The sequence below is a fragment of the Thalassoroseus sp. genome (assembly GCF_984380535.1).
Genome location: NZ_CFHRBF010000006.1, coordinates 173,015 through 230,685, shown reverse-complemented (window position 1 = coordinate 230,685; position 57,671 = coordinate 173,015). Strand labels below are relative to the sequence as shown.

Genomic DNA, 57,671 nt, shown 5'->3' with positions numbered 1-57,671 from the left:
GTCGATTGAGATGCTTTTGGGCCTCGTCCAGTTTGCCTTGTCGCGCCAGGATCTTTCCGAGCTGGTAATGAACCTTCTCGTCGGACGGGGTCAATTCCAAGATTCGTTGAAGTTGAGTGACAGCATCCGCCAACTCATCATTCGCCGAATGGACACGAGCGACTAACGCGAGTGCTTCGACATTGTCGGACTGGTGCGACAGGACCGTTTTCGCAACCGCCAACGCTTCGTCCCGACGCCCCTCTAATTCGAGCAACTTGGCCCGAACTAAGGGTGCATCCGCCAGCAACTGCGGCGAATCTTTCTGTAGCGAGTCGAATTCTGCACGTGCGTCCGCAGCTTGCCCGAGCACGATGAGCGCTTCGATGTACTGGAGCTGAAAAGGGTCGTCCTCCGGATGACTCATCCGTTGAATGAGTTCGCGTAGCGTCTCCGCGAGTTGATTGAAATCTTGACGATCTTCAAAAACGAAAGCCATCACTCGATAAGGCCCGGGATCCGCCGGAGCCATTTCGATGAGTTCCTGGCAATACGCAAGTACCTCTTCACTGCGGCCAAGTTCGTAGTGAATCATCGTGGCTAAACGGAGAACATCCCCCCGTAACTCCGCATCACTGGGAGCCTTCCGATCAAGAGCCTCTAGAATAACCAAGTCTGCGATTGCCGGTTGTTGTCGGCTCTGAGTGATGAAGGCCGTTGTCAACAAGTCCGAAGTCGGCACCGCCGACAAGTCAAGCTGTTTAACCTGAGACACGAAACCATCGACCGGCCCTTGGACTAGCCGTGCCGCTAGCAAGAGCAGTTCGGCAGCGTCCTTTTGTTGAGTACCGTGTTCTAGGTACTCCCGAAGTTTCGATTCTGCGGCCTTGGCGGCATCGAGTCTCTCGGAAGCATCCGTGTTAGTCTGAAGGCTCGCCAACAACTCTCGGGCCGCATCGAGTTCTGCGGATTGCTCACCCATCGGGCGAAGATACATCCATGCCCCGACGGACACAGACACCAGCACGACAATCCCAATCAAAATGAGTGCCAGCTCACGCAGCGGCTGTCGTTGGGTTTCAATCGACGGATTTGACATGTTGACCGTCACCTTCGGCGAGACGATGTGTCTTCAGCTGTTCCAAGTTTTGAAAGACTTCTGTATGTCCACCCGGCCATGTCACGGTGACATCGGCGGGTTCCGAGTCAACCAGGGGGAACACGATTCTAGGGTCGAAGTAGGAACAATATCCACCGCCGCCTCGTACCCAACGCGCCAGAGTTCGACCGGCAACCGTGACCGACACTTTGGCCCCGACCGCGTTCGGATTCGCTTTCGTGCCATTTAATAACACACTGACCCAGTGCATGGGAGGATGCTGATTTCGCAACATGGCGACCGGATCATTTTGATGCACGACGACGAGATCAAGTCCACCATCGTTATCCAGATCTCCTACAGCTGCACCACGGGCTGAGTGGAGCACACTGAAATAGGGTCCCCCTTCCGATGTCACTTCGACGAATCGTTGACCCTCCTGATTTTCAAATAGCTGCGCCGGTTGAAAGTAAGGGCTGTCGACACGTTCGTAAGCAACATGCCCGTTTGCAACGAAGATATCCTGCCAACCATCGTGATTAAAATCAGCCAAGGCAGTCCCAAATCCAACCCAGCGATTCGATGGTCCCCGATGCCCGGTCGTGTTCGTGACGTTGACAAAACTCACTCCGGAAACTTTTTGAAGTAGGGAATTGTCCTGCTGGGCATAATTCGTATACCAGAGATCGGGTAAGTTGTCTCCGTTGAAGTCGCCGACGTCGACCCCCATCGATCCTTCACGTTCACCACTGTCGGAATAAGCAACACCCGCTAGTTCGCCCATCGAGCGGAATGGAAACTCCGAGCCTCCGAGGTAGAGTTGATTTGCTTCAACATCATTGGCTACGAAGAAGTCGATCCACCCATCGCCATCAAAGTCCGTGCACACAATGCCAAGCCCGCGATTCCGTTCAACAAGCCCGACCTCATTTGTAATATTTTCAAACGTACCGTCACCGCGATTCCGGTAGAAAACGTCTCTGCTGCCGGGAAACAAAGTCGGACCACAAACGTCGCGAAAACCTTGGTCGTTTTGACAAGTGAGGTTTTTGTCGGGTTCCCATTCGGCGTACGTCACAACATAGAGGTCGAGCGCACCATCTCGGTCGACATCGGCAAAAGCACCAGTGACACCCCAGCCGTCGAAATCGAGATTGGCTTGTTTGGTGAAATCCTCGAAGCCTTTTCCGGCATTATTTCGATACAACCGGAGACCTCGATATCCGCAAACCAGCAGATCGTCCCATCCATCGGCATTGATGTCTCCCACCGTGCAGCCATGGGAGAAAAACGCCGCTTCCGTGAGTCCCGTTTCTTCGGTGACGTCCACGAAATTCCAATCGCCATCATTGCGAAACAAGGCGGAACGATGCCCCCGCGGTTGGATCGGGTCGCCTTCGAAGTACCCGCCGCCTGTGATGAAGACGTCGACGTCTCCGTCGCGATCGAAGTCGAACACCGCGACACCGCCACCAACAGACTCTAATAGTTGATAGTGGCCGGATTCGCTTCCGTCACGGTAGGCAAACTCGAAGCCGGCTGGCTGCACAACTTCGAACCAGTCGGCTTCTTTCAGAGGTGCCATTTCCGTGGCTCGGGACTGGTTCATCGGTAGGAGCGCACTGCGAGTTTTGTCCGCACTCGCGGAAGATTCAATCGGCAATCGACCTAAGGAATCGCTCGATGGTTTTGGCTCTTGGGGAGTCTTCTCACTGCAAGAAAGGCAAAGACAAAGAGTGACCAGAAGAGCGGCAAGCTTGGGAAATACGTTGAATCTCACCATTCGTAATTCTGCCAGTTTGCCGCATCTCCTCACTCGTTCGAGGTTCACGGTTTTTCCACCGTGATCTCAAATTCATTCGATGCGGCTTTGACTTCTTTTGTGATATCCGTCGAGACAACTGATGTGTACTTTTCGGCGACGACAAATTCCTCAGTCGCCATCTTACCAGTATTCTCGCTGCCTTCCGAGTGTGCACTGATGTCGGCACCGCCACCTAGATTGCGAAACCAGACCTTGTAAGTTCCGGGAGGTGCACCAGCCTCGTCGTCGCCGAATCCTTGAACATCGAAAGTGCCATCAGAGTTAATCTTGGCCTCAGTTTCATAGGTATCACTGGAGAACACAATGATCCCCTTGGTCAACGGTGTGCCGTCCGAAAACTTGACCGTTCCACTGAGGGAGAAGTTATCTCCACCACCGCACCCAACGAGCAGAAAGCATGCAGACATGGCTAGCGCCGAAGCCACTGAAGTTTTCATTGTCGATCCTGAAAGGTAAGAAGTAAACTTGCAAAACAAAAGAAGGGCCGCCTTCTCGGGCGGCCCCTTCGGCCGAATATAAACTCGGTGTTCTCAGATTATGGCAATTCGAAAGTTGTTCCATCGGAACGATGAGCCAACTGACGACGAATCAACTCTGGTGTGTTGTCGCTGATTCCGCGAACGGAACCATCGCCGAGGAGGAAGTGACACACGCCTGGGTGCCAGCTACCCATTCCGACGGCTCCGCCAGCAGGGTTACCCGAGGTGTCATTCGCACCTTTGCCGAAGCGGTGGCGAAGGTTACGAGCGACGTTGTACTCACGCCAGCTGCCTTCAGAGTAGGACCAGCTACCGTCTTGTTGGGTACCGTTACCACCGCAGCAGTTTCCAAATTCCGCAGCTGCGATGTGCTTTTCGCCAACGATTGCGGTGTTTGTCAGACCGTCTGTGATGTCACGGAAAGCTGCACGAGGCTTCCAGCTACGCCATCGATCGTCTCCACTGAGCGAACAATCATTCTTTGAGAGACGGATTGCACCTTTTTGGTTGCTCACATGGCCATTGTCACAGCTGTTGTAGTGGTTCCACCAACCGTCTTCGTTATTAGTGTCAGTAATCTCACGATACAGGAAGACGACGGCATAGTCGCCCAAAGGACCACGTTGCGTTCCGCCATCTTTGGTCCCGCTGTCACGACGGGATGGGCAGAAATAGTCAGGAATGGCCCCCAATGCACTTCGCTCAGTGCTATTGAGATTATCCCAGTTCGTGTCCATGTGAATGCCGATGTCGGTTTTGTTGGTACCCGCATTGGCACCTCCCACGAATACTTCGTAGGCGTTTTGTTGTTCCAAGTAGGGAAGAATCAGTACCCAGAACGACGCGCGACCCGGACCAATTGCGAGTGGTGGCAAACCATTGTTGACGTCATGGAAGTTGTGAACGGCAAGACCAAGCTGTTTCATGTGGTTCTTGCACTCCGTTCGCCGGGCGGCTTCTCGAGCTTGCTGTACTGCGGGAAGCAGCAGAGCAATCAAGATCGCGATAATAGCGATCACCACGAGGAGCTCGATGAGCGTGAACGCAGCGCGTACAGACTTTCTCGGCACAATGATGTTCCTTAATAAGAGTAGAAATTAGTTTCGAGAAGACGAAGCTTGAAAGGATGGGGGCAAGAAAAGCTCTCCCAATCGAATCGAGTGCCCTTGATCATGTCAGAAATGACCGCAAAGTCAACTCAATTTGTTTAAGGCTCGGGAAAAATCGGTAAAATAATCACCAAAAATCCCTGCGTTCGTGGCATTCTTGCACTTTGAGGGTGGTCATGCAGGGCTTTGGATACCCATTCGATTTCGACGATCCAATCGGTTAGATTCGACTAATCCTTGGATGATTCAACGGAACCGTTAGGTACGGAAGAAGACCTTAAACGGTACACACGTTTCCTTAGTGTGTTAGTATTTTCACTGACTGTAAACACGTTATTCACGGGTAAATTTTCGAACGTCTGAGTGTTACCGGTCGTTGGCCAATAAACTTCCAATTGGTCGACTTTTGCCGCCTGACCGACACCAATGTGCTGCCGGAGGGAGTTCGCACCGAAACTTCCGCCACTGCCAACCCAGGTGTACACAGTCCTCGGTTCCGAGTCGACCGATTCGCGAAACGTCGCTCGAATTTGCACACCGATCCCCGAACGATTCGACTCTTGCCCGATCACTTGGACAGTAATCGAGTGACGATCAAAACCGGGGTTCTCGAACAATACGTTCCGGAACGCGTCAGCGGGGTAGGCCCCGCCCATTTCTAGAAACAGATCTTGGTCGCCGTCTTCGTCAAAGTCCCCGAAAGCGACTCCGTGTCCTTTTTGAAGATGCCCAACACGCGCAGCGGTCGTGACATCAGAAAACCGCGATCCTTGTTCGTTGTGGAAGAGCCGATTCGGCATCAGTCCGCGGAAACCTGGATAGCCGGTCCCGAGATAGAAATCCGGGTAGCCATCGTTATCGACATCGCCAAAATTCGCCCCCATCGGTTGTGTCTCACTCGATAGACCAACTTCTTGAGAGACGTTCGTAAATTGCGTCCCGTCGTTACGGTAGACGGCGTCGGGCTCGGACTCGGTATCCATGCCCATGTAGTCTGCTGCAATATGTTTCACGCCGACAAGATAGCTCGACACAAACAAGTCAAGCCGACCATCTTGGTTGTAGTCCCAAAACCAGACCGGGAAACTGTGAATCGGCCCGGCAACTCCCATTTCAGCCGCAACGTCTTCAAAGGTGCCATCCTGCATGTTTCGGTACAGTCGGTTTTCTTTTCCGAGATTCGAGACATACAAATCCGGGTACCGATCATTGTCGAAGTCCCCCCAAACAACTCCCTTGGCTTTGCGATTGTTTTCGACTCCGGCGGTAGCGGCGATGTCTTGAAACGTGCCATCACCCTGGTTCTCGAACAATTGTGATGCTCCGACTTCGTTTCCGATGTACAAGTCGAGATCGCCATCGTTGTCGAAATCAGCCCAGGCACCGGTTTGAGTCGCATAGTGTTTTTCGCCAAAACCGACGTCAAACGAGACATCGCGAAAATTCCCTTTACCGTCGTTCTGCAATAGCGAATTCGGATAGTTCCCGTTCGATTCTAACCACGCTCCGCGAAGCACTAAAACATCGATATCGCCATCATCGTCGTAGTCAGCTTGGACCAAATTCAGCCCGCCGAACAAACCCGTTAGTCCGGATTCTTCCGTGGTATCTTCGAATCCGCCCTGGCCGTCGTTCCGAAACAGTCGAAGTTGTCCCTCAGGTGCCCAGTCTGACACCATCCAGTCCAAGTCACCGTCGCCGTCGAGATCTTCAACAAGGGAACCGCCGCTACAACTCATCGTATCGACACCGAGTCGCTTGGCACTGTTCGTGAACGCCGGGAAATCGACATCCGAAGCAAACGCCTCCGGGGGAATCAAGAACGCTGGAGGCACGCCGTCGGGATACTCGCCAAGTGTCATCGCTGCTACGTTAAGTAACCACTTCGCGGTGAGACTACTTGGCTGACGTTTGAGAAGTGTGATGAGATACTTCTTGGCTTTCTCGCTGCCGTCTTTTTTCTGGTGGATTCCCGCGTTGCGAATTGGGAAGATACAGCTTTCGCCGGTCTCGCAATGCACACAGTTCTGAGTTTCCCCAAGTCGCAGCCAAGCCACCGCAAGATCGATATAGAACAACTCAATTTGCTCGCGGGACATCTTCTCTTCGATAAAGGGCAACAACTTCAACGCTTCTTCAAGGTACTGGACTGCTTCCTCGGTCTTTCCCAGACGCAATTCGTGTGGTGCCAATAACCACAGTGTTTCGAACCGTGCGAGGTCAGTCCGATTCGTCTGCGGATCAGACAACAACTTTCGTAACTCTTCGACTTGTTGCGTCTGAAAGTATTCGTTCGATTTGCGAGCTTCGAACCGGATTCGCGACAACTCCCAGATCATTCGCTCGTGCGCGTCTTTGGGGCGAAGGTCCTCGGACGACGCATTGGAAGTCACTGGTTCATCGTCCGAACGACATCCGGCGACGAAACAAATGGTCGTCAGAACTAGAGCGACGGGGAGCAATCGGGAATTGTTGAGGGAGTGCGTTTTCATACCCCCATGCTACGACAGCGAGAATAGCGGATAAAGTGATCTGCGAGAAAATTGGTCTCGGGTGAGACGAACGTTTTTCGACGCTTGGCGACTCAGACCCCATCATCGTGTCGGTCCTCGTCAAATATAAAAACCCCGCTAATTGCTAGAACGCAGTTAGCGGGGTTGTATGAGACAATAGCAATTTGGTCCGGCTTACTCTTCCGCACCTTGAGCAGGTAACAGGAATGGATTTTCACCGTCCACGAATTCACTCGACTCGTTCGTGGCTGTTGGTTCGAGATCGGCCATCTCTGCGAATTCCGCTGCGGTCACACCTGTTGCCGCTCGGAAGCCATCGGTGGAAGTTGTTTCCGGAACTTCGACCGCTGGTTGTGCAGCGGGTTGGTCGATGACGTTCGTCTCAGTGGGCAGTGGAGTTTGCGGAGCAATCGGAAGTTCTGCTTCAATGATATCCGCAGGGGATTGATCCCACGAAGTGTCGTAGTTTTCCAACTCCGGCGGGGGCATCACGAGTTGTGGAGCCGCACCGTCACTGACAACCAATCCCGGTTGCAAGAACCAATTGAACCGCCAAGGCTGAGTGCGAAGTTCCCAGCGTTCTTTCGAATCGCGGTACGCTTTCTCTGGCCAAGCCCCTTCTTCAAGATAGATGGCGTTGTAATCAAGCAGTGACCCCTTTTCGAAGTGCACGTTTTTGACAGCCAGAGAGTATTCGACGACAGACTGATAGTAAGACGTCTCCGCTTCGGCCAATCGGCGTTGAGCTTCGAGGAGAACATCCAGCGACGCGGCGTCGGCTTCGTAGGCCGCCTCGACAGCTTCGAGGTGTTGAGTTGCTGCCAACCGACGGTTGTAGTTTGTTTCCACCACAGCGTAAGCCCGAGCGGCATCGGAGATGGCGTTGCTCAAGTCGAGAGCGACGAGTCGTTCCTGTTCCCGCAACACGGCTCGTTCGCGAGACAACCGCAGTTCCGCATTCCGCACCGCCGAGTGAGCCCGTCGGAAGCCGAAGGGAATGTTGAGTTCCAAGCCGTATTGGTATTCTTGGAAATCGCCATTGAAGAGGTTGTCGTACGCGTTATTCAACTCGCGATTGCGGAAGCTGGAATCAAACCGGGCTTGTCCCGCCGATCCCACACTCGATGCCGCATCTTGGTGTTGCTCGAACAAATCGCGTCCGAAGCCACGCCAGCGATACAAACCGACGACATCCAACTGAGGCAACAGGAAGTTGCGTGCGGCTTTCAATTCTAACTCGCGGCTACGAATGACCCAGCGTTGCTGACGAAGTTCCACACGTCGGCCGACCGCTTCGGTCAGAGCCTGATTCCAGTCGAAGGCGACCGGTGCCAAACTGGGTTCGTCCGCGGGACGCAGCAATTCGTTCTCGGTAATCGGCATACCGATCATGTAACGCAACCGACGTTCTGCGACCAACACACCACCATTTGCCCGGAACGTCCCGCCGCTACTGCCGTTGTTGCCCCGGGTGGGTTGCAACAGTCGACCGTTGAGCGAGTTCTGCACTTGCTCTTGGAAACGGAAGTATTGTTCGCGAGCCTGAGCTTCTTTGTCCGCTTCGCCACCTTGACGCCCGGCTTGATACAAAGCATGTACCGCCCGCCAAGTTTCCAATGCGGAATCACGAGCGGCGATTCGGGCATCTAGTTCCCGATAGGCGTAGTAGAGATCGAGGTAGACGTTCTCCACATCGTTCACCAACGCCCGCACGGATTGTTCAAACTCCGCTTGGCTGATGTCGGTATTCACACGGGCGATCAACACACCGTTGTAAACGCCAGGAGTGTCGCTGGGACCAGCGATGCGGTTGAAATCGATGCCAGCTCCCTGCAGCAACGGTTGACGAACTTCCGCCTCGTACTGCACCGTCCAAGCACTTCCGAACTGGTTTCCGGGAGCATTGTTGGCGTCGTAATCGGTAATGTTCCGAAGGGCAAACTCGGTCCCGGTTGCACTGTACTTCGAAATCTCCCCTTGGAAGATACCGACGTCCTGCTTGAGAATTCGGGTACCACCCCCGAAGAACTGGTTGTTGAGTGCTCGGTCGTTCTTCTGAATCGTGGCACTGCCGGTGAACTGGGCGTCGAAGGCACTCAACGCCGCTGGCACACCGAAGCGTGGATCGAGCTCTTGAATTGCCGGATCGAAAACGCTGCGAGTACTATTCGGAGATTGCAAAACCAACCCGCCGAGATCTCGAAGCACTGTCGAGTTCGTCAGTGCCATTTGAATGGCGTCTTGCAGAGTAATTTCGCGGAAATCGGGATCGTCGTCGTCGATCGTTCGCGGTGCGACCGTCGCGAGGACTTCCTCCGGCTCAGCAACGTAGGGATCGGTATAATCGACCCGCGTCGCAGCGTTTTTGTAGTATTGCCAGTCGGCTTCTTGGTGCACGACCGACTCGTTCTTCCAAGGCAGGCCGCATCCGCTCAGCACGGTCAACCCGACGAGAAACGTCGCGACGACAGCCTTGAAACTCAGGACCGATAATAATTGCGAGTTCGTTTCCGCATCCAATACGGAAATCGCAACTGGTGAACCGGAACGGTCTAATTTGCGCTTCATGGTCAAACGATCCTGGTCCGTGGTCCGCTCGATTGCTGTCGTGTTTGTTCGACAGGTCAGCCGCATTGACACATCACGCCATTGACGAGGCAAGGCCCAGACCCGTGAGTACTTCCAGTTGTCCAAAGGGGAGGCCCTCCTGCCACAGTGTTCGCGAGGCGGTCGGTCAATACGGAGCGATCGAATCGCATTCGCAATTCCGCCTGTGTCCTTACAATCGGCATAACCTGAACATTGCAACGCCGGAAGTCGGTGGAAAATTCGAAATTTTCGGATTGACCGACACGGCTTTTCAGATTCCGGCGCACAAACGGCTTGTTTGCTCAAGCCCGCAGATTGCCATGCCGACGCGAATGGAAAAGTGAGAAGTTTAGGCAGTTGGCGGCAAGATTTTATCCGGGAATTCCCCCACGCAATCGAAGCCCGCCGCTTTGCCGAACGGTCCGACCAACGTAAACTGTTGGAATCATGGTGAACGAAACCGCCTCTGAGCAACAATCGCCGGCGCCTGCCATTGAAGACCTGGTCGATGACCTGGCCGACTTGGCTGTCAGCGGAGTCAGTTCGGACAGCTTCTATCCACAATTGCTCAACCAAAGCGTAATCGCGTTGGGTGCTCTTGCGGGTTGTTACTACACGGTTCTACCGCGTCGTCCGCAAGGGTCGCCGGATCGCTGGCAGTTGGCATGCCAATATCGAGTGGGGACACAGCCCGACTTGGCAGACTTCGTGCAACAGCCCGCACATCTCCGATTGCTCGATCTCGCCGACCGAACTGGGGAATCGCTCTCGCTCTCTCCGAACAGTAGCCCCAATAATCTCCCGGCCGGACAAGCCGACAACAAAACCGAAACGTTACTGTTGCTGTGTCCCGTCGTGGTGGAGGAAGAGACGGTTGCGTTGATTGAGGTTTTCCAACGACCGAACACCTCACGGGAAGCCCGCATTGGGTTTCAACGGTTCCTACAAACGGTTTCCGAAATTGCCGGCGACTTCCACCGGAACCTTGAGTTACGCACGCTGCGACGCCAGTTCGCCACATGGCGGCGGTTCGAGGAATTCACCGAAAACGTGCATTCTCGTCTCGATCGTGAGCAAGTCGCCTTCCATGCAGCGAACGAAGGTCGACGTTTGATCGACTGTGATCGCGTGACGGTGGGGCGAATGCAGGGGCGACGATGTCGGATTCTCGCCGTGAGTGGCCAAGCTCATCCGGATAAACGATCGAATGTGTTGCGTCGATTGGCTGCGGTGTGCGAGGCGGTTACCAAGACGCGTCAGCCACTCTGGTGGAGTGACGACACGGACGATGCACCGCCGCAAATCAAAAGCCTTCTGAAATTGTACCTCGACGATGCTCATTCCCGGTGGGTAGGTATCGTGCCTTTGCTCGAACCACAACTCGACGATCCACCGACGAAAACGCGTCCTCATGTTATTGGGGTCATAGTTGCGGAGCGGTTCGATAGCGAACACGATGTCGAATTGACAAAACAACATGCGGAAATCGTCGGACAGCACACCGCAACCGCGTTGCACAACGCAGACACGCACCAAGCAATGCCGTTCTTCACAGTGTTGAAGGCCATCCAGAACACCGCCTGGTATTTCCGACTCCGTCAACTCCCGAAAACCGTATTCGTTCTCGGGCTATTGGCTGCCGCGATCGCAGCGTTGATCTTCGTGCCCGCCGATTTGACAATCAGTGGAGACGGCGAACTTCAACCGCTGGTGCGACGGGATGTCTTTGCCCGAGCGACCGGCGAAGTGGAGACAATCCATGTCGGACACGGCAATAACGTCATCGAAGGTCAGGAACTTGTCCAGTTACGTCGCTCGGAACTCGATCTGCAAATTGCCGAAGTCACAGGAAAAATGCAAACCGATTTGGCACGTTTAGCATCCGTGCGATCGGCGGAATTGCGACGACAGACCGGCCTCACATTGGCCGAAGCTCGCATCCGGAAGGAAGAATTAGCCAGCGAAAAAGCCGAACTGCAAGCATCAATCGATAGCTTGAAAGAACAACTCGTCATTCTCCGCGAGCAAGAAGAACAACTCGTCGTTACCAGCCCCATCGCCGGTCAGGTGTTGACCTGGGACGTCGAAACCCTGCTCGCAGAACGTCCCGTCGAACGGGGCCAAATCCTGATGACGGTCGCGGATGTCGATGGACCGTGGGTCGTCGAAATTCGAGTGCCGGACCACGATATCGGTCACGTCTTGGCCGCTCAAGACACGAGTGATCACGGTTTACCTGTGTCGTTTATCCTCGCGACCGATCCCGCGACGACGTACTCTGGAACGGTGATCAAGACAGCAATGAACACCGAACTCGATGAGGAAAACGCCGCCACTGTGCTCGTGACCGTGGCGATCGATCGCGAACAGATACCGAATCTTCGGCCCGGCGCGACGGTGGTTCCGAAGATCGAATGCGGACGCCGTTCGATCGGCTACGTCTGGTTTCACGACCTCTGGGACGCCATCCGCACTTACGTCATCTTCTAAAAATCTAGAAATGTCTCGCTTTCGAGCCCCCAAGGAGCGAACCGATGAAAACTTCGAACCGACGTCATGCCATGGCTATCCTTGTTGCAGGTGCCGCGTTCGGCGGTCTCGCCTTGCAAATTGGACTATCCGCCGACCCATTCGGAGGATCGAAAAGTGAATCTCGGGCATTGGCGAAGACCGAACCGGCGAAGGAAATCGTCATTCCGGAAGCACAAGTTTCGCTCATTGAACAGGTCGAAGTCCCCGCGCAAGAATCGGGGGTGCTGTCGACGATCGTCGCCCATGAAGGCATGACCGTCAAAGAAGGGCAGGTGATTGGTCAAATCGATGATGCCGAATCGCAACTGCAAAAACGCCGAGCCGAAATCGAAATGGACATTGCCCAACGCGATGCCCGCAACGACGTCCGCGTACGATTGGCGAGCAAAACCGCCGAGGTCCGAAAAGCGGAACTTTTGCGGTCGGAAGAAGCTGCCGACAAGGTTCACAATGTCGTTTCAAAGACCGAACTGGAGAAACTTCGGCTCGAAGTCCAACGCAGTCAACTCGAAATTGAACAAGCCCGGCATGATTTGGATCTCGCCGAATTGAACTTCCAACTCAAGCAAAACGAACACGCCCAAGCTGCTCGGTCCGTGGAACGCCGACGTATCACGGCGCCGCTCGATAGCTTCGTCGTCGAAGTGAATAAACGACGTGGGGAATGGGTCAAGCCCGGTGATATCGTGTGTCGACTGTTGCGTTTTGATCGGCTCCGCGTGAAAGGGATCGTGCGGTTGACCGACGTCTTGAACAATCCAACTGGTCAACCGGTCGTTTTGGAAGTCACGCTCGAATCCGGTGAAGTCCGTCAATATCCTGGCAAAGTCGTTTTCGTTAGCCCGGAAGTCAATGCGGTCAATGGCTCCGAATTGGAGTTGTGGGCGGAAGTGGACAATACTGATCGCAATCTGCGTCCTGGGATGACCGGACGACTCATCATCAACCGCGATATCGCCGGCTACGACGCAGAAACCGCGGCCAAAGAGAAAGAACGCCGATAACATGGCGGTTTGGTCTTCATCGACATCCCGACCGCTCTCGGTGCGACGACGGGCCGATATTACCGCTCAACCGTTGGAGTACGGCGAGCGACGTCTTTGGGGGCTGAAAGACCCTGTTTCGCTGCGTTACTACCAACTTCGGGACGAGGAATACCAAATCTTCCAAATGCTCGACGGCCCCGTGAGCCTGGAAGAAATCCGCGACCGCTTTGAACACGAATTCGCACCGCGTCGTGTGAGTTTACATCAGTTGCAGTCATTTCTCGGGATGCTGCATCGCGAAGGTTTGCTCGTTTCCAATGCGGTCGGGCAGCACCAACCGCTTCTGAAGGAACACCGGAAGCTCAAGCGACGCAACTTCTGGTCGCAGTTCGCAAACCCATTGGCGATCCGATTCCGCGGTTGGGACCCAGATCGATTCCTAAACCGACTTACGCCGAAACTGACATGGCTATTCAGTTGGCCCATTGTCTGTTTGTATGCGCTACTCGTCATTTCCGCGATGATTCTGGTCGCGGTCCAATACCAAACGGTTGTCGCCCGTCTCCCCGATTTTGAAGCATTTTTCGGCTGGCGGAACGTGGCTCTGTTGGCGATTGCGATCGGCTTTACCAAGATAATTCACGAATTCGGTCACGCTGTCAGCTGTAAATACTTTGGCGGGGAATGTCACGAAATGGGCGTGATGCTTCTCGTGTTTTCGCCGTGCATGTACGTCAATGTCTCCGATGCCTGGATGCTGCCAAGCAAATGGGCGCGGGTCGCGATTAGCGCGGCCGGCATTATCGTCGAAGTGGGTATTGCGAGCGTCTGCGTTTTTTTGTGGTGGTTTAGCGAACCCGGCTTACTCAATGCGTTGTGTCTGAACCTCGTGTTCGTGGCTTCGGTCAGCACATTGCTCCTCAACGGCAATCCACTTTTGCGTTACGACGGCTATTACATCTTGGCTGACTTGCTCGAAGTTCCGAATCTTCGCCAACAATCCGAGTCCTTAGTACGACAATGGCTGGGAAAGTTTTTTCTTGGTGTGCAACTCGAAAATGATCGCACGCTCCCCGATCAAAAACGCTTGTTGCTGGCGACGTATTTTGTAGCGTCGTTTGTCTACCGTTTCTTTGTGCTGTTCGTCATTCTGTGGTTTTTGAACCAGGCATTGGAGCCATATCGTCTCGAAGTCTTCGCTCACTTGTTGGCCGTGGTGGTGATTGGAGGCATGATCATCCGCCCCTTGCTTTCCGCGGTTCGGTTTCTTCGCGATCCCAATAGGACTTATGACATGAATGTCGTCCGCCTGCTAAGTCGTGCCGGTTTGGTCGTTGGTTTCGCGGTGGTCATTCTCATGATTCCGTTGCCACACCGAGTTCGCGTCCCGGTCGTGCTACAAGCAGCCGATGCGAAGTCGGTCTATGCGACGGTGGATGGGCAATTGATCAACTTCGTAGAGCCCGGCAGTCAAGTCACCAAGGGTGACGTCATCGGGCAGCTGGAGAATCTCGACCTTCGCCGCAAGCACGCGGAACTCAAGGGACAGGTGCGTCGACAGAAACTCATTCTGAGCAACCTGGAAAGTCGCCAGTTTTCGGACCCGGAATTGAAAGAGCAACTCGAATCCACGCGTACCGCGGTCGCCGACCTGACGGAACAATTACGTCGCCTGGAACTCGATCTAGCACGGCTGACAATCAAGGCGCCGGTGTCGGGAACAATATTGCCGCCAGCGTCGCTGCCGAATCGATCGGCAACCGGCGCATTGTCGACTTGGTCGGGGACACCGCTGGATGAACGCAACCGAGGTTGCACGCTGCGGACGGGAACGCTCATCTGCCAAATCGGCGACCCGAATCAGCTCGAGGCGGTGTTGATCGTTGATCAGACTGACATTGAATTTCTGAAACCCAAGCAACACGTCCGACTGGCGTTGGACGAAACACCAGGGACGATCTGCGAGGGCACGGTGCAAGAAATCGCCGAGATCGACCTAAAAGTCGCACCGCGAGAACTGGTTCGCCATGATGAGCTGCCAACCCGCATGAGCGAAAACGGACAACTCGAACTCGTTAGCACCGCCTACCAAGCCCGCGTGGCCTTGGCCCCCACACACCCGACAATGTTGATTGGAACCTCCGGCAAAGCCAAAGTCGATGCTGATGCATTGTCGCTGGGATCGCGGCTGGCACGTTATCTCAGCCAGACGTTTCGCATCGATTGGTAACGCCAGACACTACTAACGCACTATTCCAAGTCTTCTAATTCCGGCCCACCGTCTCCCAATGGAATCGCTTCCTGAGGTTCCTCGCGAATGGCAAACTCACCGGAATTGTCGAGGTAGATCTTGTCTGCCATGATCTCGGCAACAACGATTTGCATCAGGTTTTTCGTTGGGACATCAACAAGTGGACGAGCACCACGGTTGAGGGCCACCATCCGTTTTTGAATCAGCGAAGACAACTTGAACCGGCCGCCGAGCTTGTTGACAATCTCTTCTTCTTTGAACTCTTCCAACATCGCGTTAGCAATCTCCGTTGAAACCTTCTCGAGGCTTAGTGTATGAGAGCGAACCAACATCATCCGCTCCGCGGTCGCTTGTTGCAACTCATCAGCGGCGGAGTGAAACTATTCACGGTTCACTAATGTAAGATGACTCTAGTATTTTCGATATCTTGCTGACAGCTGTATCAAGATCGTCGTTGACCACGACATGTCGATAATGACCAGCGTACTCGACTTCCTTGAGAGCGGTTTGTAGACGTCGTTGCAGCATTTCTTCAGATTCCGACCGACGCCCTCGCAATCGACGCTCGTACTCGGCTTCCGAAGGCAACGTCAGGAATAGTGTAACCGCATCGGGATAAACTTGCATGGCGGCCAAAGCGCCTTGCACATCAATCTCTAAAAATGCACATGCATTTTGTTCATGTGCTCGCTCGACTTCCGACTTCAATGTGCCGTACCAATAACCGGCACCATGAACTTCGGCAACTTCCAGAAACTCATCGGCTTGGCGTGCCGACTCGAATTGTTCGGGGGTCAGGAAATAATAGGCCTCACCGTCAACTTCACCCGGACGAGCCGGTCGTGTTGTCGCGGAGATGCATTTTCGCAGGGGAACAGGGGATTCCACCAGCAACCGCTCGACAATCGTCGTCTTGCCGCTACCGCTCGGACCAGACAAGATCACGACCCGTGGCGATGCCAACTCTTCCCCCGGTTTGGCCTCCACAATCTCGGCTCCCGCTGATCCCAACCCGATTCGTTACCCGAAGACAACGGGCAAACTACTCCACGTTCTGCAAGATTTCCCGAATCTTCTCAACGGCAGCCTTCATCTCGACTACGCAGTGGGCGATCGAAATATTGTTGGCTTTCGAGCCGATGGTGTTGATCTCTCGGAACATTTCCTGGGTGAGAAAATCCAACTTGCGTCCGTTCGACTCATCGGCGTTGAGATAATTTCGAAACTGTTCGAGGTGCGATCGTAGACGAGTCGTTTCCTCGTTGATGTCGGCCCGCTCGGTATAAATGCTGGTTTCGCGGATGACATCACTGGCGTCGATACTTACGTCGGTGCTTTCCAACAATTCGCGAACTCGCTCTAGCAAGCGATCGCGTAAGCCTGCCACAACTTCCGGTGTGAGTTCGACGACGCGAGCAAGTTGCTCCTCGACCTGCCCGAGGTTGATAACGAGTTCTTCCTGCATCGACCGACCTTCGGTGACCCGAAAATCATGCAAGCGGTTTACGGTTTCCCGCAGAACCGCTTCGATTTCGGGCCAATCATCCTCAGGGTTGCCGGTTTCGGATTCACTCTCTTGGATGACGCCGGGCAAGCCAAGCAACTGACTCATTTCCGTCGGAGCAGCCAGTCGAGTTTCAATCGCAATGGCCTCGAGTTGCTGCGTGTAATCTTCGAGCACCTCGCGGCTGACACGAAATCGCTCCCGCTTTCGAAGTGGGTCGACACGCAACGAGATATTCACCGTGCCCCGCGACACCGTCTCACGGACGAGCTTCTCGATTCGCGACTCCAAAACCGAGTAGCCATCGGAGCAACGCACCATCACCTTGAGATAGCGATTGTTGACCGTCCGCACTTCCGACGAAATGACGATGCGGTCCGTCTCTCGCCTTGCATCACCAAAGCCAGTCATGCTGAGCAGCACTTCGGTCCCTCACTCCAATTAAAACGCTTGTAGATACTGGCCCTAAGTCAATACTGTTCGACAATCCGGCAAACGTGACGACGCCCTGTGGAATTACTCGTCACTAGCTTCGGAATCGTCAGTCTCGCTCGACGCTCCTTCAGCATCAGGCGTTGTTGACTCGCCATCGGAATCGCTGCCCTCGGCGTCACCGTCGCCAACATTGCTAAGGCCAGGCTCTTCTTGTTCGGATTCAAAGTGTGTTGCCGCACCGACATCTTGAGCGGATTCCAACGCGAACCGACTCGCTCCCGCCAGCACCACCCATACGATGGCCATAATTGCGGTGATCTTCGTAAACACGTCGCCAGCGCGGGTTCCGAAAGCGCTACCGCCGCCGGCACCGCCGAAAGCTCCGGCCAAGCCGCCGCCACGACCACGTTGCAACAGAATGATGATCATCAGCAGAATACCGACCACCATCAACAGGATCATCGAAAGATAGGCCAACCACATCGCCAATTGCCTTTTTGTCGAATTTGAATCCGTCCAAACGCTTCCGCTCAGGGCTGAGACTAGGAAAGCCCTTGGGCTGCTTGGATAATCGCCGTAAACTGATCGGCCTTAAGACTTGCACCACCAACTAACGCACCATCAACGTTGTCTTGCCCCATCAACTCGGCCGCATTCTCGGGCTTGACACTACCACCATAGAGAATTCGCGTCGACTCGGCAATCTCGGCTCCGTAACGCTCGTTCAACCAACCGCGAATATGAGCATGAGCAGCCTCGGCTTGTTCCGGCGAGGCTGTCCGACCGGTCCCGATGGCCCAAACCGGTTCGTAAGCGACCGTTAAGTTCGCGAACTGATCGCCATTCACACCAGCAAGTCCGCCGTCCATCTGAGTCGACAACACTTCGTCAGTCCGATTGCCGTCCCGATCTTCGAGCAACTCACCAACACAGAAGACGACATGCAATCCATCTTCCAAACCACGAAGAATTTTCTTGTTGATGACTTCGTCGGTTTCGCCCAACACATGCCGACGTTCACTGTGGCCGAGAATGACGTGCGTGCAGCCAACATCTTTCAGCATCTCGGTGTTGACTTCGCCAGTGAAGGCACCGGATGGTTCATACCAGAGATTCTGAGCACCCAGAGCCACGCCACTTCCAGCAACCGCGTCACGAATGCTTGACAGATATGGGAACGGCGGAGCCACCATGACGTCAACAGCACCACCACTTGGCACAGATGCGGCGACCGCTTTTGCCAAAGACACACCGGACTCTGCCGTTGTGTTCATCTTCCAGTTGCCGGCCACAAACAGACGTCGCATGGACTCATCGCCTTTCAAACCAAAAACCGCTAGAGAGCGAATCGACGGAGAGACTCCCGAACCGCAGCAAATCGAAAGGATATGCTACCTTGAGACGGTTGGGAACCATTACGAGGTCGACAAGCGTGGGAATCTGAAAATTAGTCGCGAGGTTCCGCCTTCGGATAGGAACCGAGAACTTTCATCGTGACGGCAATTTCTTCCAAGGCGGACAGCAAACGCTTGACCTTGGCCTCTTTGATGTTGCCCTCGAAGTCGATGAAGAACAGGTACCCCTCTTCATCACGCAGCGGGAAGGACTCAATCCATGTCAGATTGAGCTTGTTCTTCGCGAAGACCTGCAACGTCTCCGCCAGTGAACCCGGCTTATGGGGGATTTGCAACAACAACGACGTGCGGTCGTCGCCCGTTGCCTCGACGACGTCGTCTCCGATCACCGCGAATCGTGTGACATTCCGCGAACTGTCTTCGATATCTTCGGCGACAATATCCAGCCCGTACTGGACCGCTGCCTGACGACTGGCAATTGCTGCAGCCCCCCGGCCTTGTTTCGCCAACTGCGCCGCCGCCGAAGTGCTTGTCACCTCATGAGTTGCAGCATTTGGCATACTACGAGACAGCCAATCTCGACACTGAGACAGCGCCTGCGGCTTGCTGTAGATGTCCGTGATCTCATGACGTGGACACATCGCCAACAGATTGTGATGAACGCAGATTTGCACTTCACCACAAATCTTCAACGGCAACCGTCGGAACATATCCAGGGTATCGATGATTCGCCCATCGGTACTGTTCTCGATCGGAACCAAACCGTAGTCGGCATGCCCACGATTGACTTCCTCGAAAACCGAAGCAATCGTCGAAACAGGCACCAACTGAGCGGACTCTCCAAACCGTTCGACAGCAGCGAGATAAGTAAAACTGAACTGCGGGCCCAAGTAGGCCACACGCTGCAATTTCACTACTCGGCGAGCCGCACTCAAAACTTGGCGAAACACGCCGCGAACGGCTTCGTCCGGTAGCGGCCCGGAGTTCTTAGACGCCAACCGCTTCCAAAGTGCTTCATCGTCGTGAGGAGCGTAAAACGCTTCCGCACCTTCGCCCTGGAGCAAACTCGTGGTGAGTTCCGCCCGTTCGTTGATCAACTTCAGGATTTCAAGATCCAATTTGTCGAGTTGCGACTTCACCTTGGCAGGTGTCGCAGTTGTCGACCCACGCGACGTCTTCCGACCAGTCGATTTCGAACTCGATTGTCGAGATGTTTTCCGCGATGTAGTGGATGTCGATCCGCGTTTACTCGATGCCGTCTTCTTTGCCATTGGAATCTTTCCAACTGGTCGTCGTTCGTGTCGGAGAGGCGTTGCTTGATCAAATGTGGCAAGATCACGGTCGTTGTACTGAGCCGGCCATTGACTGTCAAGAATCGCATCCTTTTCTGTAGCCAGGACTTCGAAAAACCGATCGGAATTGATTCAAGCAACTGCCAAAATGACACTCCACGACCGAACTGCCATTCGCCACACATGTGCCAATTTGACAGCCAACCCCAAGCCCTTGATGGAGTCAAAAAAACCGAATTATCACAACTCTTTAAACCATAATGCTTTACAAAACACACCAGTTAAAACCAGCGTGATTGGCATACTGCTTGCTAGTTGACTTCGCGGATTTTGTGACAATTGCAGAGCATAACTTCAGCGAATTAACGATATCTCCCGGTGATTTCAGCCCTCAACATGCCGTTGGGACCGCGTAAACAGATCAACCATCGGGGTTAAGGACTGATCACGAAAGGAAAAACAATGGCTGTTCAAAACGAGAAAGTAATTGGAATCGACCTGGGAACGACCAACTCGGTCGTTTCCGTGATGGAAGGTGGCGAGGCGAAAGTGATCGCCAACCAAGAAGGTGCGCGGACAACGCCCAGTGTGGTCGCGTTCACAGACAAAGGTGACACCCTCGTCGGCGAGCCTGCGAAGCGTCAAGCGGTGACGAACCCCCACAACACAATCTACTCCATCAAACGGTTCATGGGACGTCGGCATAACGAAGTTCATGCCGAGGAAAAAACGGTCCCTTACAATGTCGTCGGTGAACCGACTGACTACGTCAAAGTGAACATCAAAGACAAAGAATACACCCCGCCGGAAATCTCGGCGATGGTGTTGCGAAAGCTCAAAGAAGCTGCGGAAGACTACCTTGGCCATCGCGTCAACAAAGCGGTGATCACGGTACCGGCGTACTTCAACGATGCTCAACGTCAAGCGACCAAAGATGCCGGCCAGATCGCCGGTTTGGAAGTCGGTCGGATCATTAACGAACCTACCGCCGCAGCGTTGGCGTACGGTCTCGACAAGAAAGCCGATGAAAAAATCGCGGTCTTTGACTTGGGTGGTGGTACATTCGATATTTCCGTGCTGGAAGTTTCCGAAGGCATGGTCGAAGTGCTGAGCACCAACGGGGATACGCACCTCGGGGGTGACGACTTCGACGAAGTCTTGATCGATCATCTTGCCGATGCATTTAAGAAAGAGCAGGGGATCGATCTGCGTTCACAGCCGATGGCGTTGCAGCGTCTCCGTGAAGCGGCGGAAAAAGCGAAGAAAGAATTGTCGTCCGCTCAGGAAACCGAAGTCAACTTGCCGTTCATTACGCAGCATGAAGGCGAACCAAAACACTTGCAACTGACGATTTCGCGAAGCGAATTCGAACGTTTGATCGATCCACTCGTCGAACGTTGTCGCAAGCCAGTGACCGATGCACTGAAAGACGCGAAGTTGTCGCCGTCCGACATCGACGAAGTCGTGTTGGTCGGGGGTTCGACGCGTGTGCCAAAGGTCCAAGAGTTCGTTAAGAAGCTCTTCGGTGGTAAGGAACTTCACCGAGGTGTGAACCCGGATGAAGTGGTCTCCATCGGAGCCGCGATTCAAGGGGGGATTATCTCCGGGGACGTGACGGACGTCGTCTTGTTAGACGTGACGCCCTTGTCATTGGGGATCGAAACCGAAGGTGGCATCCTGACGAAACTTGTCGAACGAAACACGACCATTCCCGTTACGAAGAAGGAAACCTTCTCGACGGCAGCGGACAACCAAACGGCCGTTACTGTGCGGGTGTTCCAAGGCGAACGGGCGATGGCGAACGACAACCGGTTGCTCGGCCAATTCAACTTGGAGGGCATTGGTCCTGCACCGCGAGGCGTTCCGCAAATTGAAGTCGCGTTCGACATCGACGTGAACGGGATTTTGAACGTCTCGGCGAAAGATGTCTCGACGGGTAAGGAAGCGAAAGTGCGGATCGAAGAAGCCGGCACACTTTCGCCTGAGGAAATTGAACAGAAGCGGAAGGAAGCCGATTCCTACGCCGAGGAAGATAAACAGAAGAAGAAACTGGCCGAGACGAAGAACAGAGCGTCGACGCTGGTTTACGAAACGGAGAAAATGCTCAACGAGCATGGCGACAAACTTGACGAAGGTTCCAAGACCGCCGTCGAGTCCTCGATCAAACGCGTCAAGGAAGCCGAAGAGGGCACCGATGTCGCCGCGATCGAAAGCGCCATCAGTGGACTGGAACAAGCCGCCCAAGCACTCGCACAACACATGCAAAGTGCCGGCGGTCCCGAAGGCGGAGCTGCCCCGGAAGGTCAACCAGCCGGTGCAACCGCAGGTGACGATGACGACGTGATCGACGCGGAATTCGAAAAGTCCGAGTAATTGATCGATTCCCCGTCGCAACCTGACTGAAACTCGAATTGAATGACCACCGTCTTGGTGGATTCATCGTGAGGATCGAGGATGGAAGATCGAGGATAGCGAGAACTTAGATGGCGTATGTTGCCATCCTCTATCTTCGATCCTCATCAACGAACTCATTGCAACCTTACGAGTTCAATCAGGCCCCGAGCACGCTCAACGCGACGGTTACTAACTTCCGATGACCCGGTTTCATCGTTGAAGCCGGGTCTTTTTACGCAGCAACCATACGCATTTTGGGGGAGAGCCCATGGCGTTCGACATCAACAAATGTACGATAAAGGCGGCGGAAGCCATCCAGCGGGCGCAGTCATCCGCAACTGAACGTAACCAACAATTAGTGCGACCGATTCACGTTCTTAGTGCGTTGATCGACGAAAACGATGGCGCGGTGCGTCCGCTGCTCCAGAAGATCGGAGTCAACCTTTCACAACTGACGTCGGTTGTTCGCAGCGAACTCGAACGACAACCGAAAGTGAGTGGGAGTGGAGCCCAAACTTCGTTTGCACCCGAAACGATGAAGGTGCTCGAAGAAGGCCAGCGACTCGCCCATTCCATGAAAGACGAGTATGTTTCAACCGAGCATTTATTGCTCGCATTGACAAAAACGGACGATCAAGCCAAACGACTGCTCGACATGCACGGGGTGGAAACCGCCGATGTCGAGTCAGCCATTCAAGAGATTCGAGGAGGTCAACACGTGACGGATCAGAGCCCGGAAGATAAATACCAAGCGCTCGAGAAATACGGCATCGACTTGGTCGCGCTCGCCCAACAAGGCAAGATCGATCCCGTTATCGGGCGGGACCAGGAAATCCGCCGTGTAGTCCAGATTCTCTCGCGTCGCCGCAAGAACAATCCGGTCCTCATTGGTGAACCGGGTGTCGGTAAAACCGCGATCGTCGAAGGTCTCGCTCACCGTGTGGTTCTCGGCGATGTGCCGCAGAACCTCAAAGACAAACGCGTCGTTGCGCTCGACATGGGGGCGCTCGTTGCGGGTGCGAAGTTTCGTGGGGAATTCGAAGACCGGTTGAAAGCGGTATTGAAGGAAGTCACCGAAGCCGAAGGCCGGATCATCCTGTTCATCGACGAATTGCACACCGTCGTGGGGGCAGGAAGTGCGGAAGGCTCGATGGACGCGTCCAACCTGCTGAAACCGGCACTCGCACGTGGCGAACTGCACTGTATCGGTGCGACCACGCTCGATGAATACCGCAAACATATCGAAAAGGATCCCGCGCTCGAACGCCGGTTCCAACCGGTGGTCGTGCAGGAACCAAACGTGGAAGACACGATTTCGATTCTCCGCGGACTGAAAGAACGCTACGAATCCCATCACGGCGTGCGGATCACCGATGATGCGTTGATCGCAGCAGCTTCATTGTCGGACCGATATATCACCGATCGGTTCTTGCCGGACAAGGCAATCGATTTGGTCGACGAGGCGGCTTCCCGATTGCGAATGGAGATTGATTCCATGCCTGCGGAAGTCGACGAAGCGACCCGGCAACTCACACGGATGCAAATTGAAGCCCAAGCACTCGCCGGCGAAAAGAGCAACGAGAGCAAGGAGCGACTCGAAGATCTGCGTAAACAAATCGCCGACCGCGAAGAGGAAGTGAACCGTCTCAAGACTCGTTGGGAAACTGAGAAGGCGTCACTGTCTGGCATGAAACCATTGCAGGAGGACATCGAACGTTTGCGGACCGAGTACGAACAAACCTTCGTCAAAGCCCAGCAAACGTTAGACAACTCGCTGTTCATCAAAGCGCATGAAATCCAAGAACAACTCAAGGCCGCCGAGACAAAATTGGCGGAGCTCAACCAGAAGTCCCATGAATCGGCCGACACCGACGGCACGCGACTGTTGCGTGAGGAAGTGACCGACGAAGACATCGCCGGCGTCGTCAGCCAATGGACCGGCATCCCGATCTCCCGCATGATGCAGGGCGAACGCGAAAAATTGTTGCTGATGGAGGACCGCATTCACCAGCGGATGATCAACCAACAGGAAGCCGTCGCCGCGGTCGCGAATGCGGTGCGTCGAAGTCGGTCTGGGCTGCAGGATCAAAACCGTCCGATTGGTTCGTTCATTTTCCTCGGCCCGACCGGGGTCGGAAAGACCGAATTGTGCAAAGCCCTTGCGGAGTTTCTGTTCGACGATGAACGTCACATGATTCGCATCGACATGAGTGAGTTCATGGAGAAACACTCCGTGGCTCGCATGATCGGGGCGCCTCCTGGATACGTCGGTTATGAAGAGGGCGGGGTGCTGACCGAAGCCATCCGTCGCAATCCGTATTCGGTGATCTTGCTCGACGAAATCGAGAAAGCTCACCGCGATGTGTTCAACATCTTGCTGCAAGTTTTGGACGACGGCCGCCTGACGGACGGTCAAGGCCGAACGGTGGACTTCACCAATTCGATTATCGTGATGACGTCGAACATCGGTAGCCAACTCATTCAAGAGATGACAACCGCGAATGAATCCGATGCCGATATTCGTCAGAGCGTGACGGAAGTCTTACGTCGTGAATTCCTACCGGAGTTCTTGAACCGGGTGGATGAGGTGATCATCTTCCATCCGCTCGGGTTGTCCGAAATTCGTCAGATTGTCGATTTGCAACTCGCCAACTTGGAACGAATGTTGGGCAAACGTGGCTACGGATTGGAAGTCTCGGACGCAGCGAAGACGTTGTTGGCCGAAGAAGGTTACGATCCGATCTACGGGGCGCGACCGCTGAAGCGTGTCATTCAGCAGCGAATTCAGAACTCGCTTGCGAATGAGATTCTGTCCGAGAGTTTTTCGGAAGGAGCGACAATCCGCGTCGATGCGGCTCCCGATGGATTTATCTTTACGACCGATGAGTCTGACTAATGCTAAAGCGTGCGTCGGTCTGAATCGTGGGATTCCACGGTTCGGGTCGGCGGCGTGGAAGACGGCGGGGACGTCCGATGGAAAATCCAGAAGTGTTCTTCGGCTCGTGGATATTCCAACATTGGAACGAGTTCAAAGCCCCGCTGCCGAGTTTCTCGGAGTAAATCGGCTTCGTTTTGGCTGCCCATACAGCGTTTCGACATCACGACCCATTCCGGCGAATCCGACTCCAAATGCCCAGGAAGTTCCTCGCAGACTCCGATGACTGCGGGGACTTTTTCATGCGCATGATAGCCGATGCGTTTCGAACCGTGGTCGCACAGAATCACCGAGTCGGCGATGCCACGATCATGAATCCATTGGGCAACTTCGACTTCCGCATTTCGGCTACTGTGCCCGGAACTGATCGCATCCACATAACCTACCAGAAGGAGTGCCACGAGCGTGAACACCCATGAACCGCGTTCTGGGAGCAGCGTCAACCGACGCGTCCAATCGGTCTGCCAATAGGTTTCGAAACATTTCAACAGTCCCATCGCCTGAAACGGCAACAGGATGATAACGAGCGGGTAGAAATACCGTCCGTTTGTCACTCCATGCCGAGCAAATAGAATCCAGACCGCCCCCATCAGACATCCACAAAACGCGAGCGACGAGATGATTTCGCGTCGACGTAGTTCCCGTCGGAAACAAAACAGTCCGACACTTAACATGACGAGATTTTGTGGCGTGAAACAGTCGAAAACGTTATCCCAATAGGTGAGAAAACGTTCGGCGAAACCCCGCTGGACGATCTGCGAACTCGTATCGACTTGCCCGGTCAGTGCGGATTTGAGCCATGTCCAGCCCTCGGCAAAGTGCGAAACGCGACCGAGGGGCAACTGCACGACACCCATCGCCTGCAATGCCCCGATGACAATTCCACCGAGAATCGCCAGAAACGCGAGTGAGCCGATACGAAGTTTCCAACGCGGTGAAATTCGCCGGAGGGGATTGTCGCGAAGCAATGTGATCCCGCCGTAAATTGCCGGTGGAATCAGTAACAACCAGGCTTCGCTACGCGTCAGAACAGCCAATGTAAACACAGGAATAATCGCGACTGCTGTTCGCCAGCGGAACTGGTGCAGCAAACACGTCAGCAGATACGCGTAAGTCGACAAAAACAACCAAAACGAACTGTCGCGGATGGGTTCGGCCCCGGTTTCGATCATGCCCGGATGAATTGCGTAGAGAAAACATGCAATCGTGGCGACGGTGTCACCGAACAACCGGCGGTTCCAACCAAACAGCGGAAGCACCGTCAGTGTCCCGGTCAACACGCCCCACGCTTTGCCGACAAATCCCCACTCAAACCCCAAATGATGACCAAACGCCAAGATCGCTGGATAGATGTTCCAGTCGATTGCCGAGAGCATCGGTGCCGGGTTGCCCTGTTCGAGATGCTCTGCCAGGAAAAAATAGAGGTAAGCATCGTTACAGTAACTCGTCAGTTTCGACATCATGACGAGTCGTGGGATAGCCGCGATGATCAACAATACGCAAAGTATTTTCGCGACCGAGACATTCCAGCTCCACGCTCGACTCCGATCGTCCGATTCCGGCGATCCGAGGAACGGTTGCGATGAGCCGCATGTCTGATCAAACTCAAATCGCATGAGCGGTCCGCGTGTAGAAAACGAGTTTCACAATTCCAAAGCGCAAGGAACCCAATCGTTTGGGCGGCTTGGTTGTTATCGGTCATTCCGAAGATTGGGGTTGACAAAAAGCGAACGCATCCTCTGATTGCACTCATACAATCCCTCTAGCCAACAAAAAACCGCCCCAACCGAAAGTTGAGGCGGTTCAATGATTTTGCGGACGAATCGACTATTTCTCTTTTTTCGGCTCGACAAACCGAACCCATTCCCCGTCAATTTTCAGAACGACTTCGCCCAATGCCAGGTATTTTGCGAGGCCGTCTTTCTTGAGCAGCAAATCGACATACTCTTTCGAGCCAACTTCGACGGTCTTGATGTCTTTGTCTTTGGTTTTCTTCGCATCATAATCACTTTGATACCAAGCACCTTGGGACTGATAAAACGTTTGCGTGCCGATGTACCGCATCCGTGTGAGTCCAGATTCCATGCGACCTCCCACTCGAAATTCCGCTTCGGCGGCTTCATCAAGGGCCTTGGCTCCTCCGCTGCGACTGAGTGCTTGACGTCCATAGGCCATCTTCTTTGCGGTTTCCACGCGATCCTGCTTGTCTTCCGCAGACGCCCCCAATGCCGGTGCACTTTCAGCCGCACCTTCCAAGTTTTTTTGGAGTCGCTGATTCAATGGAACCGGCCTGGGTTGTCCCGGGGGAATCGCACCATCGCCGAAACCAGGACCGCCAGAAGCATCAGTGGGACTGTTGATCGTCTCCGCGACAACATCGTCGGTCATCAAATAACTCGTGTACGGAGTGACAATGCCGTAACGCTTGGCGAGAAAGCTGACTTCGTCCACTAACTCTTGAGGTGGAGTTTTCGCCTTGCGAATTTCGGTCAGGAGATAGTCGACTTTCTGGCCGGCCCACAATCTTGGTGCGAATGAGCCTTTGTCATCCTCCGAGAATTCCGGGAATTCGAGTTCGTAGGTAAACGTCTCTGTTTTCCCGTTGGACGTCCCGGTCACCCGCACTGTTTTGCGACCATGACCGGTGTAGCGACCGTAAAGAATGACTTGTTCGCCACGGAACACGTCTTTGATTTGTTTCGGGAAAACATCTTTGGCTTCGATGCCCTCGAACTCGACTTGCACGTCGGTCAGGATCGGCGAACCGACGCGATCAAAGAATCGGCCGATCTTCTCGGCAATGTCTTCTTCCGGCAGAATGTACTCGGCTTCGCCACGATTGTTGAGCGCGAGGAAGTCGAGCAGTTTTGTGTTGACGTCAAACCCTTCACCAAACACGAACACCCGCACGTCTCTTGTGTTCCGTTTCGCCATGTTCTTGAGAATGGCTTGCGGGTCGGTCTCGCCGATCGTGGGCAGACCATCGGTTGCGAAGAGAATCATCTTCAATCGGCTCTCGTCACTGGAAAGCATTTCGAGTGACTTGTCCAACGCCTCCTGAATGGCGGTTCCCCCACGCGGACTGAGTTTCCGCACGTAATTTAATCCCCGTTGACGAGATGCGTCATCAACTTCGACAAGACCACGTTCCTCGAAACTCCGGACCGACGTGCTAAAGTTGACGATGTTAAAGCGATCGCCGTCTCGCAGTTGTTCCACGCAGTATTTGAGTGCATTTCGTGCTTGCTGCATTTTGTTGCCTTGCAGCATCGAGCCGGAGGTATCCACGCAGAACACGACGTCTTTGGGTAGAATCGACTCACTGGCAATTTGCCCGGGGCCCGTCCCGACGGTTGGCGAGAGCATCATCATGAATGTGCCCTCTTCATCGAAGTCGCGATGGGTAATCAAACTCGCCCCGACCGCTTGGGGGTCAGTATCGTAATACAACACGAATGGGTGACGCGGGAGATAGTTCTTTTCTTCCCATTTGACAACAACGTCCCAATCCTTGTCTTCTTCGATTTTAATTTCGTGCGTTGGCGAATAGATGTTTTTCAGCGGGTCGGTTTCTCGAATTTTGACCGTGACAGCCGCACTTTCGAGCGGTTGAAGTAGCGTCTTGGGGTTGGTATTGAGCATCTGCAAGCGGACGAGTCCATCACGTTTTTTCAACGGCATCGTGTAACGCAATTTGACTTGGACTGTGCCGTTCGCGGGAACTTTGGGAACTTTTGTAGTAATCAACTGGTTCCCGAAGTACTCGAGCAACGCCGGCGAACCACCTTTCTGCACAATGTCCGCGAAGACTTCTTTCGCTTTGGCGACATCGAGAATTTCCGCCTTCATTTCTTTGCCGTCGACCCAAACGCTCATGTCGTCGACTTGGGCACCGGGTTCGAGTTCCATGAAACACTCGCCACCGACAATCGCCTGAGCATTGAGATTCTTGAACGTGCAGTTGTACGTTTTGACCGCAATGCCATTGGTGATTTCCACATGAATGTGATCCAGCCAAACCTGCACCGGTTGCGGGGACCGCATGAAACACGCCCGAGAAACCGCTGGGATCGCCAACCCAAGTATCCCGATCCCCAGCACCAACATCACACGTCGTATTCCGAATCTGTGCATCTTTCGCTCCTGAGTCGAACGCGGCCCGAACGGCATTTTGTGTGAGAAACTCAACTTCTCTAGCTGGGACGCTTGACGTGGCCATGAGTTCCGAGAATCCTACCAAGTCCCGAAAAAATCTTGAAAGGACTCGGATTGTGGATGCCTATCAACCAGCGGATTTGGTGTTGTCTCGGCGGTTTCTGCGGAAATGTCGCCAGGCGAAAAAGCGGAGAAAAGTTGCGGATTCAACCGGTGTCGAACTGACCGGCGGCCGATTGTTGGCTGCTTCGATCGTGCTGGGTCGCATCTTGAAACGCATGTTCCTCACGAATGACGAAAAGCACGTCGGTGTGCTTGTACCGCCGTCGGTGGGTGGGGTGCTCGCAAATACTTCGCTCACGCTTTTGAACCGTGTGGCTGTCAACCTGAACTACACACTCACGAACGAAGCCGTCAACGATTGTATTCGCCGAGCGAAGATCAAACATGTTGTCACCAGCCGCAAGGTCTTGAAAAAGTGCGGGTTCGAACTCGACGCCGAACTCATATTCATCGAAGACCTCAAAAAATTAGCGACCAAACGTGACAAACTCATCGCGGCCCTGCAGGCGTTTGTGTTGCCAATTCCGATCGTTGAACGTCAACTCGGATTACATCGTGTGCAACCAGACGATTTACTGACGATCCTATTTACCTCGGGATCGACAGGTGTCCCGAAGGGAGTGATGCTGACTCATCGGAATGTGAGCTGTAACACGCTTGGCGTGGGTTCCGTGGCTCATATTCGGGCGGATGACATGTTGATCGGGATTCTCCCGTTCTTCCATTCGTTCGGCTACACCGCGACCTTATGGTTGCCTTTGACGCTCGATGCCGCCGCGGCCTACCACTTCAGTCCGTTAGAAGCCCGCGAGATCGGCAAACTGTTCGAGACTTACAACGGCTCCATCTTGATGTCCGCTCCGACGTTTTTGCGAGCGTACCTCAAGCGTTGGACGGCGGAACAAGTCAAGAACCTGAGCCTGGTGATTGTCGGTTCCGAAAAGATGCCCGCCGACCTCACTGAAGCCTTCCGCGAGAAGTTTGGCGTTGAACCGAGTGAGGGTTACGGGGCCACGGAGTTGTCGCCGGTGGTGTCGGTCAATATCCCCGAGAATCGGTTGACGACCAATTCTCCCGCCGGGACGAAACTTGGTAGTGTCGGGAGACCGCTGCCGGGCGTGAAAGTCAAAGTCATCGATCCCGACACGTTCCAAGACCGCGGGCTCAAAGAGGAGGGGTTGTTGTTGGTGTCTGGCCCCAACGTCATGCAGGGTTACTACGAAGACGACGACCGCACGGGGAAAGTCGTGCGTGACGGTTGGTACGTGACCGGCGACTTCGCACGCATTGATGACGATGGCTACATCGAGATCACCGGTCGACAAAGCCGGTTCTCGAAAATCGGCGGAGAGATGGTCCCGCACGAACGCATCGAGAAACTCTTGCAGGCCGCGATTTCGCAAGTAAGTGACGACTCTGACGACCAAGACGATGACGACGATAACGTCAAAATCCCGAGTTTGATGGTCGCCGTCAGTTCCGTTCCTTGTCAGAAACGTGGCGAACGATTGATCGTGTTTTACCGCATGAATCCGTTGTCGCCGGACGAATTGATCCGGTACCTCCACCAACATGATTTGCCGAACTTGTGGATTCCCGATCGCGACTCGTTCATCGAAATCGACGAAATCCCGATTCTCGGAACCGGCAAACTCGACCTGCGACGACTCAAAGAACTCGCTGGTTCACGCGGGTAGTCTCTTTCACTTGTCTGCCGAGAGGGACAGGCAAGGCCCGGATCGATTTTCTTCACCGTCTTCGGGCCACTCTCGGACGCGATGCAGCTGACGTCGCCAATTTGGAAAGTGCCATTCCTTCTTCATGAAAGAATGACAAAGCCTTTGCGCGCGTATCATAGCTCGTTTGATCGATAGAACCGGCAAGGTCTGCCCAGAGAACGAAAAAGCTCCCATCTTTCGCAGCTTGACATCATCTTCTTCCGACCTACGCGAGGTTTATGTTGCAAAAATGCAACGTTCCCCAAACATATCTTCGCAGGAAGGAAGACATTCATGAGACGCTGTTCGCATTTCCGTGCGGCGGTCGTGGCGATCATCACGGGCGGTTGGTCGCTCGCTGGTGTTCCGGCCTCGGCTGACCATCACGGCGCTCCCCACGCACCGCATGCCCATGCGGACGGTGCCGGGAAACCAAGTTATCTCAGTTACGATGTGAAGCCATCGACCGTGGCGGTCCCGGAAGTTCATTGGGAAAAACGCACCCGGGAAGTCACCAAGTATCGCACGGAAACGCAGCAGAAAACCATCACCGTGCACAATCGAGTTGCGGAGACGAAGGAAGTTCCCTTTACCTTCACCGAAACCATCCCGCACAAGAAAACGCGGATTGAGACGTTCTTCGAGAACATGCCGTATACCGAGAAGGTCGCTCAGAAATACACTGTGATGGTGCCGGAAACCAAAACCCGCACCATGACCTACGCGGTGCCAGTTCCGGTCAAGCATCCGGTCACGCAAACCTACACCGTCATGGTGCCGGAGAAAGTCACCAAGACGCAGCAATACAGAGTCTTGAAGCCAGTCATTCGGCATGTGCCGCAGACATACACAATCTGCGTTCCAGAGCAACGCAAGCGAACCGAACAATACACAATCAACGTACCGGAACTGCGTGCCGTCACTCGCAAATACTGCGTGATGGTGCCGGAGTACGAACTGAAAACGGTTGTCGAAACGGTTCATGTCCCAGCCGTAAAAACCGTCCAACAGCCATACTGCGTGATGGTGCCGGAAACGTCTTACCGTCTCGAACCGTACTGCGTCAAAGTGCCTTACACGGTCGAGGACACCGTCCCAGTCACTGTGATGGTTCCGCACCAAGAGAAACGAACGGCTTACCGCACGATCTCCCACATGGTGCCCGTGCTGAAAGCCAGCGAAACCTACGTCGACGAAGGCGAATGGAAACTCGTCCCAGGTTGCCCCACGCCGAACTGTATGGCAGCTGGCCCATGTGGTCCCTGTCAACAACCGGTTAGCACCTGCAACATGCCAGGTGGTTCTTGCATGCCCGGCATGAGCAGCTGCCAAACTGGCTGCCCAGACTGCAACGGCATGGGTCACGAATGCAAAGGGACCGTCGGGATGCATTGTCTCGGTGGATACGCTGGCCTGAGTGTCGGCGTGCGTGGGGCGCATGGATGCGTGGAAGACGGACTCGGTTTGATCCACGGCTATGGCAGTTGTGCCACGGGCTTCATGGAATCCGTGTGCGATGTCGTCGGAACGGAACTCGGTCACGCGAAAGATTACCTCTACCGCAAGTGCGATCACTTCACGACGCCGCGTTACGTGCCGTTGCCGGTTCCGCCGGTCATGCCCTACGCTCCGGTCGGTTACGGTGCCGCTCCTTATTATTACCCCGTCAGCCCGGAAGTGCTCGAGCAAGAAGCTCCTAAAGCTCCGGCTCCAGCTCCGGAAAAAACGACCCAAACTGAGAAATCGACCGACATCGAACTGACCGCTTGCACAAGCGATTGCCCGATGCCGCGTCCGATGGAATGCAACACGACCCCGGTTTCGGTTCACAACCCGAGCCCGCAATGTGAAATGGCTTCCGCGCACGCTAAGCCACAACCCATGCGGTGGGTTTGGATGCCGAAGTGGGTCCGCAAGACGGCCATGTGCCCGTCGATGAAGCAAGTGTCGAAGAAAGTTCCTTACACCTACTGCGTGACGGTTTACAAACCGCAAACGCAAATGAAGAAGGTGCAAACTACGCTGTGCAAAATGGAAACTCGCGTCCGCAAGGTTCCGGTCTGCACGATGCGTCGCGAAGTTCGCACCCGCAATGTCAAAGTCTGCTACTCGGTGCCGAAGCAAATTACCCGTCAAGTTCCGATCTGTCGTCAACGCCCCGCCATGATCGAGAAAGTCTCGAATGTCGTGGTCTGCGTTCCGCAAGTTCGGACTCGCGAAGTCTGCTACACCGTGCCACGTCAGGTCTGCAAAACCAAGTTGGTCCCTGTTCAACAAATGGTTTGCGAAACGAAAACTCGTGAAGTCGAATGCACCGTCTGGCGACCGGAACAACGCTCACGCGTCGTGACCGTCACCAGCTACACGCTGCAACCACGGACCTGCACGGACTACTGCACCGTGATGAAACCGGAAGTTCGGACCCGTCTCGTTCCCCGCACGTACCACAAGGCTGTCGAACGCCAACGATGCGTCGAGTACGTCGAATACGAACACCGTCAACAACAATCCACACGGACCGTGGTTTCTTACCGGATGGTGCCGGAAGAGAAAGTTGTCACCGAGCAGATTCAGATTCCTTACACTGTTACCGAGGAATACTACGAGCCGGTCGTGCGGATGAAATCTCTCCACGCCAACGTTCCCAAACTCATCAAGCGACCGGGCATTATTGAAGATGAATGTCATCCAATGCCCGCCGCGATGCACGGGGAGCAACACCACATCAGCGCACCGATGGCACCCATCCCACCGATGCCAACGGAATGCTGCCCTGAAAAATAATCGAGTCTGCAGATTCGATTGACGAACCATCGGAAATCCCGCTCGCGGTTTCGACCACGAGCGGGATTTCTGTGTTTATGCAGTTGGCCACAGCGTCTGAACCAACTCCCAATCGACGGTCACTCCTAATCCGGGAGCATCGTTCAATTGCACGATTGGTCCTTCGATCACCAGCCGATTAGTGACCACGCGTTGCTCATGGTAGGTCGGTCCCAGAATGTCGCCGGGATAGGATTCGACCTGCAAGTTCTTACAGCCGACGACGAGTTGTGCCATGGCGGCACAGGCGATGTCCAACTCCAAATTCGATCCGATGCTGCACGCCACGCCATGATCGGCCGCCAACTCCGCGATGCGTTGCGACTTGCGAATTCCACCATTTTTGCCAGGGTAGATGCTGATCACATCACACGCGTTGGCTCGAATACATTCGAGTGCATCGAAATAATCGAAGCAGATGTCGTCAGCCATCACCTTCAATCCCGTCTCGCGTCGCACCTCGGCTAACCCCTGAAAGTCGCCGCGTGGCGTGGGTTGTTCGAACAGTGAAATCTGAGTGTCTTCGAGTTGGCGGGCCGCTTCGATTGCGGTTTCCACATCGAATCCACCATTGGCATCAATGACGAGATCAATCTCATCGCCAGCGACTTCCCGCACGATCCGCACACGTTCGACATCTTTCGCCAGCTTCGTACCGACTTTGACTTTGATCGTTGTGAACCCCTCGCGAACGAGTTCCGCGGTCCGATTTCGCGCACGCTCTGGATCGTAAGCTCCCATCGAAAATCGACAGCGAATATCCGTCGAACGCTGGGCACCGCCGAGCAACTCGTAAATCGGTTGTCGTTTCGCTTTACCGACAATGTCCCAACACGCCATCTCGATTGCCGACTTCGCGAACCAGTTACCGACCGACAATCGATCGAGAATGCCATCCACTTCGGCGATATCTTCCGGATCGATACCGATCAGTGCCGGTCCGAAGACTTCGTCGATGATGGCTTTCGCGCCCCAGACGGTTTCGCCGCTCCAACGGGGCAACACCGTCGCTTCGCCGGCCCCGTCAATTCCTGTATCCGTTGTGACTCGCACCAGCACGTATTGGGAAACTTCATGCCGACCAAGTGCGGAAATCATGCGGTGCGATGGCACCAAAGGAACCCGCACCGGGAAAGTTTCAACCGCCGTGATTTTCATGCCCTCTCCATCTTCGTAAGATATCTTTTAGCGCGAGCTTGCCCCGAAACGTAGCCTGCCAATGCCAACCAAAGCAACCGTGAAAGTAAACTCATGACCGTCACCGCCGGAGCCTCGCGAACCAATCTGACCCCGTTTTGGGGTGTCGAGTTGGCTGGCTGGGGCTACTTTCTAGAACGCACCTGGCAGACCGTTCACGACGATTTGCACGCAACCGCCGTCGTCATCGACAATGACAACACTCGGCTGGCGATTGTCTCTGTCGACTTAATGACAATCGACGAATCGTTCACCCGGTCCGTCCGGGAACGTGTGGCTGCCGAGACGGAAATCGAACCAACCGCGATTCTGATCGCCGCCACGCACACGCACAATGCCCCATCAGCGGGCGGGTACTTGGGTGTCGGGGAAGATAACGAACTTTACCGACAGTGGGCCATCGAACAGACCGCGACGGCGGTCATTCAAGCCGACCGACAACGCGAGCCAGTTTCTCTTGCGTCTGCGACCACACGACTCGCCGGTCAGACATTCAACCGTACTCGCGAGAACGGTGCTGTTGATCCCACTTTGACGACGTTACGAATCGATCGCACCGACGGTTCCACGTTGGCGTTTCTCGTGAACTTCCAAGCTCATCCGACAGTCGCAACCAAGCTGCGTCCGTTTGCCGTCAGCCGTGACATGCCGGGAGATGTTTGCGACGCCATCGAAGCCGCGTATCCAGACGCCTTGGCACTCTACCTGCAAGGGTCGTCGGGCGACGTCAACTTTCACCGACACTACTCGACGCCCGAACGTTGTGGGGAACCGGGACGATTCACCGCCGGGCTTGCCATGGCCGCACAAGGCGACGCAAAATTACTCGACGCCCCGAAACTCGGTTTTATCAGTGAATCGGTCGAACTGCCAACACGACGTTGGACCCGCGAGGAAATCGATCACGATCGTGACGAAGCCCAACGCCGACTCCGTGAAATTGACATGGACGGTTGGCAAGACACCATCGGCAAAGTGATGACGAATCATCCCGAGGAAATGATCGCACGCCACGGTGGCGATGAATGGCTCGCGGTCCGGGCGATGTGCCGATTCAACTTGGCATGGACCTTTGAAATCCTCAAAGATTGGGAATCACGCCCTGAGACATTGAAAACCGAGGTGCAAGTCATTCAAATCGGCGAGCTGACAATCATTGCGAACGGCTCCGAGTTCTTCAGTTCCTTAGCGCTTGATGTGCGGAATCGACTTGGGGTGGATCACTTGATGATCGTTGGTTACGCGAACGGGCGGATCGGATATTTGCCGGACGCACACGACATTGCCGCCCGCAGTTACGCGGCTTACCAAAGCCCCAAGTACTGTCTGCAGTTTCCCTTCACGAACGCCTCGGGACCAGCGATGTGTGACGCGATGGTGAAGCTGGTTCGCAGTTTGGATTCCCGCTCGTAAATCGAAAATCATTGTCTGACCGATATCGAAACCGAGACGCTCCGTGAAACGCATTTTTCTGACACTGGCCATCATCGCCAACATCATGTTAATCGTGACGATGATCCTGGGCTTACTCATCGGCGATGCTGCCGACCGCGATCCCGCGGTCCAAGCGATTGTGGGTTATCACTTTTTACTGGCTATCGGCAGCTTAATTTTCGCAATCGGCGTGCATGCCTTGGTGTTTACGTACTTCATGGGAACCGGTCGGTGGATGGAGGAAACATGCACCGCATATCGACTACCTAATACCTTCCAGGCAACGAGCCAATCGCTGAAGTACCGTGTGCTGGCCCCAATGATGGCGGCGGTGATGCTGTTATTGTTCACAGGGGCATTGGGAGCCGCCGCCGATCCAGCGTCACCGGTTGAATTCACCGGGGTCGCGGGAATCGATGCCGGTACAATTCACTTTTTGCTCGCAGCCACAACGATCGGCGTGCAATTCATCGTCAACGGTCTGGAATACCTATCGATCCAAAGCAACATGGATTTGATCGAACAAGTCATGAGCGAAGTCCGCCGCATCCGTCTTGAGCGTGGCATGCCCGTTTCGTGACCATACGATATATCGTGACACGCCCGACGAATTCAGAAAAGAAAGCCAGCTGTGTCATTGGGTCTTGATTCATTGCCGCGAACCGTCGAACTCCTTGAACAGGGATTAGGGCGTTTGCACTTGGGCGCACAGGTTTACGTTAGTCGGTCTGGTGAACCGCTGGCGAATTTCGCGATTGGTGAAAATCGCCCCAGTGAACCGCTCACTGAAGACATGGCAATGCTGTGGTTGTCGGCCGGGAAGCCGATTACCGCAGCGGCGATTCTTTTGGCTTGGCAGCGTGGGCAACTGAGTCTCGACGATGCAGTTGTGAAGTTCCTTCCGGAGTTTGCAGCCAACGGGAAAGATGCTGTTACAATCCGTCATCTGCTAACACACACCGCACCGTTAAGAGCCATCGAAACCGGTTGGCCGAATGCCGATTGGGACGGCGTCATCCAACGGTTATGCGATGCGGAACCGGAACCTAATTGGACGACCGGACAACGAGCCGGTTATCACCCACAGAGCAGTTGGTTCATTCTCGGTGAAATTCTGCAACGAGTTTTCGGAAAGCCGTTCACGACGTGTCTTGTCGAGAACATTTTCGCACCGCTGGGAATGAAGAACGTTTTTACCACCGCCGACATTTCTATCGACGACCAACTCGGTTTGATTTACGAACGCAGCAAAGGCGGACTTAGTGAACTGCCTTGGCATTTAGACGGCTATCGAAAAACGCCGTCACCGGGTTCGAGTTTGCGTGGGTCCGCTGCGACTTTAGGACGATTCTACGAAAGCTTACTCACTCCGCCGGTCGATTGGCTCACGCCACAAACGATTGCAGCGATGACGGCGATCCACCGTCGAGGGATGTTCGATGAAACCCTGCAACATCAAGTGGACTTCGGGTTGGGTGTGATTGTCGATTCCAACATTTATGGCGAGTCGACCGTACCCTACGGATATGGGACGCACTGCTCGTCTCGGACATTTGGACACGGTGGTTCGCAGTCATCGATCGGATTTGCCGACCCGGAATACGGTCTGGTCGTGTGCGTCATCACGAATGGTCGGCCCGGCGAACCCCAACACCAACGCCGCAATCGAGCAGTGAATTCAGCGATCTACGAAGACCTGGGGCTGGCAACCGCGTTAAGTTGATCGCTACGGTGAAACCGCTCCGATGAACGGTTTCGTGCCAAATTGACCGAGCGGTTTTCCTGCGGATTTGGGAATCGCATTTCCGGTGGGTTTCAGGAATGTCGCTGCGGCTGGGTCTTCAGACGCGAACGTCACCGAGACACCGGTCTTGCCATTGTCGGGTTGGAAAATGTCGAGTGCGTTTGACTCCCCACCTGCGTCCGCAGTCGAAAAATTCCAGCCGATACCGTTGGATACGAATCGATCAGAAAGTAACGCTTTCCCGTCTCCCTGTTCAAGTTGAACAGCGGTTCCCGAAATTTTGGCAAAGAGATTTCTGCGGACTGCGAAACTTTGGTTCTTCTTCAGCGACGCCTTCGGCAACCCGGTAAACACCAGACCGCTTTGCAAGTTGAACAGGGTGTTGTTGCCGACGATAACATTGAACTGCTCGGCATCGCGGCTATCAATTCGAATTCCTGTTCCGCCGCCCGCGCCGATGATGCGGTTTTCCAGAATCCGAACCGTGTTGACATCTTTGCCAACCTCGATACCCGCTTTCATCGGCCCGACGATTTGACAATTCCGCACCGTCACATAGGACAATGTTTCTTCAAATTGCGAGTACTGGGCGGCGGGTTGCAAACTAATTCCAATGCTGTTCGAACCGCCTTGGAGGTCGAGTCGTTCGAAGACGATATCTTGCCCACCGCGACTCTCGCCAATCGCTCCTTCGGCGAGCACTCCCGTTTGACCGTAGCCACGGATTTTCAGGTTCTTCAGCCGCATGCCTTGGGACATATCCGAGACTCGAATCGCCACTGGCGAACCGCTGGCATCAATTTCGATATTCTCAAGGACAACATTCTTCAGCTTGCTGATTTCGACAATGGGATCGCCGCCGGACACTTTCAACTTCGCCGGGTTATTGGCATCCGAGCGAATCTGCACGCTCGTGTTCCAAAGGTAGTCGTTGTTGACGATCTGAATCCGTTCGGCGAACGTCTCGCCAGCTGCCAACTCAATTTCCTGGCGTGGCAAACGCATTCCCGGAGTGACACTGGTTTTGATGAACTCCAACGCGGCGGCAATGCTTGCGAAGTGAGAATCCGCACCACCGACCCGAATCGGCTTTCCGAGCAATTCGATCTTGGGGGATTCGTTTGCTGTTTCAGCTTCGTTGTTGGGTTTTGGATCTGCCGCTGCAGTCTGTTCGTCATCCGGCTTCGCTGGCTCTTCACCACCGCCACTAAAGATGAAAAACGCCGCTAACCCCAAAACTAAGACGCCAACCGCCCCCCCGATGAGCACCTTTGGATTTTTCTTCCAGTCGGCCTTGGTGGATTTCGGCTTTGAACGTCTGACGATCGACGAACCACGTGTCGTCGGTTTGACAACCGGCGGGGACGTATCAAGAGCGAAACTGGGAAACTCATTGTTCTCACTCCGCGACTCAACCGGCGTCGCAACCGGCGTCTCGGTTTGGACGCCCGGTTGATTTGCCGGGGTCGCGGTAGGTGGTGGCCCATCGGACGTTTCCGGATTTGCAACCGGTTCGCTGACGGAAACGGCCTTAGCTGCCGGCACTGACTGTGCAGTGGGAACAGGGTCGGCAGCTTTCGCGACTTTCACGGAGGAACCGGGCCGTTGTATCGGCTGTTCCGTATGGTTCCCCGATTCCATGGCCGGTGACGATTGCGGTTCTAACGCCTCTTCCTGCAAGGAAATCGCGGGCGGCGGTTCGTTGGGCTCACTTTTCCCACCCAAATTCGCCAAGAACGAGGAAAGTTCCTGCTCGTTGTTTTCCGCGTTCTCTGGAGATGCCACCTTTGTCGAGGGACTCGTCACCGAAGCAGACGAATCCGCTGGGTTTTCGGGGTGTCTGTTGGGACCGTCCACGTCGTTCGTATCGTGTCGAGTATTCGATGCCGGCTTCGCGGTCGACGGCGGAGGTGTTACCGGAATTGCTTGAGCGATGGGAACGGCAGGCCTCACCGCTCCGGTATCACTGGATGGCAAGTCTTTCTTCGTGGACGCAGATCGTGGTGCCGAATCCGAAAAATTCGGGTGATCGATTCGCCAAGAATCACTCGCATTTTCGTTCAGCCAGACGCCCAAATCCTGCATGATCTCTTCTGCAGTTTGGTGACGTTCCTCGACTTTCTTGGCCATCATTTTCCGAATAATGGCGAGCAAGTCCTCTGGCACGTCGGCTCGATCGTTCTGGATCGGCATCGGTTCTTTGGTTTGATGGGCCATCAACCGTTGTGCCAAAGTGCCTTCGCGAAATGGCGGATGTCCAGTCAAAATGAAGTAAAATGTACACCCCAGACTGTATAAGTCCGCTCGATGATCGACGTTATGGCTATCGAGGGCTTGCTCGGGTGCCAAATAGTCTGCGGTGCCGAGGACCTTCTCATCGTGGGCCACGGTGAGCGATTCGCCGTCCTCTTCATTGAAAAACCGCGCGAGCCCCATGTCCAAAATCCGGACATTTCCATTGCGATCGACAAGTAAGTTCCCTGGCTTGATGTCGCGATGTACCATCCCAGCCGCATGAGCATGGGCCAAACCCGCCGCGCTCTGACGGATGTACTCAGCAGCCTCGACATAATCGAGAACGCCGTCTTGGGCCACGATCTCTTGCAGATCACGGCCGTCGACGTACTCCATCACGAGAAAGTGAATTTCCTGGCCTTTTTCGGACTCGTGGTCGACATCGTACGCCCGCACGATGTTCGGGTGATCCAGCGATGCCACCGCTTGGGCTTCCCGATGAAAACGAGCCAGATAAGACGTGTCGTTCACCCGCTTCGCTGGCAACACTTTGATCGCGCATCGCCGCCGCATGAGCACGTGTTCCGCCAGGTAAACGGAACTCATTCCGCCTTTCCCCAGCAACGAAAGCAGCCGGTATTTGCCGAGGAAAAACCCCTTATGTTTGCCCTGCAAAAGCTTGTCGGCCTGCCATTGCGTCAACACGCCGCGCTCGACCAACTGATCGGAAAGTTGGCGGGAACTTTCGATGCTGACGCCCTGAGACTTCATGTCATCGACGGCGGACTGCAGGCGATCTTGTGGTACAAGATTGCTTTGCCGGACCACATTCAAAAACGAGGGGACAGTCAGCTTGATCGCCATACTTGATGTGCTTGAATTCTGGCAGCGGAACAAAGGCAGCGTTCGAAATCGACTGGATTTCGACTCTTGTCGAACCTAAAACGCATGTTAACACTGGAAGAAGATTACGAATCGAAATTGCGAACGCACGGGAGCAATCTTCCCAATTGAATTCCTATGCCCTAAAGTTACCAGCGTCCCACACCGCTTTCTAGTGTGATCAGCCGAAAAGGCACCTCGGATAAGGTCCGAACCTCACTTAATCATGGAATAGAACTTGCGTATGTCAACTGAAATGCCGAGCTCTGAAACGACGTCGACAGTTGACGAAACGAATCTGACATCGAGCCAACCCGAGCCTGGTCGTCAATGGCTGGGTTCGGTGATGATGATGGTCTCGGCATTGGTCTTCGTCTTGATTGTCGGCGAAAAAACCGTTGGGCTTCCGTTTGAGATGCCCCGTTCGTTTTATGCGTTTCCGATATTGTGGTTCGCGGGAGCGTTTGTGATGCTGTTGGCGGGCGTATTTGTTGTAAGTCTTGCCACCCCAAACACTAAGGCCGCATGGCAACCGAGCAAGCCCGGTCAGCGGTTCGACAACGTCATTTTGTACACACGTCCGGGATGTCATTTGTGCGATGTCGCCAATGACATTTTGGCGAAGTATCGGCAGTACCTTCCCGAAACCGAAGAAGTCAACATCGAATCGAATCCCGAACTCTTGGAAAAATACAGCATGGACATTCCTGTGGTCTCATGTGATGGCAAGGTCCGGTTTCGAGGACACGTCGACGAAATTCTGCTGAGACGGTTAATCGAAGCCACTCCGCCACAAAGCGACGGCTGAACGGAATTTGAGAATCGGTCAAGTCCATACCCCACCCGCGATAAACTTCTTATACTGTCGGAGGGATGACTCAGATTCTCCACTATTCAAGCGATCCGCCCACATCCAAACGGTGTGTGTGGTTCATCAATTACTTTTTCACCCACTTCGGCTTTTGAATTCCATGGCGAATTTCAGCGAAACATCTCTATCCAACTCCAAGATTTTGATCGCCGACGACAATACGCAGAACTGCGAGTTGCTCGATGCGTATCTCGCAACCGAAGATTACGAGATCGGTTTTGCCTACGACGGACAGCAAACTTTGGAGAAGGTGACGGAGTTTTCACCGGATCTGATTTTGCTCGACATCATGATGCCCAAGCTCAGTGGCTATGAAGTCTGCGAGAAACTCAAAACGGATCCAAAAACAAAATCGATCCCGATCTTGATGGTAACTGCCCTCAACGAGAAAAATGATATTGAGAAAGCCGTTCAAGCCGGTTGTGACGATTTTCTCACGAAACCCGTCAATCAACTGGAATTGAAAACCCGTGTGCGGTCGTTGTTACGTGTCCGCCATTTGACGAACGAACGCGATCGCCTGTTGGCTTACTTGGCCGAAGTCGAAAAAACGGGCCAAGATACCAAAGCGGCCGACTCCTAACTTATCCGACGTTTCCCAAGAATCCCCCCTCATTGCATGCCCGCCCGAACAGAAGTGAGTCCGTTGAGTGTTTCCGCAGAGTCCACCGAGGAGCGTCTACCGCGTGTTATTATCAAATCACGCCGGGCGCAGCCGTTCTTTTATCGTCATCCCTGGGTCTTTGCCGGTGCCGTAAAGCGGGTGGAAGGCAACCCGTCCGCCGGTGATGTTGTCGACCTGTACTCCGGGGAGGGCAAATTTATCGCCCGCGGGTTGTACAATCCGAACAGCAATATTCGCGTTAGACTTTATACGTGGGACTCCGCAGACCAATTGGATGCCGACTTCTGGCGTGCTCGAATCGATATCGCGATTGCCCTGCGAGAATCGATTGCCGGTTCCAACGGAAAAACCGCTTCCGCTCATTCGGCCGAACGGCTGATCTACAGCGAGGGCGACGAACTCTCCGGCTTGGTTGTCGATCGCTATGGCGATTGGCTCCTCGTGCAGTTCACGAGTTTGGCTCTCTACGAACGTCGTGAGATTATCCTCAGTCATCTTCGCGAGCGTCTGAACCCGCAGGGGATTTGGCTGCGAACCGAAAAGGGCATTCGTGAGGCCGAGGGGTTGGAAATTGTCGACGGATCTCTCGATGGCACCTCACCGCCTCGATCGTTGGTCATTGAGGAGCACGGCTTAAAATTTCAGGTCGATGTCGTGGAAGGGCAGAAGACCGGGACCTTTCTCGACCAACGTGATAACCGTGTTGCCGCCGCGAAGTACATGACCGGACGAAACGTGCTCGATGTTTTCTGCTACACCGGCGGGTTCGGTATCGCGGCGATCAAACACGGTGGTGCCCAGCATGTCACGGCCGTCGATGTCTCTGAAAAAGCCTTGGCAACCGCTGCCGTCAATGCAGAACTCAACGGCATTGCAGACCGGATCACATTCGAGAAATCCATTGCGTTCGACTATCTGGAATCGGCTCAGGAAAACGATTGCAAGTTCGACGCCGTCATTCTCGATCCACCAAAAATGACGCGTAACCGGGCCGGGATCGACAAAGCCCTAAAAGGGTATCACAGTTTGAATCGGTTGGCTGTCGAGCGACTGATACCGGGAGGTATTTTGGTCACGAATAGTTGCTCGGGACTGGTTGATCGTGATGAATTCGCTGGGATGCTGGTCGATGTGGCACTTCGTTCCGGCCGAACGCTACAGATTTTGGAATCGCGGGGTCAAAGTCCAGACCATCCGATTTCCGCGTTCTGCCCAGAGACGGCTTATCTGAAATGCTTTATCTGCCGAGTTGTCTGATCCGCTTTTGTATTCACGAGGCGTGCGTAAATCTCCACGATCTATGCACTTCCAGAGACACGACTCGCAACGCGAAGTCGTCAACTTGCTCCAACTGATTGATCACGAGAATTCCAGTCATGGTCACGCGGAAACAACGCGAACGGCGACAACTCCTTGAAGAGCAGCGATTAGGGGTTCGCACCTCCGAGCAACTCCTCATCGATTGGCTCCCGGATTCGCCGCCTAGTCGCATGATTTGCACATCGCTCGGTCGCGGACAACTTGCCGCTGCCGCTGCCAAGCGTTGGCCAAATGCGAAGGTCGACTGCCTATTTCTCGATTTGTTCCTTGCCGAACGAGCACAAAAAGCTCAGTCCGACCAGGAATTGCCGAACTTAGAATTTCGATGTGAGGTCGATTTTCCAGAGCCATCGTGCGAACTCGCTGCACTTCCTTTCACCACGGGCGGTGAAGCGGAACTCACCTGGAACCTGATGCAAACCGCGTTCGAGCGTTTAGAAGTCGGCGGTCAACTGGCCGTCGCGGTCGACAACCCCGATGATACCTGGCTCCGCGAACGGATGAAGTCGCTATTTAAAAAGACGACGATCATTCCCGACAAGCTAGGCGTGCTATACGTCGGCAAGAAGACAGGTCCACTTAAAAAGGTCAAAGAGTTCGCGGACGAATTTGCGTTTCGCGATGCAGGGCGGTTGTACAAAGTCGTCACGCAACCCAGCGTGTTCAGTCATCGACGACTCGACTTGGGTGCACGTGCGTTGATGGAAGCCATGGTCCTCAAACCCGGCGACCGGATCTTGGAATTGGGTTGCGGTGCCGGAGCAGTATGCTTTGCGGCCGCCGGCCGAAATCCCGATGGAATCGTCCACGGACTCGACTCCAATCCGCGAGCGGTGGCCTGCACACTTGAGGGTGCGAAGCGAAACGAGTTGCCTAACATCACGGCCGCACTCACAGCGGATGCCTGTGTCGAAGACGTCGGAAGTTACGATTTGGTCCTGGCTAATCCGCCCTATTTTTCAAACTTTCGCATCGCGGAACTCTTTGTGAACTCCGCGGCCGAAGCCTTGAAAAAAGGGGGGCGGTTACAAATCGTCACCAAGCATCCCACATGGTTTTTGGAACGGCTTCCGCAACAGTTCAGACGTGTCCGTGCCACTGAAAGTCGCCGATATTCAATCGTCTCTGGTGTGAAGTGATTTCCCGTCTTTTTGACCACAGTCGATCATTCTTTTGATCCACCGGCTCAAAACATCCGTTGTTCCACCGCCTGAAATCCGTAAGATCAAAGTGAAGGATCTGTCGGAAACATCATTGCGAGGTGGAAATGCAAGCACTTCTGTTAATCGCCGCCACACTCACCGGTTCGCCGCACGTCGCGGTTTGTGACTCCCCCGTGGGAGCCGCCACCATTTTGGAAAACCACGTGCAATCTGGCACGCTGTTGTTCTCTGAGGGTGATTGCCTGGCGGTTCGAATCTTCACGAAAAGCCCCTATACCCACGTCGCAACGGTCGTCGAGCAAGACGGCAAGTTCTATGTCTACGACAGTATGAACGGCGTCGGCGTGCGGAAACTTTCACTCCGGGAGTATTGCCGAGTCGAAGCCCCAAACACGATGCATGTGTATCATCCGAAACGGAGTTTTACTGCAGGAAAGTTCCAGGCGTTCGTGGACCACCTGGAGTCGGAAATCGGCCGAGAGTACGGCGTGAAACACCACCTCTCAGGTGAACGGGCCAAAGGGATTCACTGCGCGGAATATGTGACGGACGCGCTCTGTGCGTGCAAAATCGTCTCCGCAAAGAAGCCGCCAAAGGTGTCTCCTGATAGTCTGCGTGCGGGTGTCGAGAACGCCGATATTTACTACTCGGCGTTGAAAGTCACCCTCGACACACAACTTCCATCCGCATCACCAGAGTCGAGTTGTTGCGAACGGTTCTGGTTCAACACGAAACAAAGGACCCGTTTGATCTGCGCGAAACTCAAGGGGTGGTGTCTCTGTAAATAGTACGCGTCGTTCAGTTTGACTCAGCGGTTTCTCGGCGTTTCTTGATCAGGTCGACGACGACAGCATCGAGTTCCTCAAGACCGCGGTTCGGTTTGATCTGGTAATAACCGATCTTGTAATGAGCGACCGAGCCACTGGGATCGATGACGACCCACAACGGCAACGACCCGCCATTTTTGAGGGGATTGCCGTAGGTCCTGAGTACGGCCCCATCGTCGAGCAGGATCGGATACCCAAGATTCATAAACTCAGCCAACTTTCGCACGCCGCGTTTCGCCAAATGATCCGCCCCCGTGCCCAATCGCTCATCGACCGCCACGCCGTAAATCTTCACCCCGAGCTTGTTCCGTTTGCCGTGCAGAAAATCTAAATATCCTACTTGTCCATAGGGCTCGGTGAGTTTTTCGTCGTGATATTTCCAGAAGTGCAAGACCACGACTTGATCGTCGTCCACGTCCGCGGCTAATTTGACGGACTTTCCGGTGAGATCCGACAACGTAAACTTCGGTGCCGATTCCCCAAGGAATTTGCCAGCAAGATTGCTCAGATCTCGATCCCGTTGCGTCTGTGCCTGCACATCCTTCTTGATGACAGCGACCAACGTTTGCAACGAGGTCTTCTGCACCGACTTTTCCAGGTCCGGGAGCAACCGAGTTGTCAATTGAATCTGATTGTCGTGCAGATCGGGAGTCGTCTCGTTGACCCGACGTTCAAGCTTGGTCTGCAACTCTTGCAGTCCATCAAACGCATTTGTCAGTTGATCTGCCAACGGTCCTTCGACCGATCGAAGCGATTTGCGTTCCATTTGAAGTTGATAACGATCCCCACGCCCGAGGAATAACCGACCTTCGGCTGTGAGGAGCAGGAGATTCTCTTTGTCCACCATCAATGTCGTCTGACGAGCCGGGTGGGAGGTCATTTCGATGACCCAGCATGCGACTTTTTTCCCATCGTCGGAAACTTGCACAGACTGCTCGCTCTCCACAACGAAACGAGTCTTCTCGTGCTCCCACTCCATTCCGATTCTCAACGCCTCATCCGTGGGCAACACGATCGGTGGCAGATCCACCGGTGAGGGGACTTCATTGTGGGTCTGCAATACTCGCGGAAGTTGCCCGCTGGCGTGCTGATTGTTCTTCTCGAACTTTGCCAACCCAAAGCGTTCCGGCCAGGCAAATTCCCCGGCTCCGGTTTCGACGACACTCCAGAACATTTGCGGTTGACCGTCGGTGTTTAGCAGTCGACACGTCAACTCGAATGATTTGAGATCCCCCACGCCTTCACCGGCCACTTGCTTCAATTGACCGACATATTGGACCTCTGTAATCGAATCCGCCGGTAAGGCGGCTAACAAGGCGCAGGCGAGGCTAAAAGCGAACATGGCGGGCAACCGATCTTATCTGGTTGGAACAGTGGGGTGGGACTAGACCGATCTATCTTCTCCGATCCGTGACGCGACGTCCAGGGATCGGGACATTCGTTCTTCATCGAAAACTCATGAACTGACAGCTCTAGTGTTCGTTGACAGTCATCCCATGCCACTCTAGTCTGGCGAACGTCTGACTACTTCTTCACGTCAAACCCCACTTAGCAACCATGCGCTACGCGATTCTCTCGACCCTTGCTGGGCTTCTGCTGACAAATCCGGTCGCCGGTCAACAACCGAACACGGCGGAGACGGAAGAACCCAAGAACGTCACCATCGAACGTGAACCGGTACAAATCATTCCCAGCGAGGAATTTCAGATTCCGCTCGTGCTCCAACCGCATCGTCAGGTGGAACTGGTAGCGCATGCGGACGGCATTGTTTCGGTGATGAACGCGAAGGTTGGCGGAAAACTGGCTAAACAAGCCGAAGCCCTTCGTCTGGATGACCGGGAATATCAGTTACAAGTCGAACAAGCACGAGCGGAACTGAAGCTGGCCGAACTCCAAGAGAAAGCCGCCATTGCCGAAACCAAACCGCAAATGGCAGCATTAGTGGAAGCTCGGAAGGCGGCAGTTAGTCTGGCAGAGTTGCGACGAAGCCGGGCAATCGTGCGAGCGCCGTTTGACGGTACTGCACTTCGAGTTCATGTGGGTGAAGGGGAATGGGTTCGCGCCGGTCAACCTTTGGTCACTTTTGGCGACGTGACCAAACTCTCGGTTGAACTTCCTGTCGTTCGTCAGTCGAGCGACGACGAAAAAACCGAAGCCACAATCGAAGTGGGCAAACCGTATGCAGTCCAAATCAATGGGGAGACGGTTTCCGGCACCATCGAAAGTCTCCCGCCATTGGCTGACGATTTCGGACCGTTACGAAACCTAATCGACAATCTAGGTTCCGCTGTGGTGACGTTCGACAATGCCCAGTCTGAGTTTCTTGTCGGCCAAGCGGTGCACATTCCGCTGATCCCACACCAACCTGTCGCGAGTGTGCCCAATTCTGTTCTCCAGGCCTCGCCGGACGACAACAGCTGGAAAGTTCAAGTCGTGCGTGACAATACCGTTCGCGATGTGACGGTATCGATCCTCGCGCGAATCGATGGCGACCGAACCTATACTTCGGGAGCGTTTCAGGCGAAAGACGAATTGATTGTCAAAGCCTCCCAGCCGCTCGTCGATGGCACGAAGCTGCAATCTGCCAATACGCCCCCGGCCCCCAAAAAACCGGCTCGCCCCGTCTTTGACGATTTTTAGACCGCTTTGAATCTTGGCAACAAGTCATCTGCTGTGGTTGGTTTCGTTGCGGTACGTCTCGGAGTAGAATCCTCACTATTCCCGCAACGACATCCCAACGAAACCCATTCCGATGACGAAACGCCCCGCCGCGAATCGCGTGTTTTTTCGTGAGTTCTTCCGGCAGTTCCATACGACAGGTTCGATCGTTCCCAGCAGTCGATACCTTTCTCGATCACTGGCTAAGTTCGTCATCAACCGGGTCGAAGACCGTCCGCTTCGAATTCTAGAAGTGGGACCGGGAACGGGTCCTGTAACACGACAAATCGCCCAAGCGATGCAACTGCAGGATCGTCTCGATCTCGTCGAAATCAACCCGGAATTCGTTCGCGTCTTGAATGAACAAATTGAAAGCGAACCGGTCTTGCAAGCTGTCGCGGACCGCATTCGAGTTCTGAACCAACCGATCGAAGACGTCGAAGACTCAGACCCGTATGACGTTATTATTTCCGGGTTGCCCTTCAACAACTTCGATGGCAATCTCGTTGCGAGCATTCTTCAGCGGTTTGAACAACTCGCATGTCCGGGCGGACGTCTGTCGTTCTTCGAATATGTGGGGATTCGGAAGTTGAAGTCGACGGTGAGTCCGGGAAGAAAAACCCGGGAGCGAATGCGTAGCGTGACGGCTTCCCTCAACCAATATCTGGCTGCCGAGACCAGCCGCGACACGATTTTGAGGAACGTCCCGCCTGCATGGGTTCACCATGTGCAGTTTCCAGGCGAGACGAAAGCCCCCGCGGAAACAGATCAGCCGACTTCGTCGACTCGCGTCTGAGTTCGATCAGAACGGATCGGTCCGTAACTTCGCCCTCGCCACTCGGAGGAAACCCCTCGCAGGCGACGCAACCACGCCTGCCATTGAATTGCCAGCAATACGGTGACTCCCAACGGATGCAACACCAGCCCCAACCACGACTGTCGAAAACGCACCGTCATGACTAACCGAGTCAAAAAGCTCGCAACACAGGCAGCCACCACGATAAGCAGTTGAGCAGTCGAAAACCGCGACCGAGCCAGCAGACACAGAAACGGAAGCACATGCCCCCCAAATAGGAGGAACGTCCACACCCAAATGGCCACAGATGCCGCCAGTCCTTCCGTCGCGTTTTTGCCGAGCCCATTCCAGACGGCCCTCGAACTCTCATACATTCGACAAGTCGCGATCTCGGTGGCATCGAACAGATCGGTCTTGAGTCCATGCTCTCGATACCATCGTGGCAACTTCACGCCGTCATGGAGCGAGTCTCGCAAACCCGCATGCCCGCCGATGGCTTCATAGTCCGAGCGATGCGTCACAAAGAGTTGCCCGCATCCCGCAGCGTAAGCCGGCCTCGTGCAACGCCGCATTCGCCAAACCGGTAAGTAACCGAGCAACACAAAGTGGATCAGCGGGAGTAAAAGTCGTTCACCGAAAGTCACGGTCCTCTGAAACGGGACTCCGCTGACGAGTGCTGCCTGGGATTGCTCGAGAAACCCAACGGCCCGAACGACCGCATCGGGTTTTAATCTGACGTCAGCATCGAGAAAGACAAAAACATCGAAGCGTGCAAACTCCGCGAGTGTCAAACATGCATGCTGTTTGCCACACCAACCGGCGGGCAACCCCACTGCGTTTTCCAACCGCACACGCGGATCGACATCACTAAACTCGCGGACGACCTGGGCAGTTCCATCTTCGGATTGGTCATCCAGAACGACGATTTCAAACTCGACACCTGTCGTTCGAAGAGCCGCTTCGAGGGTTTGCCGGATTCCAGCTTCCTCGTTTCGGGCCGGGATGAGAATCGAAACGCCACGGGCGGACAATGGTTTGTTAGGTACAGCGGGACGTCGGTACTCGAACAGATTCCACACCGTCATCAGAAGAGGAACGACCGCCAAAGCGCACACGACCCAGACAAAAACATCAGTGATCACGAGCGATTCTCCTCGCTACTGCGAAAGTCACTGGTGTGTCTTCTCGGGCGAACGCGCTTACGAACCCGTTCCCACCAACCATAGATTCCACCGGTGCCGGTCCCGCCATCGAGCAACGACTCGAATTTCGATCCGTCCCCTCGTTGCACCGCTTCGGCAAGTTCGTTTTGGGCAGTTTCTAAACTATTCACAACGAAATCGCAGCATGTGAAAACGGACATCAATTGCTCGTCGGGTTTCCATCGCAATTCTCCCAGATTCAGCCGAATTTCTGGCAGTCGATGGTTTCCAAATACGTATTCCACCGCCACCGGCAGGATGAAACAGGAGTCCGCGACCGACATAATGTGGCCGATGCCGCGTTTCACCTGGACGGGACGTTCTCGGACATCTGTAAACCGACCTTGCGGCGTGATCCAGATAATCGATTGAGGTCGTTTGAGAATCTGCAAACTGCGATCCAAAAATTCCTTCGTTCCCTGAGGTCCTGGGGAAACGCCATAAAAACCGAGCCGACGAAAGAATCCGTAGTGTTCCAACATTTTGGAATCCATCGGCACATAATGCGTGTGATTCGAAAAGAAACGCGACGCCAACAACACGCCGACTAGTGGGTCCCACCAGGACGGGTGATTCATAAACACAATCCCGGAAGCCATCTGTCGTGTCTCAGGAAGCCGCGAAATCGCATCTTCGAGGATGCGAACCGCATGAAAATGACGTTTGAGATACCAGAGCGAATAACGAGTGAAATACCGCACAAGTCGGCGGGACGGATACGGAACCGCTGAGTTGATTGAAGTCTTTGTCACATCAGTCGATGCATTCGTCACCAGGCACACTTCCTTCAATGACGTTCGGTTCAACATCACAGTCGTTCGTTATCAGCCACGAGAAGCCGAATGATTCGACTTTGCCACATGTCAGGTCCCGTTAGAATGAAACGGAATCGTGTCGAGAATTCTGCCGAGTTCCGGCTGGAATCGTCTTCAAGACTTTGACCAGACCAGGTTATCGGTTTATTCTATGTTGTAGACGCGTTGTTTCCATCACACATGCGGATGTCGAGGTTCCCAAACCATTGAGTTCCTAGACCTGTGCGCAACCACTCATCCGGTTCTCTCATGAGTATTGACGTTTTTTGTCCGGAGTGCGAACACGAGTTGCATCTTCCCGACGAACGCATGCTCGGACGATGGGCACGGTGTCCTCAGTGCGAGACGAAATTCCAGCTTTTACGCTCGGAACGTCGTCCGGTCCCGAATGTCGATGTTTCCGTGCCTCCGATCGAAGACTCTCCGCCCGCGGACGAATCTGATGATTCGGAAGAGTGCGTGCAGACTTTGGAAGATGTGGGCGATGTCAACTTCGACGATTTGAATTTTGATTTCAGCGACGCACCGGAAGCTGAGGAGTTCCCGTCGCATGACGCCGCAGCCGCAAAAGAGTCTCCGCAAGACGCGTCGAAGTCCGCCGACGAATCCGGTTCGTTGCCGCCAGCATTGTTCAAGGAATTGTTCGGGCAACGATCGTTCGACGCAAAACGGTTCGTCAAATCTCCGGATCAACAGACAGACGATGACTTGTCGCAGCAGGAAAAGTCATCGGGAGTAGCCGAACCGAGTCGCCATCAGACATTGTGGATCGTGCTGTTGGCGTTCTTGATTGGTAGTCTGATCGGATTCGGTGTCTGGTTGGCCGTTGCAGCATTAAAGGCGAAACCTCAGACCGAATCGACATCGGCGATATCATCAATCGAGATCGGCCCGACGTTGGAAGATTGACCTGGTGTCGTGGGGGAAACGACGAGCAGCGTCAGTTGTCCGCGGAGGCTCTCTCGAGCGTCGGGATAACCTTCGATTTGCTGACCGTCTTGAAGGACGACGCGGACGGGCTTAGTCTCATCGACTCCCGCGATCCCTTCGTGAACCAAAGCGGGGAACCGGCTCCATGCCCAAGTCCAGAGTGTCGCATTGGCATCCACTCGACCGGCGATATCGCCCCATTCCTTCTCGGCTTTTAGAAGTTCTTTCCGGTTTGCCTGCCGACACCAAGGTTCCAATACATCGCGGATCCAGGCACGTCGCGACGCCACAAGTTCCTCAAAATCTGCCACTCAATGACTCCACGTTACTCGTCAGGGCTTTCCGTCAGACTCCATTCCACAAGTTTATTATGACCGGCAGTGTAGAGTTTTTCGCCTTGGTCGTCGAATACAAAGTCGTGAACGTGCATGGGTGCCTTTTCTTGGTGGATGAGTTTCCCGGTTTCCGTGTCATAGAAACTCAGGAAGCCACCGTGATCTCCACCAGCAGCGAGCAACCAATTACTCGAATCCGAGAAGTGTAACCGTTCGACGAGTCCTTTGAGCTTGTCGTCTTCGATCTCGTGTAGTCTTTTGCCACTTTCCCATTGAAAAATCTCGACTCGCGACGGTCCACCGAGATGGTCGATGTTACCGATCTTGCCGATCCCGCCAACCGCGATGCGTTTGCCATCGGGAGAGAACGCGACGCTACGAATACCGCCGATGGAGTGGCGGCGTTGCCGCGGGTCCCAGGTGTACATGACCGGCGCATCCAACTCGGCAGCCACCTCGCCTGTTGCAACTTCCCAGACGATCACGTGCCCGATTCGGTCGGCGGTCGCCAAGAATTGGCCATTTGGCGAGAATGCAGCCGCATACAACATGGACGGGTAATGATGCGGCGTCTCTCGAGCGTGTTTCTCCAATGACCGAATCGCTTCGCCGCTATTCGCATCCCAAAGTCGACACACCATGTCGTCGGCCACACTTGCGATCAGTTTGCCATCAGGACTGGCAATCACGCCCCGAATCCAACTCGGGTGAGCCTCGACGTCTCGAATGGATTTCCGTTCTTGCGGGTCCCACCAGATCAAGCGTCCGTCGTACGCTCCCGATACCAATACGTTTCCCGAGTCGCCACCAACCGTGATTCCGGTGACATAACTTTGGTGGGACTCCCCAGTGAGCGGTTGAAACTCTGGTTTCTCGGCATCCGTCTGTAAGGCAACCACTTGAAAGCTGGAATTTCCGACGAACAAAGTCGAAGAATTCGGCTGCCGCGTGATGCAGAACGCGATGTCTTGCGTTCCTCGTTCGGCTATCTTTTTCAGGTTCTTGGGATCGACTGTCATGAAAGAGGCCCTCTACGGAAGTGAATTCGCTAAGTCTGTCAGTCCGATTACGCCAAGACTTCCGAGATGGCTTTGCAACCGAAATCGACAATCGGAACCGGTCGCGAGCCGAGGTAGTATTCGTGGTGCGTCGAGATTCCGACCGCTTCGAAAATCGTCGCAAACAAGTCGCCGGCTTTCGCTTCACCGTCGACAACCGTGTTTCCTTGGGGATCGGTTTTCCCGTAAACGGAACCGCCGCGAACTCCACACCCTGACAGCGAACAACTCCAAGCGGACGCAAAGTGATCCCGCCCCAGACTCGGATTGATGCGGGGCGTCCGGCCGAATTCTCCGAGCGTGATCACCAACGTGTTTTCCAGTAACCCGCGTTGCTCAAGGTCGTCCAGCAAACCGGACATGGATTGATCCAAATCGGCGCACAATTCGCGGTGTGTCTCGAAGTTTTGCCCGTGACTGTCCCACCATGCCCGCGCGACTTTCACGAATGGCACTCCGGCTTCGACGAGACGTCTTGCAACCAGACATTGTTCGCCGAATTGCGTTGGTCCATACATGGCCCGCACGGATTCCGGTTCGCCGGACACATCGAACAAAGTTTCGCTGGCCATCAAGCCTTTGACGCGTTGGTAGGCGGTATTGTGGCTGGCGACGACATCGTTGTGGCGATGCTCACTAAACCCCTTTGCGAGCAGAGTGCGGAGATCATTGCGAGCTTGATGATCCGACACGCTCACCGCTTCCAAACGGGCGATGTTTTGCGGTTTCATTTGATCCGACAGGAACATCGGAGCATAACGCGATCCCAGAAAACCAGACGTGCCTTTGCGTCGGCCTTCGGTCGACGTGTACATGGAGACGTAATCGGGAACTTGGCTGTCGCGTCGTCCGAGTTCGCGAGCGCAGATGGCTCCTAGATCGGGAAACTCGGTCCCCGGTTCCGGTCGACGGCCGGTTTCCATTAATTGGGCACCGCCACCGTGATCGCCGACTTTCGTGTTCAGCGAGCGAATAATCGCGGTATGCTGCATTCGTTGGGCGAGTTTCGGCAGCAGTTCACAAACCTCGACACCGGGCACGTTGGTAGAAATCGCCCGGTACGGTCCGCCGGTCGGTTGGCCGGGTTTCGGATCCCAAGTTTCCAGCTGACTCGCACCGCCAGCCAACCACAGCAAGATCACGTGCTTCTGTTGTTGCTTCAGTTCGCTCGCGAATGTCGGGCTTTGCAGTACATCGAGCGTAGTCATGTCCGCCGCGAATGCCGTCCCTAACGCTGCTGCCGACCCGAGAAACTGACGACGACTCGGCATCACTAAACGGCTCGACGGTTGTTGGTTCGGCATGGCGTTTCCTTTTTCGAATGACGTTCGCAGTCTCACACAGACACGGTCAATCGAAGCGGTTAGTAGTTGAAGCGGAGCTCGGGACTTGTGATCAACGCCCATACGAGTTGTTGAATGGCAGCATCGGTTCGATCGGTCCGGGATTCGAGATATTCTTGACAAGCGGCGAGTTCTTCTGGCTGAGGCTCACGTCCGTAGACGTTCCAGAACGCGGACGTCACTTGCTGACTGGGCGAGTCTATCGAACGGAGTTGCCCGACCAACCGATCGTTCGAGGTTCGCAGCAAATCGTTTTGCACACGTGAGTTATTGTTGAACAACAACGCTTCGTCGACACTGACTTGGAAATGTTCGCCGGGTAGCTCCAGTTCGTTCGCCAAGGAATACGACTGTCGTTCCAAGTTCTCACGCTGTTTGGACCATTCCTCCGCGGGCATATCGAGCGGAAACCGGTCGGCCGCCGTCGTGGCGATGATCAGTGAAATCGCGTACTGCCGAGGCGACAGAACTCGTGTTTGCCCCATCGCAAAATTATCCACGTAAGGCGGCTTTTCTTCGTCGCAGGCACTGCTTCGCGCGTATGTGTCGGACAGGACCAGTTCGCGAATCAGCGGTTTGAGGTGGTAGCCGTTTTCGATCAGAAACTTCGTAGCCGATTCGAGAACTTCCGGGTGATTCGCCGGGTTTTCCGAATGCATTTGATCGAGCGGATGGACTAATCCATGTCCAAAGAACCGAGACCAAAGCCGATTCACAATCGACTTGGCAAGAAAGTGTTGGTTCTCCGGCTTCAATGCGACTTGGACCAACTGCTCACGCGGGCGAAAATCGGGAACGGGGATTTCCGCGTCTTTTTCCTTCGTGGCTTTCTCGACGAGTTTTCGTTCGGCTTCGCGTTCTTCTTTCGACTTTTCGACGTTGGGTTCCTCGACGATATCGCCGGTGAGGAACATCATCTTGGCGTGTTTGTCTTCTCCGGCAGTCGTCTTAAATTTGACTTCCGCATCGAACTTCTCCGCGAGCTTGTCCGACTTCGTGAGGTAAGTCCGTGCAAAGAACGATTTGAAGCCGAAATAGTGATCCTGCTTCCAATCTTCGACGAGCGGATGATCATGACACTGAGCACAATTGATGCTTACGCCGAAGAAAAGACGACTGGTGTCGTTGGCCATATCGTCCGGTTCGCGGATGCGTTTCTTCAGGAATGTGATCGCGTATTGATTCACGTCGTCGTCTGTCGATTCCGTCGGTGGAACCATCAGGTCTTCGAACATCTGATTCCAAGGACGATCTTCAGCGGCCACGACTCGCAGGTATTCGAGCCATTTACTATCGGTGCGATTTTCATTCATGAGAACCGCGTCGAACCAGTTCGCCTGATGAAACGCAAAGTCGGGGCTATCGAGTAGCCGATCGACGAGTTTTTGTCTTTTGTCAGGAGCCGGGTCGTCCAGATACGCTTTGGTTTCCGCTACGGTGGGAATGCGGCCTGCCAAGTCGAGCGTTGTCCGCCGAAGGATGACCGAATCACTTGCAAGCGGGGTCGGGGTAATCTCGTTCGCTCGATTGGCCGCATCGATCTTTTGATCGATTAGCTGAGAAAGCGGGGGCTCGGACGGTTGGTTCTCGGCGAAGAGAGATTCACTGAAACACAAACCAAGCAGGCAGGCGATGCGGGCCGATCGAAACGCAATCATTTTGTCTCCGCAGCCATCTGGAGTTGGGGCGGGTGAGGGCAGGGGGATGGCCAGCGAGGTCAATTGCGGACCATCAATCAGGTTAGCGAATCTTGATGCGTCACGCAAGCAGTTTCAGGTGAAGACTCTGGACGCACGTTAGGGAAGTAGAACGGGATCGATCCAATTGGCATAGTCCCGCACATCGCCACGTGGACCAAACTCGATGATCAGCGTGAGCGTCTCCGCGTTGGCGACATCGATTTCAAGGGATTCGGCCGACTCTTTCCCCGTGTGAGGTTCGCTTCGGAACCGCTCTTCTCCATCTACATCAACGCGAAAAACGGCCATGCCACGACCTTCCGCCGCGTCATCGAGCCCAATCCTTGCGCGGAAATGCCGATATTGCTTGCCGAGTGTGTAGGTGACTTCCGAGTGGCTGATTGCTCCCAAGCCGATGGGATATTCGCGTCCGTCGAGTTGTAGGTATCCATCGAGCACATTCCGATTGACCCGCAGATCCCGTTGTGTCTGCAGAAACGGGATGAAACGAAATTGAGCCG

42 protein-coding genes (2 of these 42 running past the window's edge) are annotated in these 57,671 nt (G+C 54.4%); 18 read left to right on the top strand and 24 right to left on the bottom strand.

What is annotated here, in order from left to right; genetic code table 11:
* The 6 genes from AC5DDB_RS10165 to AC5DDB_RS10140 all read right to left on the bottom strand — a co-directional run.
* On the bottom strand, window positions 1-1,078 hold the 5' portion of the coding sequence (locus AC5DDB_RS10165; protein WP_491739608.1) for a tetratricopeptide repeat protein. Its footprint begins 179 nt before the window's first position; 1,078 of the gene's 1,257 nt are visible here — the first part of the coding sequence; its start codon is at window positions 1,076-1,078; its stop codon lies off the left edge, out of view.
* Window positions 1,059-2,663, bottom strand: a complete 1,605-nt coding sequence (locus tag AC5DDB_RS10160; RefSeq protein ID WP_491739607.1) for a CRTAC1 family protein — start codon at window positions 2,661-2,663, stop codon at window positions 1,059-1,061. Before AC5DDB_RS10160 ends, AC5DDB_RS10165 begins: the two co-directional genes overlap by 20 nt.
* A gap of 242 nt (window positions 2,664-2,905) precedes the next feature.
* Entirely contained in the window at window positions 2,906-3,340 is a 435-nt protein-coding gene (locus AC5DDB_RS10155; protein ID WP_491739606.1) for a hypothetical protein, read from the bottom strand.
* 98 nt (window positions 3,341-3,438) lie between these two features.
* On the bottom strand, window positions 3,439-4,452 hold the full coding sequence (locus AC5DDB_RS10150) for a DUF1559 domain-containing protein (RefSeq protein WP_491739605.1): 1,014 nt from the start codon (window positions 4,450-4,452) through the stop codon (window positions 3,439-3,441).
* Between the two features lie 269 nt (window positions 4,453-4,721).
* The gene (locus tag AC5DDB_RS10145) at window positions 4,722-6,983 is read right to left on the bottom strand and encodes an FG-GAP-like repeat-containing protein (protein WP_491739604.1); all 2,262 of its coding nucleotides are present in this window, start codon (window positions 6,981-6,983) and stop codon (window positions 4,722-4,724) included.
* Window positions 6,984-7,178: 195 nt separating this feature from the next.
* Window positions 7,179-9,572 (bottom strand): TolC family protein, encoded by a 2,394-nt coding sequence (locus tag AC5DDB_RS10140; RefSeq protein ID WP_491739603.1) that lies wholly within the window; start codon window positions 9,570-9,572, stop codon window positions 7,179-7,181.
* A gap of 468 nt (window positions 9,573-10,040) precedes the next feature.
* On the opposite strand from AC5DDB_RS10140, the gene AC5DDB_RS10135 reads away from it, so the two are divergent.
* Genes AC5DDB_RS10135 through AC5DDB_RS10125 form a run of 3 tightly spaced genes read left to right on the top strand, consistent with a single transcriptional unit; the run spans window position 10,041 to window position 15,341 of the window.
* On the top strand, window positions 10,041-12,083 hold the full coding sequence (locus AC5DDB_RS10135; protein WP_491739602.1) for a hypothetical protein: 2,043 nt from the start codon (window positions 10,041-10,043) through the stop codon (window positions 12,081-12,083).
* Between the two features lie 44 nt (window positions 12,084-12,127).
* Window positions 12,128-13,129 carry an efflux RND transporter periplasmic adaptor subunit gene (locus AC5DDB_RS10130; RefSeq protein WP_491739601.1) on the top strand — a complete coding sequence of 334 codons (1,002 nt, stop codon included), beginning with the start codon at window positions 12,128-12,130 and terminating at the stop codon, window positions 13,127-13,129.
* 1 nt (window position 13,130) lies between these two features.
* On the top strand, window positions 13,131-15,341 hold the full coding sequence (locus AC5DDB_RS10125) for a site-2 protease family protein (protein WP_491739600.1): 2,211 nt from the start codon (window positions 13,131-13,133) through the stop codon (window positions 15,339-15,341).
* A gap of 20 nt (window positions 15,342-15,361) precedes the next feature.
* Here AC5DDB_RS10125 and AC5DDB_RS10120 read toward each other — a convergent pair whose 3' ends face one another.
* The 6 genes from AC5DDB_RS10120 to pheA form a co-directional block, all read right to left on the bottom strand.
* Window positions 15,362-15,634, bottom strand: coding sequence for a DNA-directed RNA polymerase subunit omega (locus AC5DDB_RS10120; RefSeq protein ID WP_491739707.1), 273 nt, complete (start codon window positions 15,632-15,634; stop codon window positions 15,362-15,364).
* A 112-nt stretch (window positions 15,635-15,746) separates the two neighbouring features.
* Window positions 15,747-16,349: a guanylate kinase gene (gene gmk / locus AC5DDB_RS10115; RefSeq protein ID WP_491739599.1), complete on the bottom strand. Its 603-nt coding sequence runs from the start codon at window positions 16,347-16,349 to the stop codon at window positions 15,747-15,749.
* Window positions 16,350-16,404: 55 nt separating this feature from the next.
* Complete coding sequence (locus tag AC5DDB_RS10110) at window positions 16,405-17,277, bottom strand: YicC/YloC family endoribonuclease (protein ID WP_491739598.1); 873 nt, start codon at window positions 17,275-17,277, stop codon at window positions 16,405-16,407.
* A gap of 105 nt (window positions 17,278-17,382) precedes the next feature.
* Window positions 17,383-17,784 carry a preprotein translocase subunit SecG gene (gene secG / locus AC5DDB_RS10105; protein ID WP_491739597.1) on the bottom strand — a complete coding sequence of 134 codons (402 nt, stop codon included), beginning with the start codon at window positions 17,782-17,784 and terminating at the stop codon, window positions 17,383-17,385.
* A 59-nt stretch (window positions 17,785-17,843) separates the two neighbouring features.
* Window positions 17,844-18,608 carry a triose-phosphate isomerase gene (gene tpiA, locus AC5DDB_RS10100; protein WP_491739596.1) on the bottom strand — a complete coding sequence of 255 codons (765 nt, stop codon included), beginning with the start codon at window positions 18,606-18,608 and terminating at the stop codon, window positions 17,844-17,846.
* A 140-nt stretch (window positions 18,609-18,748) separates the two neighbouring features.
* A complete protein-coding gene (gene pheA / locus AC5DDB_RS10095) occupies window positions 18,749-19,927 on the bottom strand; it encodes a prephenate dehydratase (RefSeq protein ID WP_491739595.1) in 1,179 nt (392 codons plus the stop codon).
* A gap of 483 nt (window positions 19,928-20,410) precedes the next feature.
* Here pheA and dnaK point away from each other — a divergent pair, with 483 nt between their 5' ends.
* Window positions 20,411-22,321: a molecular chaperone DnaK gene (dnaK, locus tag AC5DDB_RS10090; protein WP_491739594.1), complete on the top strand. Its 1,911-nt coding sequence runs from the start codon at window positions 20,411-20,413 to the stop codon at window positions 22,319-22,321.
* Between the two features lie 289 nt (window positions 22,322-22,610).
* A complete protein-coding gene (gene clpB, locus AC5DDB_RS10085; RefSeq protein ID WP_491739593.1) occupies window positions 22,611-25,238 on the top strand; it encodes an ATP-dependent chaperone ClpB in 2,628 nt (875 codons plus the stop codon).
* A gap of 2 nt (window positions 25,239-25,240) precedes the next feature.
* Here the strand turns inward: clpB and AC5DDB_RS10080 are convergent, their stop codons facing one another.
* Window positions 25,241-26,893 (bottom strand): glycosyltransferase family 39 protein, encoded by a 1,653-nt coding sequence (locus tag AC5DDB_RS10080; RefSeq protein ID WP_491739592.1) that lies wholly within the window; start codon window positions 26,891-26,893, stop codon window positions 25,241-25,243.
* Between the two features lie 211 nt (window positions 26,894-27,104).
* A complete protein-coding gene (locus AC5DDB_RS10075; protein ID WP_491739591.1) occupies window positions 27,105-29,411 on the bottom strand; it encodes a VIT and vWA domain-containing protein in 2,307 nt (768 codons plus the stop codon).
* A 137-nt stretch (window positions 29,412-29,548) separates the two neighbouring features.
* On the opposite strand from AC5DDB_RS10075, the gene AC5DDB_RS10070 reads away from it, so the two are divergent.
* A complete protein-coding gene (locus AC5DDB_RS10070) occupies window positions 29,549-31,192 on the top strand; it encodes an AMP-binding protein (protein ID WP_491739590.1) in 1,644 nt (547 codons plus the stop codon).
* Window positions 31,193-31,507: 315 nt separating this feature from the next.
* Window positions 31,508-33,997: a hypothetical protein gene (locus AC5DDB_RS10065; protein WP_491739589.1), complete on the top strand. Its 2,490-nt coding sequence runs from the start codon at window positions 31,508-31,510 to the stop codon at window positions 33,995-33,997.
* Between the two features lie 75 nt (window positions 33,998-34,072).
* Here the strand turns inward: AC5DDB_RS10065 and AC5DDB_RS10060 are convergent, their stop codons facing one another.
* On the bottom strand, window positions 34,073-35,194 hold the full coding sequence (locus AC5DDB_RS10060) for a mandelate racemase/muconate lactonizing enzyme family protein (protein ID WP_491739588.1): 1,122 nt from the start codon (window positions 35,192-35,194) through the stop codon (window positions 34,073-34,075).
* A 93-nt stretch (window positions 35,195-35,287) separates the two neighbouring features.
* Here AC5DDB_RS10060 and AC5DDB_RS10055 point away from each other — a divergent pair, with 93 nt between their 5' ends.
* The 3 genes from AC5DDB_RS10055 to AC5DDB_RS10045 are packed head-to-tail and all read left to right on the top strand — an operon-like array spanning window position 35,288 to window position 38,390.
* Window positions 35,288-36,646 (top strand): neutral/alkaline non-lysosomal ceramidase N-terminal domain-containing protein, encoded by a 1,359-nt coding sequence (locus AC5DDB_RS10055; protein ID WP_491739587.1) that lies wholly within the window; start codon window positions 35,288-35,290, stop codon window positions 36,644-36,646.
* 43 nt (window positions 36,647-36,689) lie between these two features.
* On the top strand, window positions 36,690-37,247 hold the full coding sequence (locus AC5DDB_RS10050) for a hypothetical protein (protein WP_491739586.1): 558 nt from the start codon (window positions 36,690-36,692) through the stop codon (window positions 37,245-37,247).
* Window positions 37,248-37,298: 51 nt separating this feature from the next.
* Complete coding sequence (locus AC5DDB_RS10045; RefSeq protein WP_491739585.1) at window positions 37,299-38,390, top strand: serine hydrolase domain-containing protein; 1,092 nt, start codon at window positions 37,299-37,301, stop codon at window positions 38,388-38,390.
* A 3-nt stretch (window positions 38,391-38,393) separates the two neighbouring features.
* Here the strand turns inward: AC5DDB_RS10045 and AC5DDB_RS10040 are convergent, their stop codons facing one another.
* The gene (locus AC5DDB_RS10040; protein ID WP_491739584.1) at window positions 38,394-41,510 is read right to left on the bottom strand and encodes a serine/threonine protein kinase; all 3,117 of its coding nucleotides are present in this window, start codon (window positions 41,508-41,510) and stop codon (window positions 38,394-38,396) included.
* 262 nt (window positions 41,511-41,772) lie between these two features.
* On the opposite strand from AC5DDB_RS10040, the gene AC5DDB_RS10035 reads away from it, so the two are divergent.
* The 5 genes from AC5DDB_RS10035 to AC5DDB_RS10015 all read left to right on the top strand — a co-directional run bounded on the left by AC5DDB_RS10035 (window position 41,773) and on the right by AC5DDB_RS10015 (window position 46,295).
* Complete coding sequence (locus AC5DDB_RS10035; protein WP_491739583.1) at window positions 41,773-42,336, top strand: glutaredoxin family protein; 564 nt, start codon at window positions 41,773-41,775, stop codon at window positions 42,334-42,336.
* 163 nt (window positions 42,337-42,499) lie between these two features.
* Window positions 42,500-42,982 (top strand): response regulator, encoded by a 483-nt coding sequence (locus AC5DDB_RS10030; protein ID WP_491739582.1) that lies wholly within the window; start codon window positions 42,500-42,502, stop codon window positions 42,980-42,982.
* Between the two features lie 36 nt (window positions 42,983-43,018).
* The gene (locus AC5DDB_RS10025) at window positions 43,019-44,281 is read left to right on the top strand and encodes a class I SAM-dependent rRNA methyltransferase (RefSeq protein WP_491739581.1); all 1,263 of its coding nucleotides are present in this window, start codon (window positions 43,019-43,021) and stop codon (window positions 44,279-44,281) included.
* Window positions 44,282-44,400: 119 nt separating this feature from the next.
* On the top strand, window positions 44,401-45,483 hold the full coding sequence (locus AC5DDB_RS10020; protein ID WP_491739580.1) for a class I SAM-dependent methyltransferase: 1,083 nt from the start codon (window positions 44,401-44,403) through the stop codon (window positions 45,481-45,483).
* Between the two features lie 128 nt (window positions 45,484-45,611).
* The gene (locus tag AC5DDB_RS10015; RefSeq protein ID WP_491739579.1) at window positions 45,612-46,295 is read left to right on the top strand and encodes a YiiX/YebB-like N1pC/P60 family cysteine hydrolase; all 684 of its coding nucleotides are present in this window, start codon (window positions 45,612-45,614) and stop codon (window positions 46,293-46,295) included.
* 10 nt (window positions 46,296-46,305) lie between these two features.
* Here AC5DDB_RS10015 and AC5DDB_RS10010 read toward each other — a convergent pair whose 3' ends face one another.
* Window positions 46,306-47,676, bottom strand: coding sequence for a peroxiredoxin family protein (locus tag AC5DDB_RS10010; protein ID WP_491739578.1), 1,371 nt, complete (start codon window positions 47,674-47,676; stop codon window positions 46,306-46,308).
* Window positions 47,677-47,891: 215 nt separating this feature from the next.
* On the opposite strand from AC5DDB_RS10010, the gene AC5DDB_RS10005 reads away from it, so the two are divergent.
* Together AC5DDB_RS10005 and AC5DDB_RS10000 are read left to right on the top strand one after the other, a co-directional pair.
* Window positions 47,892-48,974 carry an efflux RND transporter periplasmic adaptor subunit gene (locus AC5DDB_RS10005; RefSeq protein WP_491739577.1) on the top strand — a complete coding sequence of 361 codons (1,083 nt, stop codon included), beginning with the start codon at window positions 47,892-47,894 and terminating at the stop codon, window positions 48,972-48,974.
* Window positions 48,975-49,086: 112 nt separating this feature from the next.
* Window positions 49,087-49,788 (top strand): class I SAM-dependent methyltransferase, encoded by a 702-nt coding sequence (locus AC5DDB_RS10000; RefSeq protein WP_491739576.1) that lies wholly within the window; start codon window positions 49,087-49,089, stop codon window positions 49,786-49,788.
* Here the strand turns inward: AC5DDB_RS10000 and AC5DDB_RS09995 are convergent.
* Window positions 49,761-50,930 (bottom strand): glycosyltransferase family 2 protein, encoded by a 1,170-nt coding sequence (locus tag AC5DDB_RS09995; protein ID WP_491739575.1) that lies wholly within the window; start codon window positions 50,928-50,930, stop codon window positions 49,761-49,763. The two genes, AC5DDB_RS10000 and AC5DDB_RS09995, sit on opposite strands and share 28 nt — an antisense overlap.
* The gene (locus AC5DDB_RS09990) at window positions 50,927-51,799 is read right to left on the bottom strand and encodes a lysophospholipid acyltransferase family protein (RefSeq protein ID WP_491739574.1); all 873 of its coding nucleotides are present in this window, start codon (window positions 51,797-51,799) and stop codon (window positions 50,927-50,929) included. Before AC5DDB_RS09990 ends, AC5DDB_RS09995 begins: the two co-directional genes overlap by 4 nt.
* A gap of 255 nt (window positions 51,800-52,054) precedes the next feature.
* Between AC5DDB_RS09990 and AC5DDB_RS09985 the strand changes: the two genes are divergently transcribed.
* Window positions 52,055-52,714, top strand: coding sequence for a hypothetical protein (locus AC5DDB_RS09985; protein ID WP_491739573.1), 660 nt, complete (start codon window positions 52,055-52,057; stop codon window positions 52,712-52,714).
* On the opposite strand, the gene AC5DDB_RS09980 is transcribed toward AC5DDB_RS09985, so the two are convergent.
* The 5 genes from AC5DDB_RS09980 to AC5DDB_RS09960 form a co-directional block, all read right to left on the bottom strand.
* Window positions 52,654-53,046, bottom strand: a complete 393-nt coding sequence (locus AC5DDB_RS09980; RefSeq protein WP_491739572.1) for a hypothetical protein — start codon at window positions 53,044-53,046, stop codon at window positions 52,654-52,656. The genes AC5DDB_RS09985 and AC5DDB_RS09980 overlap by 61 nt on opposite strands.
* A gap of 14 nt (window positions 53,047-53,060) precedes the next feature.
* Entirely contained in the window at window positions 53,061-54,089 is a 1,029-nt protein-coding gene (locus tag AC5DDB_RS09975; RefSeq protein ID WP_491739571.1) for a WD40 repeat domain-containing protein, read from the bottom strand.
* Between the two features lie 47 nt (window positions 54,090-54,136).
* A complete protein-coding gene (locus AC5DDB_RS09970; RefSeq protein ID WP_491739570.1) occupies window positions 54,137-55,432 on the bottom strand; it encodes a DUF1501 domain-containing protein in 1,296 nt (431 codons plus the stop codon).
* Window positions 55,433-55,491: 59 nt separating this feature from the next.
* The gene (locus tag AC5DDB_RS09965; RefSeq protein ID WP_491739569.1) at window positions 55,492-57,129 is read right to left on the bottom strand and encodes a DUF1549 domain-containing protein; all 1,638 of its coding nucleotides are present in this window, start codon (window positions 57,127-57,129) and stop codon (window positions 55,492-55,494) included.
* 138 nt (window positions 57,130-57,267) lie between these two features.
* On the bottom strand, window positions 57,268-57,671 hold the 3' portion of the coding sequence (locus AC5DDB_RS09960; RefSeq protein ID WP_491739568.1) for an NPCBM/NEW2 domain-containing protein. The gene runs 790 nt beyond the window's last position; 404 of the gene's 1,194 nt are visible here — the last part of the coding sequence; its start codon lies beyond the right edge, outside the window — the gene reads right to left on this strand; its stop codon occupies window positions 57,268-57,270.

Excerpts from the sequence above, each read along its gene's own strand:
- AC5DDB_RS10035 (WP_491739583.1), top strand. The coding sequence starts at position 41,773 with ATGTCAACTGAAATGCCGAGCTCTGAAACGACGTCGACAGTTGACGAA.
- AC5DDB_RS10000 (WP_491739576.1), top strand. The coding sequence starts at position 49,087 with ATGACGAAACGCCCCGCCGCGAATCGCGTGTTTTTTCGTGAGTTCTTC.
- AC5DDB_RS10005 (WP_491739577.1), top strand. The coding sequence starts at position 47,892 with ATGCGCTACGCGATTCTCTCGACCCTTGCTGGGCTTCTGCTGACAAAT.
- AC5DDB_RS10155 (WP_491739606.1), bottom strand. The coding sequence starts at position 3,340 with ATGAAAACTTCAGTGGCTTCGGCGCTAGCCATGTCTGCATGCTTTCTG.
- AC5DDB_RS10140 (WP_491739603.1), bottom strand. The coding sequence starts at position 9,572 with ATGAAGCGCAAATTAGACCGTTCCGGTTCACCAGTTGCGATTTCCGTA.
- AC5DDB_RS10020 (WP_491739580.1), top strand. The coding sequence starts at position 44,401 with ATGGTCACGCGGAAACAACGCGAACGGCGACAACTCCTTGAAGAGCAG.
- AC5DDB_RS10065 (WP_491739589.1), top strand. The coding sequence starts at position 31,508 with ATGAGACGCTGTTCGCATTTCCGTGCGGCGGTCGTGGCGATCATCACG.
- clpB (WP_491739593.1), top strand. The coding sequence starts at position 22,611 with ATGGCGTTCGACATCAACAAATGTACGATAAAGGCGGCGGAAGCCATC.
- AC5DDB_RS10030 (WP_491739582.1), top strand. The coding sequence starts at position 42,500 with ATGGCGAATTTCAGCGAAACATCTCTATCCAACTCCAAGATTTTGATC.
- AC5DDB_RS10120 (WP_491739707.1), bottom strand. The coding sequence starts at position 15,634 with ATGTTGGAAGAGTTCAAAGAAGAAGAGATTGTCAACAAGCTCGGCGGC.
- AC5DDB_RS10010 (WP_491739578.1), bottom strand. The coding sequence starts at position 47,676 with ATGTTCGCTTTTAGCCTCGCCTGCGCCTTGTTAGCCGCCTTACCGGCG.
- AC5DDB_RS09970 (WP_491739570.1), bottom strand. The coding sequence starts at position 55,432 with ATGCCGAACCAACAACCGTCGAGCCGTTTAGTGATGCCGAGTCGTCGT.
- AC5DDB_RS10025 (WP_491739581.1), top strand. The coding sequence starts at position 43,019 with ATGCCCGCCCGAACAGAAGTGAGTCCGTTGAGTGTTTCCGCAGAGTCC.
- AC5DDB_RS09975 (WP_491739571.1), bottom strand. The coding sequence starts at position 54,089 with ATGACAGTCGATCCCAAGAACCTGAAAAAGATAGCCGAACGAGGAACG.
- AC5DDB_RS10110 (WP_491739598.1), bottom strand. The coding sequence starts at position 17,277 with ATGACTGGCTTTGGTGATGCAAGGCGAGAGACGGACCGCATCGTCATT.
- AC5DDB_RS10015 (WP_491739579.1), top strand. The coding sequence starts at position 45,612 with ATGCAAGCACTTCTGTTAATCGCCGCCACACTCACCGGTTCGCCGCAC.
- tpiA (WP_491739596.1), bottom strand. The coding sequence starts at position 18,608 with ATGCGACGTCTGTTTGTGGCCGGCAACTGGAAGATGAACACAACGGCA.
- pheA (WP_491739595.1), bottom strand. The coding sequence starts at position 19,927 with ATGGCAAAGAAGACGGCATCGAGTAAACGCGGATCGACATCCACTACA.
- AC5DDB_RS09990 (WP_491739574.1), bottom strand. The coding sequence starts at position 51,799 with ATGTTGAACCGAACGTCATTGAAGGAAGTGTGCCTGGTGACGAATGCA.
- AC5DDB_RS10130 (WP_491739601.1), top strand. The coding sequence starts at position 12,128 with ATGAAAACTTCGAACCGACGTCATGCCATGGCTATCCTTGTTGCAGGT.
- AC5DDB_RS10055 (WP_491739587.1), top strand. The coding sequence starts at position 35,288 with ATGACCGTCACCGCCGGAGCCTCGCGAACCAATCTGACCCCGTTTTGG.
- AC5DDB_RS10080 (WP_491739592.1), bottom strand. The coding sequence starts at position 26,893 with ATGCGATTTGAGTTTGATCAGACATGCGGCTCATCGCAACCGTTCCTC.
- AC5DDB_RS10060 (WP_491739588.1), bottom strand. The coding sequence starts at position 35,194 with ATGAAAATCACGGCGGTTGAAACTTTCCCGGTGCGGGTTCCTTTGGTG.
- AC5DDB_RS09965 (WP_491739569.1), bottom strand. The coding sequence starts at position 57,129 with ATGATTGCGTTTCGATCGGCCCGCATCGCCTGCCTGCTTGGTTTGTGT.
- AC5DDB_RS10040 (WP_491739584.1), bottom strand. The coding sequence starts at position 41,510 with ATGGCGATCAAGCTGACTGTCCCCTCGTTTTTGAATGTGGTCCGGCAA.
- AC5DDB_RS09985 (WP_491739573.1), top strand. The coding sequence starts at position 52,055 with ATGAGTATTGACGTTTTTTGTCCGGAGTGCGAACACGAGTTGCATCTT.
- AC5DDB_RS10125 (WP_491739600.1), top strand. The coding sequence starts at position 13,131 with ATGGCGGTTTGGTCTTCATCGACATCCCGACCGCTCTCGGTGCGACGA.
- secG (WP_491739597.1), bottom strand. The coding sequence starts at position 17,784 with ATGTGGTTGGCCTATCTTTCGATGATCCTGTTGATGGTGGTCGGTATT.
- dnaK (WP_491739594.1), top strand. The coding sequence starts at position 20,411 with ATGGCTGTTCAAAACGAGAAAGTAATTGGAATCGACCTGGGAACGACC.
- AC5DDB_RS10160 (WP_491739607.1), bottom strand. The coding sequence starts at position 2,663 with ATGGCACCTCTGAAAGAAGCCGACTGGTTCGAAGTTGTGCAGCCAGCC.
- AC5DDB_RS10075 (WP_491739591.1), bottom strand. The coding sequence starts at position 29,411 with ATGCACAGATTCGGAATACGACGTGTGATGTTGGTGCTGGGGATCGGG.
- AC5DDB_RS10145 (WP_491739604.1), bottom strand. The coding sequence starts at position 6,983 with ATGAAAACGCACTCCCTCAACAATTCCCGATTGCTCCCCGTCGCTCTA.
- AC5DDB_RS10135 (WP_491739602.1), top strand. The coding sequence starts at position 10,041 with ATGGTGAACGAAACCGCCTCTGAGCAACAATCGCCGGCGCCTGCCATT.